The sequence below is a fragment of the Allobosea sp. GW821-FHT03A12 genome, assembly GCF_058986765.1.
This window is the reverse complement of record NZ_JBYSVZ010000007.1, coordinates 166,727-220,979: the sequence shown is the minus strand read 5'-3', so window position 1 is coordinate 220,979 and position 54,253 is coordinate 166,727. Positions and strand designations below refer to the sequence as shown.

Sequence of the window (54,253 nt, the reverse complement as noted above, 5' to 3'; positions counted from 1 at the left end):
GCCGGCGCCTGGCGCTGCTCGAGGAGCGGCTCGGCGTCAGGCTGGTGCAGCGCTCGACCCGGCGTTTCGCGGTGACCGAGATCGGCCGCGAATATCACCGGCACTGCCTCGCCATGCTGGTCGAGGCGGAGGCGGCGCAGGAGGCGATCGACCGGGTCCGGGCTGCGCCACAGGGCGTGGTGCGCGTCGCCTGCCCGTCGGCCGTGCTCTATTTCCAGGTCGGGGCGATGATCGCCCGCTTCCTTTCCGCCTGCCCGAAGGTCGAGGTGCAGCTGGAAAGCACCAACCGGCGCGTCGACGTGATCCGCGAGGGCTTCGACATCGCGGTCAGGGTGCGCTTCCCGCCGCTGGAAGAAAGCGAGCTGGTGATGAAGGTGCTGGCCGAGAGCACGCAGCGGCTCGTCGCGGCGCCGCAGGTGCTGGCCGGGATCGACAGGCCTTTGCTTCCCGCCGATGTCGTGGCGCTGCCGAGCCTGTCCTGGGGCGGCCCGCACCAGAACCATGACTGGCAGCTCAGGGGGCCCGATGGCGCCGAGGCGAGCATCCGCCACCGGCCGCGCTTCGTCACCGAGGACATGGTGGCGCTGCGCCATGCCGCGCTTCAGGGCGTCGGGGTCGTGCAGATGCCGACCATGGTGGTGATCGAGGACATCAGGGCGGGCCGGCTGGTCGAGGTCCTGCCGGACTGGGCGCCGCGGGCCGGCATCATCCATGCCGTGTTCCCGTCGCGGCGCGGATTGCTGCCCTCGGTCAGGGCGCTGCTCGACTTCCTCGGCAGCGAGTATGCGCGGCTCGATGCCGAGAGCCGATAGCAAAACGGCCGAGCATCTTCCCGGCCGCCATTGAGTGCTTTGCTGTCGGAGGTCTCGCCTACTTGAACGCGATCACCACGCCGTCGGCGCCGATGGTGGCCTCCAGGCCCTGGCGGCGGGTGTCGAGGCTGATCGTCACGCCCTTGTCGTTCTTGAGCCAGATACGACCTTGGCCGGCGCGGCCGACCGCCCAACCCTCCTTGAGCTGGACATAAGCTCCAGCCAGGTCTGCACGATCGGTCAGGCCATAGACGCGTCCGCTGGCGAGGACGCGCGCAGCGCCGATGCCGCCGATGCCAAGCCCGCCGACTGAAATCGGATAGGAGCGGCCGCGCCAGGTGAAGGTACCGCCGCCGAGCTGGCCCGAAGCGATGAAGGCGACGGAGATCTGCTCGATCTTCACCGAGCCGGTCTGCGGGCCGAGCGTTCGCGGCTGGGCGATCGCCGAACCGGAAACCAGCATGAGGGCGGCGGCGCCGGCGAGAAGGGATTTGATGGCGGGCACGGGCGGTACTCCTTGGTGATGCAACGGAGTCAAGAACCGCCGGGAAGCCCGGCAGTTCCCTCACGCCCGCCTGGGACTTACCGGAAGGGCGGGCTGTACTGGATGCCGCCCTTGTTCCAGAGCTCGTTCGGGCCGCGCGCCAGCTGCAGGCGCGAGCTCTTGCCGAGATGGCGCTCGAAGCTCTCGCCGTAATTGCCGACAGCGGAGATGATGCGCACGACCCAGTCGTTGGTGACGCCCATCGCCTCGCCCATCTTGCCGTCGAGGCCGAGGAAACGCTTCACCTCCGGGTTCGAGGATTTGAGCATCTCCTTGACATTGGCCTTGGTGATGCCGAGCTCCTCGGCGTTGATCAGCGCGAGCACGGTCCAGCGCACCAGGTTGAACCAGGTCTCGTCGCCGGTGCGGACCCAGGGGCCGAGAGGCTCCTTCGAGACGACTTCCGGCAGGATGACGTGATCGTCGAGATCCTGCAGCTTCATCCTCACGGCCGAGAGGGCCGAGATGTCGGTGGTGTAGGCATCGCAGCGGCCGGATTCGTAGGCCTTGAGAGCTTCTTCCGAGGTGCCGAAGGCGGCGGCCTCGTATTTCACGCCGAGCTTGCGGAAATAGTCAGCGAGATTGAGCTCGCTGGTCGTGCCTTGCGCGACGCAGACCGAGGCGCCGCCAAGCTGGGCAGCCGAGGAGACGCCGAGCTTCTTCGAGACCATGAAGCCCTGGCCGTCATAATAGTTGACGGTGGTGAAGGTGACGCCCTGGCCGGCATTGCGCGACAGCGTCCAGGTCGTGGTGCGCGGCAGCACGTCGATCTCACCGGCCTGCAGGGCGATCAGCCGGTCCTTTGATGTCAGCGAGACGAAGCCGGCCTTCTCGGTGTCGTTGAAGATCACGGCGGCCAGCGCCCGGCAGATGTCGACGTCGAAGCCCTGCCAGCGGCCGTTGGCGTCCTGAGTCGAGAAGCCGGCGACGCCGGGGCTGGTGCCGCAGACGATCTTGCCGCGGTCGCGGATCATCTGGAGCGTGTCGGCGGAAGCGGGCGCCGAAAAGCCGGCGGCGAGCGCGAGCGCTGCGGTGAGGCGTAGCAAGGTCCGTTTCATCGTTGATCCCCTGTCGTTGTTACCAGGCAAAGCTCTCCCGTCGCGGCGGAGACGCCGCCCCGCCACGTTCGTCATCCTTCGTGGCCCTGCCCTCAGGCGACCTTGGCGGCCGCCGGCTGTTCGAGCGCGACCAGCAGCGCGTCGAGATCGTTCCAGAGGTCGTCCTGGTCCTCGAGGCCGATGCTGATGCGCAGCGACGGGCCCGGGTACGGCCAGGGCACGACGGTGCGGTCGCCCTCGGGCGCCAGCGGCGCGATCAGGCTGCGCGTGCCGCCCCAGGAGGCGCCGATGGCGAAGACCCTGAGCGCGGAGAGCGCCTTTTCCAGCAGGGCGTGCGGCACCGGCTTCAGCACGACGCTGAACACGCCGGAGGAGCGGCCCATGTCGCGCTTCCAGAACTCATGGCCGGGGCAGGAGGGCAGTGCCGGATGCAGCACGGTATCGACCGCAGGCGAGCGGAAAAGGCGCCGGGCGAAGTCTTCCGAGACCTTGCCCATGTGGGACAGGCGCAGCGCCAGAGTTTCAAGGCCACGCAGAGCGAGCTGGACTTCGTCGGGCGAGACGCCGACGCCGAGGCCGCGCAGCGTCACCTTCAGCTGCTCGCGCAGGCGAAGGTCGGCGACGGTGACCGAGCCCAGCAGCAGGTCGGAATGGCCGCCGACATACTTGGTCAGCGCCTCGCAGGCGAAGTCGACGCCATGGGCGAGCGGCTTGAAGATCAGGGGCGTCGCCCAGGTGTTGTCGCAGCCGACGAGGACGCCTTTGGCCTTCGCCGCCTTCACGATGGCAGGGATATCCTGCACCTCCATCGTGTTCGAGCCCGGTGACTCGACCCAGACCAGCTTGACCTTGTCGTCGATCAGCGCGGCGATATCGGCCCCGATCAGCGGATCGTAGACGCCGTAGTCGATGCCGCGCGGCTTCAGGTACTCCTCGCAGAAGCTGCGGACCGGCTGATAGACCTGATCGGGGATCAGCACCTTGTCGCCGGGCAGCAGCACCGAGAGCATGACGATGGTGACCGCCGCCTGGCCGGAGGGGACGAGGACCGTGCGCACGCCGCCATGCAGCGCGGTCAGTTGCGCTTCGAGCGTGCGGTGCGTCGGGGTGCCGTGCAGGCCGTAGGTATAACCGTCGAAGCCGCGATGCTTGCGCGCGAAGAAGCTGGCTGCGTCGGGATAGACGATGGTGGAGGCGCGGTGCGTCGGCACGGTGAGGCTGGCATAGCCCTCCTCGTTGACGGCGGGGTGGTGAACGCTGCGAGTCGCGTCGTGCATGGGAGGAGGGTCCTTTCGCGAGAGAAAGATTCACTCCGCCGGGCCTTGCCGGCAATCAGGCAAAACTCATGGCTCTATGCCTGGATGTTATGGTCTGGTGGGCTAGCGCACTTCCATCAGGCAGTCGATGAAGTCGCGCACCAGTTGCGATTTCGGCCGGTCGAGCGGCAGGATCAGCAGGCTGCGGCTCTGCACTTCCGGCTCGAACGGGCGCAGCACGAGGCGGGTCGGATCGGCGCCGGCGACGGCATAGGGGCTGACCAGGCCGACGCCGACGCCTTCGGCGACAAGGGCACAGACGGTGGCGGCATAGATGGTCTCGACGACGATGCGCGGCTTGACGCCGGCCTCGGCGAAGACGCGGTCGAGCCGCTGGCGGGCGCGGTCCTCCGGCACATAGGAAATGAAGGGGAGATCATGCAGGTCGGCCGGGCCGATCAGCTCTTTTTCCGCGAGCGGATGGCCGAGCGGCAGGGCGCAAAGCACCCGCGGCTGGACGAAAGGCTGGTGTAGCACGCCGGAGACGTCGATCTCGTCGGCGGCGAGACCGATGTCGAAGGCGCCGGAGGCGACGCCGTCGCGGACATCGCGCGAGGGCAGCACCATCAGCGTCACCGCGATCTCCGGCCGCCTGTCACGGAAGCGGCGCACCGCCCGCGGCACCAGCGAGGAACCGAGGGCGGAGAGCGAGCCGATACGCAACTGACCGGCGCCATGGTCGCGGATGCGGGCGGCGGTGGCGCGCAGCGTGTCCATGCCGAGGAAGGAGGCCTGGACCTGCGCGTAGAACAGCTTGGCCTCGGGTGTTGCGACGATGCGGTTGCGGATGCGGTCGAACAGCAGGAAGCCGAGCGACTTCTCCAGCTCGGCGATGGCGCGGCTGACGCCCGGCTGGGTGACGCCGAGCAGTTCGGCGGCGCGCGAGATCGTGCCGGCCTTCATCACCGCGGCGAAGGTTTCGAGCTGTCGGCTGTTCAAGCGGCGTTCGCCTCGGATGTCGTGCGGCGCCAGCCTAGCTGCGACGCCAAAAAGAGAAAACCGTGCAGGTGCTGCCGGGCGCGCCGGCTTAACTGCGGATTTACCCTGTTCCTTTAGGTTCGCCAGGCAGAACTCCAAGAAGGAAGCGCCGCGCGATGCAGGCCCAGGCCCTGAAGCTGCCCGATCCTGCCAATGAGGATGCGCCAGGGGCGGAGGCGGCAGCGCGGGCCGTGCGCGAGATCGCCGAGCGTTTCGGCAAGCTCAGCGCCGAGATCACCGATATTTCCGGGCGTGTCGGCGACGTCAATGCCGAGCTCGACCGGCAGACCGATGGGCTGCACCGTGTCGTCGCCTCGGTCGAGCAGGTCTCGCGTTCGAACCAAGCGATCCAGCACGCGGCCGATACGGCCCAGCAGGCGGCGTCCGTGGTCAAGAGCGGGCTGGAGCGCGTCACCGGCGCGGTCCGGCAGGGGCTCAATGCGGCGCAGAACGACATCGCCGAATTGTCGGACGGGGCGCAGTCGATCTCGCAGGCGCTGAACGAGGCGGTCGGGCGCGCCCACAAGGCGCGCGAGGCCAGCGAGGCGATCCAGACGATCACCCGCGAGATCCAGCTGCTCTCGATCAATGCCGGTGTCGAGGCAGCGCGCAGCGGCGTCGCCGGGCGCGGCTTTGCGGTGATCGCCGCTGCTGTGAAGCAGCTCGCCGAGCAGACGCGCGATGCGACGGCCGCCAGCGCCAGGCAGCTCGACGCGCTGGTCGCGACCGTCGACCAGCTGGCGAAGCAGAGCGAGGCGAACGCCCAAGCGGCACGGCGCGCCAGCGACGAGAGCCAGGGCATCTCGCAGCAGATCGGCGAGCTCGATCATTTTGGCCGCTCGGTCGTCGGCCTGATCGGCGAGATCGACTCGATCTCGGCGCCGGCGCGCGAGAATGCCGTGGCGTTCGCGCAGGTCGGCGACGAGATCAAGGGACTGGTCGCCGGGGTCGACCAGTCCGGCCGCAATCTCGAGGTCGCGGCTCGGCGCGGGGCGTCTCTCGTCTCGACCAGCGAGGCGGTGCTCGGCGCGATCGCGAACTCGGGCGTGCGCACCCCGCAATCGGACATGATCGAGATCGCCCTCGAAGCGGCGGCGGCGATCGCCGGCCTGTTCGAGCAGGCGCTGGCGAGCGGGCAGGCCAGCCAGGCCGATTTGTTCGACGAGGCCTACAGGCCGATCGCAGGCAGCGACCCCCAGCAATTCATGAGCCGCTTCACCGAGCTCACCGACAGGCTGCTGCCTTCGGTGCAGGAGAAGATGTTGTCGGCGAGCAAGCGCATCGTCTTCTGCGCGGCGGTGGACCGCAACGGCTACCTGCCGACGCACAACCGCAAATACTCGCAGCCGCAGGGGCCGGATTCGGTCTGGAACAACGCCAATTGCCGCAATCGGCGCATCTTCAACGATCGCACCGGGCTCGCGGCGGCGCGCAACCAGAAGCCGTTCCTGCTGCAGACCTATCGGCGCGACATGGGCGGCGGCAATTTCCTGGTGATGGAGGACCTGTCGGCGCCGATTGTCGTCAGGGGCCGGCATTGGGGCGGGGTCCGGTTCGGGCTCAGCGTTTGATGGGGTAGGGCGGAGTCTTAACCGCCGCGTGTGAGTTTTCCAGTCGCGTACGGGTTTCGAGTTGCGGACATGCATATCGCGCCATCCTTCCCCAACCTGTCGGTGCTGCTGATCGACCCCAGCCCGCACTACCGGCGCATCATCCGCACCATGCTCTACCAGGCGCAGCTGCAGCGGGTGTTCGAGGCGGCCGATCTCGCCACGGCGGCGACGACCTTCATCCAGAAGCAGCCCAATATCGTCATGCTCGACTGGGATCTGCCCGATGGCGATAGCGTCAAATGCCTGGCCTCGATCCGCTCGTTCAAGACCTCGCCCTTCGCCAAGGCGCCGGTGCTGGTGATGATGGAGAAGCCCGACCGGCGCGCGGTGGTGCAGGCCGCCAAGCTCGGCGCGCACGAGATCATCGTGAAGCCGATCTCGCCGAACAATCTCTGGCTGCACCTGTCGGGGATCATCAACATCCCCCGCAAATACAAGGAAGCGAACGGCAGCATCTCGCTGGTGCCGCGCGCGATCAGCAACAGCCTGTTCTGAGGCCGGACGAAGCTGCCGCGGAACGGCCATAATCCTTGCCGCGCGCCGGGGCGGTTAGCGAAATTTTTACCAATCCCGGGGATGCTTCCCAGTCAATAAACACAGGGCGCGCCGCCGTGGTCATCACCGTCTCCCTTCCGCCTTTCCTCGGCCGATCAGAGGCTGCGGCTTTCCGCAATCAGCTCCTTGTCGCGCTGGAGCAGAAGGAGAGCATCGCGGTCGAGTGCGCCGAGGCCGGGCCGTTCCCGAGCCTGTGGATCCAGCTCCTGCATGCGGCCGCCGGCAGCGCCAAGGCGCGCGGTCTCAGCGTCACGCTCAAGGCGGTCTCGGACGAGTGCCGCCAGTCCTTTCAGGCGATCGGGTTCGACCCGGCGCAAAGCGCTCTCGTTCTGGAGTGATCCCGCGATGAAGATTCTCGCGATCGACGATACCAAGACCCTGCTCAGCCTGCTCAGCATGACGCTGCGCAATGCCGGCCATGAGGTTGCAGAGGCAGAGAACGGGGAGGAGGGGCTGACCCGCTTCGACCAGTTCAAGCCTGACCTCGTCATCACCGACCTCAACATGCCGATCATGGACGGCATCGAGTTCACGCGCGCCTGCCGCGCGCGGCCGGCCGGGCAAAACACCCCGATCATCGTGCTGACCACCGAGAACGGCGCCGAGATCAAGGCGGAAGGCCGCCGTGCCGGTGCCAGCGCCTGGATGGTCAAGCCGTTCGAGCCCAACACCCTGCTCGGCCTCGTCGCGCGCTACCAGAACTGAGGCGGCCTATGGATCCCCTGGCGGAACTCAAGCAGACCTTCTTCCAGGAGTGCGAGGAGCTCCTCGGCGCGCTGGAGCAGAAACTCCAGGCGCTCGACGAAGGCTCGACCGATTCCGAGGACGTCAACGCCGCCTTCCGCGCCATCCACTCGATCAAGGGTGGCGCCGGCGCCTTCGGCTGCACCGAGCTCGTCGGCTTCGCCCATGTCTTCGAGGCGGCGCTCGACCATCTGCGCTCCGGCCGGGTCGCGCTGGAGGATGCGCCCTTCACCCTGTTCCTGCGCTGCTCCGACGCGGTCGCGGATCTGGTCGCTGCTGCCCGCAACGACGAGGTTGCGCCGGTTCGCCCCGACCTTCTCACCGCGCTCGAGCAGGTCGGCCAGGCCAAGGCGGCTGCCCCGGCTGCTCCTGTCGCGCCTCCGGCTGCCCCCGCGGCTCCGGCTTCCGACGCGCCTGTCGGCATCGCCGCGCTCGGCAACCTGCTCGCCATGGTCGATGCCAAGATGGGCGCACCGGCTCCCGCAGCGCCGGCCGCGGCCAATGACGGCTGGGACGACGACGAGCCCGTCGCCGCCGCTGCGCCCGTCCGCAAGCCCGGCCACGACGTCCGCATCAAGATCACGCCAGAAGCCGACCTGTTCCGCCGCGTGATCGAGCCGCGTGTCGCGATCGGCATCCTGCCGGCCGAGGAGATCGTCTCGGTCGCCTGCGATCTCAGCCATGTTCCGGCGCTCGAGACGCTCGACGTCACCGACTGCCATATGCGCTTCACGGTGATGATGCGCACCGAGCTCAGCGCCGACGAGATCGTCGCCAAGTTCGACTTCACCCTCGCCAATGAGGAGTTCGAGGTCGAGGTCCTGCCGGATACCGAAGTCGAAGCGGAGCCCATTGCCGAGGCGGCTCCGGCGGCCGTTGCCGAGGTGCCGCAAACCGTCGCCGCCGACCTGTCGGCGATTCTCGCCCGGCTCGGGCCGGCCGCCGATGCTGCGCCGCAGCCAGATATCCACCCCGTAGCCGCGCCCATGGCCGCTCCGGTCGCCGCCCCACCCGCGGCTGCAAGCGCCCCGGCGGCGCCCCGTGCCCCGGCGCGGCCCGTCGCCAACGAGGCCGCCGCGCGCCAGCGCCAGGCGGTCAGCGTCCGCGTCGACCTCGATCGCATCGACCGGCTGATGAACCTGGTTGGCGAGATCGTCATCACCCAGTCCATGCTGGTCGAATGCGTGCGCTCGCTGCCCTATGACGTCTACGCCAAGACCGCCGAGGGCATCCTGACCCTGTCGCGCCAGACGCGCGAGCTGCAGGACCATGTCATGGCGGTGCGCGCCCAGCCGGTGAAGGCGGTGTTCCAGCGCATGCCGCGCCTGGTGCGCGAGCTCGCGCAGACGCTCGGCAAGGAAGTGAAGCTCGTCCTCGAAGGCGAGAACACCGAGGTCGACAAGACGATCATCGAGGAACTGGCCGATCCGCTCACCCACATGATCCGCAACTCGATGGATCACGGCGTCGAGACGCCGGAGGAGCGCATCGCCGCCGGCAAGAACCCGGAAGGCACGATCAGGCTGATCGCCGAGCATCGCGCCGGCCGCATCGTCATCTCGGTGACCGATGACGGGCGCGGCATCGGCCGCGACCGGCTGCTCGCCAAGGCGAAATCCCGCGGCCTCGTCGGTGCCGACGAGAAGCTTGCGCCGGAGGAGATCGACCAGCTGATCTTCGCCGCTGGCCTGTCGACCGCGGACGCGGTCAGCGACATCTCCGGCCGCGGCGTCGGCATGGATGTCGTCCGTCGCAATGTCGAGTCGCTCGGCGGGCGCATCAGCGTCGATTCCGAGCCGGGCCGCGGCTGCAAGTTCACGCTCGCCTTGCCGCTGACGCTGGCCGTGCTCGAAGGCATGGTGATCCGCTGCGGCGACGACCGCTACGTCATCCCGATCGCCAGCGTGATCGAGACGCAGCACCTCGCCAACACGCCGATCGAGCACCTGACCTTCGGCCAGGAAGTGCTGCGCTGGCGCGGCGAGATCACGCCGCTGCATCGCCTCGGCGCCGTGATGGGCTCGGCCGGCACCCGTGACGAGAACATCATCATCATCGCGGAGACCGAGCGCGGCGGGAATGTCGGCATCGCTGTTGACGAGATCGTCGGCCAGCAGCAGGTCGTCGTGAAGAGCCTCGAGTCGAACTATGGCGCGGTCGCCGGCGCCTCGGCTGCGACGATCCTCGGCGACGGCCTGGTCGCGCTGATCCTCGACGTCGACTCGATGCTGCGCGTGGCGGCTTCGGGTACCCGCCAACCCGCTCCCGAACTCAAACTGGCTGGATGAACCATGTCCCTGCAGCTCAGCGAAAAGCACTTCACCTCGGCGCAGCCTGAGTCCGCTGCGCGCCGGATCGTCACCTTCCGGGTCGGCGACCGCACCTTCGGCATCGATGTCGGCATGGTCCGCGAGATCAAGGGCTGGCAGGCGACGACGCCGCTGCCGCATGCGGCCCCGCATGTGCGCGGCGTGCTCAACCTGCGCGGCGTGATCCTGGCGGTCTACGACCTGCGCACCGCGATCGGGCTCGGCTCCACCGAAGCGACCGCGACCCATGTCATCGTCGTCGTCGACGTCGAGGACAAGACCGCCGGTCTCCTGGTCGACTCGGTCTCGGACATCGTCGACGTGCCGGTCAGCGCGGTGCGCCCGGCGCCAGACCTCGAGCGCGACGAGCACGGGCTGATCGAGGGCCTCGTCCTGCTCGATACCGAGATCGTCGCCTTGCTCGACCTCGCCGCGGTGATCCGCGACGGCGGCGACAACCAGGACAAGCAACTGCGCGTCGCCTGAGCGTCGTCGGCCTTGCCCGGCAGCGCCCAGCCGGAATGTCGAATGATGGCCAGGAACGCCTGAGAGACAAAAAGAACCGATGACTCAGCTGGGCGCCTTCTCGAAACTCTCGGTCAAGCTGCCGGCGCTGTTCGCCGGCGGCGCTGCCGTTTCGGGCGGGCTCGTCGCATACGCGGTCCAGCAGAGCGCAACCGCCCGGCTCGGCGCCCTCGGCCTGTCCAGCCAGCAGGTCGAAGCGGCGCTGTCGGGCTTTGCCGGTACCGCCTTGCCGTTCGGTGTCGCCGGCGTCGCTCTCGCCGCCGGCCTCGGCTGGTTCGCAGCCCGTTCGCTGGCACGGCCGGTCACGGCGCTGCGCGAGGGCATGGAGAAGCTCTCGGAAGGCGCGCCCGGCGCGATGCCGGCGCTGACCCGCCGCGACGAGATCGGCGAGCTCTCGCGGGCGCTGCGCCAGGTCCAGGAAAGCTCGATCGAGTCGGCGCGGATCAAGGCTGCGCTCGACGGCTGCCGTACCGCGGTCATGGTCTGTGACGCCAGAGGGCAGGTCGTCTACGTCAACAAGTCGCTGCTCGCCTTTTTCAGCGGGGCGCAGGAGGATTTCCGCGCCGCCTTCCCGGGCGTCTCGGCCAAGGACATGCTGGGCAAGGTGCTGGAGCTGTTCGCCGGCCCGCAAGGTGTCCCCGAAGCGCGCACCATGCGCGTCGCGCTCGGCAGGCGCATGGTCGCGCTGACGCTGACCATCACGGCGCAGCCCGACGGCCAGAGGCTGGGCTCGACCATCGAATGGCGCGAGCTGACCGAGGAAATGCGCGCTGCCGACGAGGTTGCGGCCGTCGTTGCCGCCGCGGCCGAGGGCGATTTCTCCCGGCGCGTACCGCTCGCCGGCAAGCCGGAGGCGCTGCAGCGCATCGCCGAGGGCGTCAACGAGATCAACGCGATCGTCGAGGCCGCCACCGACGAGTTCGCCGACGTGCTGGCAGGGCTCAGCGAAGGCGACCTGACCGGGCGCATCGACGGCGCCTATGACGGACGGCTCGGCGAGCTGAAGGCCGGACTCAACCAGACCTTGGCGCGGCTGACGCAAACCGTCTCCGGCATCCAGCTGGCGGCGGCCCATGTCGCGGCGACGGCGGTCGAGATCAAGGCGGGCGCGGTCGATCTTGCCGGGCGCACCGAGCAATCGGCCATGGGCCTGGAACGGACGGCCGCGACCACCGGACAGCTCGCGGCCTCGATCACTGGGAGCGCCGGCCGCTCGCGCGCTGCGACCGAGCTTGCCGGCGAGGCGATGGCGGTGGCGGGGAGCGGGCAGGAGGCCGTCGCCGAGACGATCGCGGCGATCGGGCGGATGGAGCAATCCTCGGCGCGCATCGCCGAGATCGTCACCGTGATCGACGGCATCGCCTTCCAAACCAACCTGCTGGCGCTGAACGCCGCGGTCGAGGCGGCGCGGGCAGGCGAAGCTGGCAAGGGCTTCGCGGTGGTCGCAAGCGAGGTGCGCACACTGGCGCAGCGCTCGGCCACGGCGGCGAAAGACATCAAGGGCGTGATCGCCAATTCAAATGCGCAGGTCGCAGAAGGCGTGCGCCTGGTGCGCCGGACCGGCGAGACGCTCGGCAAGATCGTCACGGCGGTCGAGCAGGTCTCGGCGACGGTGTCGGAGATCTCGCAGGCGAGCGCCGGGCAGGCCGGCGACATCGCCGCCATGAGCCGTTCCGTCGCGGCGCTGGACGAGGCGACCCAGCAGAACGCGGCGCTCGCCGAGCAGAGCGCCGGCGCGGCCGCCAGCCTCGCCGAGCAGACGCAGGCGCTGCGCGAGCTCGCCGACGTCTTCCACTTCGAGCGGCCGACGGCCCACACGCGCCCGCTGCCGGCGCCGGGCGAGCCACGCCGCGTACAGACCCGTCAAGATTATCGTCTCACCGAAGCCCGCCCCGTCACTCCACGCCGCCGCGTCGCCGGTGGCGGCCGGATGGATGAGTGGGCGGAACACTGATTGGTTTTGCAGGGCATGAGCATGCTTGCGCCACAACCCGTCCAGTCGGACACGACGCTGAGCCGGGACGACATGGCCCTGGTGGCCAAGCTCGTCTACGAGCATGCCGGCATCGTCATCCGCGAGCACAAGGAGGCGATGGCGCGCGGGCGTCTGGCGCGGCGCGTCAAGGTGCTCGGCCTTGGCTCAATCGCGGAATACTGCGCCTATTTGCGCACGGCGGCGGCGGTCGACGAAATCCCCGAGTTGATCAACGCGGTCACCACCAACCACACCGCCTTCTTCCGCGAGCGCCACCATTTCGACCATCTGCGCAAGGACGTGCTGCCGCGCCTGATCCAGGAGCGGGCCGGGCGGCGCGGACGCATCCGGATCTGGTCGGCGGCCTGTTCCTCGGGCGAGGAGCCCTACAGTGCCGCGGCGATCTCACGCGACGTGATCGGCCATCGCAGCGATCTCGACTTCAAGATCCTGGCGACCGACATCGACACCGACATCCTCGACCGGGCGGCGGCCGGACAGTATCCCTCCGAGCAGTTCGACCGGCTGCCGGCGGATCTGCGCCCCCTGCTGCGGCTGGAAGGCCAGAGTTCCCGCGGCGAAGCCCGCATCGCCGAGGACCTGAAGCGGCTGATCGCCTTCAAGCGGCTGAACCTGATCGAGCGCTGGCCGATGAAGGGGCCGTTCGACGTGATCTTCTGCCGGAACGTCTTCATCTATTTCGACACGCCGACCAAGGCCGCGATCCTCGACCGCTATGTCGCTTTGCTGCAGCCGGGCGGCTTTCTCTATCTCGGCCACTCCGAATCCCTGCCGCAGCCGCATCCCCAGCTCAGGCTGATCGGCCGCACCATCTACGAGCGCACGCCATGAGCCTGACCCGATCCTCGCGGCGCTATTTCGACCCGCGCTTCGAAGCGACCATCATCACGGTTGCGCCGGGCGAGCACGAGATCACCTCGGCCAAGGACGAGATCGTCGCCACCGTGCTCGGCTCCTGCGTCTCGGTCTGCATGCGCGATCCGCAGGTCGGCGTCGGCGGCCTCAACCATTTCCTGCTGCCGAAGAATAATGGCGGCAGCGACGCCAGCGCCGGCGAGCGCTATGGCGACACCGCCATGGAAGTGCTGATCAACGGCCTGCTGAAGCGTGGTGGCCGGCGCAACCATTTCGAGGCCAAGGTCTTCGGCGGGGCGCGCGTGCTCTCCGGCGCCACCATGCTGGCGATCGGCGAGGGCAACATCACCTTCGTCAACGAGTTCCTCGCCCGCGAGGGCATTCCGGTGGTATCCAGGGATGTCGGCGGCACCCGCTCGCGCCGCATCCACTACCAGCCTTCGACCGGCCGCGCCTGGGTCCAGCACGTCCAGCAGGCAGCGCGCGATCCCGAGCGCGAGCAGGAAATCGCCTACCTCAACCGCCTCAAGACCCAGCCGGTGGCTGGTGAAGTGGAGATCTGGTGATGAGTCCGCTGACCTCGTCCGCCGGCCCGGTGAAGGTCCTCGTCGTCGACGATTCCATCCTGATGCAGAAGCTGATGACGCAGATCATCAACTCGACGCCTGGATTCCAGGTGATCGGCGTCGCCGGCAGCGCCGAGGAGGGCTGGGACGCGATCCAGGAGCTCAGGCCCGACATCCTGACGCTCGATCTCGAACTGCCCGGCCGCCACGGCCTCAAGCTTCTCGCCCGGGTGCTGAAGCAGGACCCGCTGCCGGTGCTGATCGTCTCGGCCTTCGGCGGTCCGGGTGCCGACAACACCATCCAGGCCCTGGAACTCGGCGCAATCGACTTCATCGAGAAGCCGGACGGGGCGACGCATACGCTCGAAGGCTTCATGAAGCATGTCGCCGCAGCGCTGCAGCGCGCCTCGGCCAGCCGGCGGATGCTCGCCGCCGCCAAGGGGCTTGCGGCCCAGCAGCGGCCGGCGGTGGCTGCGCCGGTCAGGCCGGCAGTGGCGTCTCCTGCGCCAGCCAATCACGGCAAGGTTTCGCTGATCGCGATCGGCGCCTCGACCGGCGGCGTGCCGGCGGTGCAGACCGTGATGCGCGACGCCGCGCATCTGCGCCTGCCGATTGCAGTCGTTCAGCACATGCCGGCCGGCTACACCGCCAAGTTCGCAGCTAGGCTCTCGGCCGCGACCGGGCTCGACGTGCGCGAGGCCAGCGACGGCGACCGGCTGCGGCCGGGCATGGCGGTGGTGGCGCCGGGCGGCTCCAGGCATCTGGAGATCGAGGAGCGCCGTGGCGAGCTCATCTGCCATCTCAAGGAGGCGCCGCTGGTCAGCGGGCACTGCCCATCGGTCGACGTGATGTTCCATTCGGTCGCCCGTGCGCTCGGGGCGCATGCGATCGGCGTGCTGCTCACCGGCATGGGCCGCGATGGCGCTGACGGTTTGTTAGCCATGCGCAAAGCCGGCGCTGCGACGTTAATCCAAAGTGGCGAGACCTGTGTGGTAAACGGGATGCCGAAAGCCGCGTTCGAGTTGGGCGCCGCCGAACGGGTCGTACCGCTCGACCAGATCGGAGGCGCCATCGCGGGACTGCTGGGCGAGCGCCCGCAGCAGCGCACCGCATAGATCATCGCGCGTCCGAACGGACGCGGTCACGATGATCTATCACATTGTTATCGCATCGGATTCCTCCGAAAAGTGGAATCCACTTTTCGGTCCGATGCTCTAGGAGAGTGCCATGTCAAAGGCGAGAAGCGACTACCGCATCCTCGTGGTCGACGACCAGAAGAGCATGCGCGGCCTTGCCACCTATTTCCTCAAGCAGATCGAGTTCCAGGACATCGACGAGGCGGAGAACGCCCGCGAGGCCCTGATGAAGATGCAGGTCAAGCGCTATGACCTGCTGCTGCTCGACTGGAACATGGACGGGATGAGCGGCATCGACCTGCTGCGTGCCATCCGCTCGGTGCCGGAGCTCAACCAGATCAAGATCATCATGGCGACCTCGGAGCGCTCGGTCGACAAGATGGACGAGGCGACCAGCAACGGCGCCGACCATTATGTCGTGAAGCCCTATGAATTGCGCGATCTCGAGGTGCGCGTGAAGAAGGTGCTGGCCTGCTGAACGGCCGTCGCTCCTGCGAAAACGATCGACGCCTCGGCCCGTGCCGGGGCGTTTTTCGTTTTCGCTCGCGGATATCTTACTTTGCGAGTAGGCTTGATCGGCCTTAGCCTCGCAGCATCGCGGAGCTTGCCCATGCGTTTCCATCGCCGCCAGATCCTCGCCTTGCTCGCGCTCGCACCGGCTGCTCCGGCGCTCGCCGCGCAGGGAGAGAGCAATGCCTACGCCTTCAGCTTCGACCGGGCGGAAGGCGGGCGCATCCCGCTCTCGGCCTATCGCCACAAGCCGATCCTGATCGTCAACACAGCGACGCAGTGCGGGCTCGCCGGGCAATTCGCCGGGCTGGAGCAGCTCTGGGAGCGCTATCGCGAGCGCGGCCTCGTCCTGATCGCCGTGCCGAGCAATGATTTCGGCGGGCAGGAGCCGCTCGACGGCGCGGCGATCGCCGAAGCCGTCCGCCAGAGCCATGGCGCGAACTACCCGATCACCCAGAAGAACGTGGTGCGCGGGCCCGATGCGCATCCGTTCTATCGCTGGGCGGCGAACCAGCGCCCGAGCGAGTTGCCGAGCTGGAACTTCCACAAATACCTGATCGGCCGGGATGGCAGCCTGGTCGGCAGCTTCAGCTCGCGGACGGACCCGCTCTCGCCGGAGCTGATCCGCGCGATCGGGCAGGAACTGGCGAAGGACTGAGCCTTCTCGTCATTGCGAGGAGCATAGCGACGAAGCAATCCAGGGGGACGTCGAGTTCTGCTGCTCCTGGATTGCTTCGCTGCGCTCGCAATGACGATGCGGCGCTCACCCTCAACTGCGCGCGTAGATGTCCTCGATGCGGACGATGTCGTCCTCGCCGGTGTAGCTGCCGACCTGGACCTCGATCAGCTCCAGCCCGATCTTGCCGGGGTTCTTCAGCCGGTGGGTGCAGCCGATCGGCAGGTAGACCGACTCGTTCTCGTGGACGAAGCGGACGGTGCCGTCGAGCGTGACCTCGGCGGTGCCGCGGACCACGACCCAGTGCTCGGCGCGGTGGAAATGCTTCTGCAGGCTGAGCTGGCCGCCTTCCTTGACGTGGATGTGCTTGACCTGGAAGCGGCTGCCGATGTCGATGCGCTGATACCAGCCCCAGGGCCGGTAGATGCGCAGATGCTCGCTGGCCTCTGGGCGCCCGTCCGCCTTCATCTGCTCGACCAGGGTCTTGACCTTGCCGGCTGCGGCCATCGAGGCAACGAGCACGGCATCGCGGGTCGAGACCACGACGACGTCGTCGAGCCCAACCACGGTGGTCAGCACCTCCTCGCTGCGGATCAGCGAGCGGCGCGTGTCGAGCGCGACCGCCGGACCCTCCAGGACATTGCCATCGCCGTCCTGCGGCTTGATCGCATGGATCGAATCCCAGGAGCCGACATCCGACCAGTCGAAGGAGGCGGCGAGCATGCCGGCATGGGCGGTGCGCTCCATCACGGCATAGTCGATCGAGATCTTGGTCGCCTTGCCGAAGCTCTCGGGATCGAGCCGCAGGAAGTCGAGATCGCGCGTCGCCTTGTCGACCGCGGCCTCGGCGGCCGACAGCACGGCGGGGGCGTGGCGCGAGAGCTCGTCGCGCATGGTCTTGGCCGAGAACAGGAAGTTGCCGCTGTTCCAGAGATAGCCTTCGGCGACGTATTTCTCGGCGACATCGAGCTTCGGCTTCTCGACGAAGCGGGAGAGGCGATTGGCGCCCGGTTCCGACAGCGCCTCGCCGGGGGCGAGATAGCCATACGCGGTCGAGGGATGGGTCGGCTTGATGCCGAGCGTCATGATCAGCCCGGTCGCGGCCAGGCCGGCGGCGCGCTTGCAGTCCTGGCGGAAGGCCTCGGCATCGCCGACGACATGGTCGGAGGCGAGCGCGACGCAGACGGCTTCCGGATCGCGCTTGCCGGCCATGACCGTGCCGACCGCAATCGCCGCGGCGGAATCGCGCCGCTCGGGCTCCAGCACGATCTCGCCCTTGATGCCGAGCGCCAGCATCTGCTCGGCGACGACGAAGCGGAAGTCGTTGTTGGTGATGACGATCGGCGCACCGAAGGCCGGATCCATCAGGCGCTGCAGCGTCGCCTGGAAGGTCGAGAGACCATCGTCCAGCAGCGCGATGAACTGCTTGGGCATGGTGTCGCGCGAGAGCGGCCAGAGGCGGGTGCCGGAGCCGCCGGCCATGATGAGAGGGACGATCTTTGCAGCCATGTCGGTTTTCCGGCGGAAACTGGTCCACCTAGTCCTACAGCAGCGAAGCTACCATCCGATAAACGCTCATAAGGAGAGGCGGGTGGTATCGGTCGAGGTATCGTTCACCCTTTCGGCTTCTGCCCCGGTCGGAACGCGACGATGACAGCCGGGTCGGTCTCCAGATAGGGGCCCTCGATCAGGTCGATGCAGTAGGGGATCGCGGGCATCACCGCGTCCAGGCATTCGGCGATGGCGCGCGGGCGGCCGGGCAGGTTGACGATCAGTGCCTTGCCGCGGATGCCGGCGAGCTGGCGCGAAAGGATCGCGGTCGGGACCTTGGTCAGGCTGACCTGGCGCATCAATTCGCCGAAGCCCGGCATCAGCTTGTCGATCACATCTTCGGTCGCCTCAGGCGTGACGTCGCGCGGGGCCGGGCCGGTGCCGCCCGTCGTGACGATCAGGCAGCAGCCCTCCTTGTCGGCGAGCTCGGTCAGCGTCTGTGCGATGCCGGCGCGCTCGTCGGGGATGACGCGGGTGATCGCTTGCCAGGGGCTGGTCAGCGCCTTGCTGAAATAGTCGAGGATGGCCGGGCCGCCCTCATCGGCATAGACGCCGGCCGATGCGCGGTCGGAAACGGTGACGATGCCGATCTTCGCGGGGGATGCCATGGCTGATCCTCAGACGCGGTAGAAATCGCGATACCAGCGCACCATGCGCCCGATGCCGTCGGCCAGTGGCGTGTGCGGGCGGAAGCCGACCGCCGCCTCCAGCGCCGAGACATCGGCGGCTGTGCGCAGGACGTCGCCGGGCTGGCGCGGCTTCATCTCCATCACCGCCTTCTTGCCGAGCGCCTGCTCGATTGTGGCGATGAACGCCATCAGCGGCACCGGGTCGGAATTGCCGATATTGTAGAGCCGCCAGGGCGCCGAGGAGGTGGCGGGGCCGGGCTCGTCGCTCGACCAGGCCGGATCGGGCGCGGCGACCTGATCGAGCACGCGCACGACACCTTCGACGATGTCGTCGACATAGGTGAAGTCGCGCTCGTGCTTGCCCTCGTTAAAAACCTCGATCGGCTCGCCGGCCAGGATTTTCCGGGTGAAGATCATCGGCGCCATGTCGGGCCGGCCCCAGGGGCCGTAGACGGTGAAGAAGCGCAGGCCCGTGGTCGGCAGCCCGTAGAGATGGGCGTAGGCATGGGCCATGCCCTCATTCGCCTTCTTGGTCGCGGCGTAGAGGCTGACCGGATGGTCGACATTGTCCTCGACGCGGAAGGGCGTGCGGGTGTTGGCGCCATAGACCGAGCTCGACGAGGCGTAGACCAGGTGCTCGACGCCGCCCCGCCGGCAGCCCTCCAGCACATGGCCGAAGCCGGTGAGGTTGGAATCGAGATAGGCCTGCGGATTCTCGATCGAGAAGCGCACGCCGGCCTGGGCGCCGAGATGGACGACGCGCTCGAAGTGCCCTTCTGCGAAAAGCTTGGCCATGCCGTCGCGGTCGGCGAGATCGAGCTGTTCGAAGCTGAAGCGGTTGTGGCCGTCGAGGCGGGCGAGCCGCGCCTGCTTCAAGGCGGGATCGTAGTAGTCGTTGAGATTGTCGATGCCGACGACCTCGTCGCCGCGTTCGAGCAGAACCCGGGCTGTCTCATTGCCGATGAAGCCGGCAGCCCCCGTCACCAGAACGCGCATGATCCTCCTCGCGCCAGTCGCGCTGTTGCTGGAGATGTCTATCGAGCAGCTTGCGGCCCCGGTCAACGCGGGCTGCGGTCGCGCCAGCGCCTGAGGCTCATGCGCGCCGTCGCGGCGAGCCGGGGCAGGGCGGCGGAATGGCCGGCGAGGGCGACGATCGCATTCGCCATCTCCTGGCGCTCGCCCCAGGGATAGGCGGACGGATCGACCCGGTCGCCGGCGCCGCTGTCGAGCCGAAAGGGGAGACCGGCGGCGAAATCGGCCCGGAGCATCTCAATCGCCAGTGCCCGGCCGGGAGAGAGCCGGGCCTTGCCCTCGTCATAGGCGATCTTGAGGAAATGCGACTGGCCGGCGAAGTCGAGCAAGAGCCCGCCGGCGATGGGGGCGTGGTCAAGTCGCAATAGATCGATGCGGACCGCGTCGATGGCAGCGAAGTTTCTGACGATCTGTCGGATATAGGCGCTGTGCTGTGGCAGGCTGGCGAGGGCGGTGCCGCTGCGGCCTTTCCAGCCGGCGGCTTCCAGAGCCAGGAACTCGTCCAGCGCGGCGACGGCGTCAGCGCCGCGCTGGCGCTGGTAGGCGAGGGCGCCGGCCTTCTCAAGCTGACGGTGCTGCTGCATCCGCTTCTTGTAGCCCTGGTCGAGGGCGCGGCGCAGATAGCGCTCGGCGTCGTCGCCAGGTTCCGGGATCAGCATCGGCCGCTGCCAGCGCTCGAAGGTCGCGATCGTGCTCCCGGTCGTCGCTAGCGCAGCTTCTATCGCGGCAAAGACGCTGCCGGACATGGGCAGCAGGGGCAGTTTCAGGACCTTCGGCAGATCGGGTGCTTCGACGATCGTGGTGATCAGCGCCGCGGCGACGTCATGTGCGCGCTCGCGATCTAGCACCGGGGCGGAGGACACCTCATAGAGCGGAACCAGCGGTGCTTCGAGAACCGGGACGAGGCCGCTGTGAAGGCTGCGCGTCCGGCGCAGCGCCCAGAGGCCGAGCAGGCGCTCATCGCCTTGCTCCAGCGCCGCGAGGATGACGATGTCGTCGCTCGCGATGCCGAAACTCAGCGCCGCCGCGACGGCGGCCGGCGCCATATGCAGATTGGGCGCTTCGGCGCGCTGGCAGAGATCGGCGAAAGCTTCGGCGTAAGCAGTGCCATAGGTCCCGGCCGGCAGGCGGCGGACCGCGATCGGAGCGGTCATGGGCGCGATGGGCCACCACGGCGGCGCAGGCCGAGCACGAAGGCGATCACCTGCGCCGTGGCGAGATAAAGCTCCTCTGGGATGCTGTCTTCGAGCTCGACGGCCGAGAGCGCCTGCGCCAGGGCGGCGTTCTGCTCGATCGCGATGTCGTGCTCGCGCGCGGTCTCGATGATCTTCTCGGCGACGACGCCATGGCCCTTGGCGGTGACGCGCGGCGCGCCCTGGCCGTCATATTCGAGTGCGACGGCGAGCGGCAGCGGCAGAGGCTGGGTCATGAGCGCCGATCCAGGAACTGGCCGGCGGCCGCCTTGGCCTTTTGCGGGTGGCCGGTGAAGACCTCGAATTCGGCGCTGTCGAAACGCGACCGGAGCAGCGAAGTCTCCAGGTCGGGCGTCGCCTGGCGCAGCAGGCGGCTGGTGTCCTCGCGCTCGGCCCAGAAGGAGACGCCGATGGCGCGGCCCTGCAGCGTCACCACGCCCTGCAAGGCGCCGAGCGGCTCGACATCGAGCGCGAAGCGCACGCGCCAGAGCGGCGCGTCGGGCGTCGCCGAGCCGGATTGCGGCGGATCGCGCTCGATCTCGAGCGGCAGCACGGCGGTGCCGTTCGGCAGAGCAAGCGGGATTTCGGTCAGCCAGCGCGCCGGCGGCTGCTGGTCGAGGCGCGCGGCTTCCTGCGGCAGGGAGGCGTATTGGCTGAGCGCGATGCGGTCGAGCGCCGCCTCGGCCTGACCGAACAGCGCCTGTGCGATGGTGGCGGGCCGCGCGGCGCTGTTGAGGCTCGGCTCGGCAGCGGGCTGCGGCGTCAGCAGGCCGTCGCGCGGCGGGGCAGGGCGTGCCTTGGCCGGTGTCGATGCGGCGGCATCCTGTTCCGGCGTGCTGCGCATGGCCGGGCGCCCGGGCTGCGGTGTGGCCTCCGTCGTGGTCTCGCCGGGAAGCGGCGGTCTCGCGGTGGGCGCGCCCTCGACCGCGGGCTTCAGCAGATCGCGCAGGCTTTGCAAGGCCGCCTTGAGGTCGGTCTGCGGTGTCGGCGCTTCTCCCGCCGCCTGCCTGGCTTCGAGGAAGACGCCGGAGCGGGCTACGGCTGCCTTCAGCGCCTCGGCCGTGACGGGTCTCGCCTCAGTGGTCGGCAGGCGCTGGGCGAGGATCTGGTCGACCAGGGCCATCAGCGGTTTCGGCAAGGTCAGCGCGACCGAGCCCTGTGCCAGGCTGCCAAGATTGGCGAAGAGCGGAGCGAGGCTGTCCTGCCGGCCAAGTGCCGTGCCGAGCAGGGGGCCGGCGATTGTGCGGGGGGAAGCGGGCACGGTCTGAGAGGCAACCGGCGCGGCGCTGGCGGTCGGCGTGCGCCCTACCTGCAAGGCAGCGGGGGCGGTCGATGACTGGGCAGTTGCGGCGGCAATGCTGGCTGGAGTTGCCGTCTGGGCCGGCTGTGGAGCCGCTGGCATCGTGCCCACCGTCGGCTGTCCGGCCGGTGCCGGAGCATTGGGGTTGCCTGCCTGAGCCGGACGAATGCCGACCAGTGTCGCTTGCAGCGGTGCACCTGGCTCGGCTGGCGCGGTGAGCTTGAGCGTCAGGCTGGCGCCTGGCTGCAGCGCCGCCTGCCTGGCCTCGGGGCCGGCGAGCACGAGAGCGACCTTGACGCCGTTGACGAGGGCGGTGGCGTTGCCGTCGTCGTCGAGCGCAACGAGTTTGGCCTCGACCGTCTTGCCGGCGGCGAGGCCGCCATTGCCGGTCATCGTCGCGAGCAGGGTCGCGAGATTCCGGCTCTTGATGAGCGCCGCGAGCTGCGCCGGATCAGACGGGATGGCTGCCATCCAAGAAGCCTGGCACGAAATGTTAAGGATTCTCTTGCGCCGGGCAGCGTTGCGTCAGCTGCGCTGGTGCCAGCGCCGGCTCTGCGGCAGGTTTGCCCGCCTGCTCAGGAGAGATCGTCATGGACTACCGCGCACTCGGCCGTTCCGGCCTCAAGGTCTCGCCGCTCTGCCTGGGCACGATGATGTTCGGCGCACAGACCGAGGAGGCCGATGCGCGCGCCATCATCGACAATGCCGCGGCCGCCGGGATCAACTTCATCGACACGGCGGATGCCTATGCCGAGGGGCGCTCGGAGGAGATCACCGGCCGCGCCATCGCCGGCAACCGCCATGGCTGGGTGCTGGCGACCAAGGCGGCGAACGCGATGGGCGAGGGGCCGAACCAGCGCGGGCTCTCGCGCAAGTGGCTGCTCGAAGCCTGCGATGCCAGCCTGAAGCGGCTCGGCAGCGATTTCATCGACATCTACTACCTGCACAAGGAAGACCACGAGACGCCGCTCGCCGAGACGATCCGGGCGATCGGCGACCTCGTGCGGGCCGGCAAGATCCGCTATTTCGGCGTCTCGAACTATCGCGGCTGGCGCGTCGCCGAGATCTGCCGGCTCTGCGACGAGCTCGGCATCGACCGGCCGGTGGTCAGCCAGCCCTATTACAACGCGATGAACCGCATGCCGGAGGTCGAGCACCTGCCGGCCTGCAGCTATTACGGGCTCGGCGTCGCCAGCTATTCGCCGCTGGCGCGCGGCGTGCTGACGGCGAAATACGAGCCCGGCCAGGCGCCGCCGGAAGGCACCCGCGCCGGCCGTGCCGACAAGCGCCTGATGCAGACGGAATGGCGCGAGGAATCGCTGGTGATCGCCCGTACGATCCGCGACCATGCCGCGGCGCGCGGCTTGACGCCGGTGCAGTTCGCGGTCCGCTGGGTGCTGAACAACAAGCTCCTGACCGCGGCGGTGGCCGGGCCGCGCACCATGGAGCAATGGCAGGGCTATCTCTCGGCATTGTCGGCCGACTTCACCGCCGAAGACGAGGCGCTGGTCGACAGCCTTGTGCCTGCGGGCCATCCCTCGACGCCGGGCTACAGCGATCCGGCCTATCCGCTGGAAGGACGGCCGGCGCGGACCGGGTGAGGGCGGTGTTCTTCCCTTCTCCCCTTGCGGGAGAAGGTGGCGCGCAGCGCCGGATGAGGGGTCGCGCGACGCTTCATCGTCATGGTCGGGCTTGTCCCGACCATCCACGTCTTCCTGTGACGAGTGCGGTGTTCAAGACGTGGATGCTCGCCACAAGGGCGAGCATGACGGATAGGTCGCGCGACCCCTCACCCTAACCCTCTCCCGCAAGGAGAGAGGGGACTGCCGCCGCCCTACGGATGCAGCTTCAGCCCCTTGATCGCCTTGTCGACCGCCTTGCGCTCGCCGTGCAGCGCGATGCCGACGAGGTCGAGCGCGTCGGTCGCGACAGCCTCGACCGCGGCGCGATTGGCCTCGTCATGGCCGGTCGCGAACAGCTCCCGCGTATAGAGCGAGGGCGTCAGCCCGGCATCGCTAGCCCGCCGCAAGACGCGGGTGAGGTCGGCAGAGGTTGCGGCGAAGATCAGGATCGGCTGGCGTACCAGCGGACCGTAGACCTTGCCGGAGCCGTCGCGGTAAGCTTGGCCGCCGAGGTCCGGCGCGGCGGCGACCAACCCTCCGGACAGAAACGCGGTGACATTGAGCTTCTGCCAGGCGGCGAGCTCGTCATGGACGATGATGGCAATCTTGGTGTCGAAGCGCATGCCCACAGCGATAAAGCCCGGCCAGCCGGCCGGTCTTGAACGTTCGTGCGCGGTCGCCTTGCCCGGCGACTGGATCCGCACGGCGCCGGATGGCGAGGGCATCGAGCGGATCGAGGCCTTCTTCAGCGGCCATGCCTATGACACGCACCGGCACGACACCTATGCGATCGGCTACACGATCAGTGGGGTGCAGAGCTTCGACTATCGCGGCGCGCAGCGCGATTCGACGCCGGGCGACCTGATCGTGCTGCATCCGGACGAGCTGCATAACGGCCGGGCCGGGATCGAAGACGGCTTCCGCTATCGCATGGCCTATGTCGAGCCCGGGCTGATCATGGCGGCGCTCGCCGGGCGGGCCAGCACGATGCCGTTCATCGGCAATGCCGTCTGCCGCGACGGCAGCCTGATGCGCGCGCTCGTCGGCCTGCTCGGAGATGTCGAGCATGGGCTGGAGCCGCTGGAACGCGATGCCGCGGTCGGGGCGCTGGCCGAGGCGCTGCTCAAGCTCGACCCGTCCTGCGCGCTGAACAGTGCGGAGACGTCGGCGATGCGGGCCTGCGAACAGGCACGCGATTTCCTGAGCGAGAGCCGCGACGAGACGATCGATTCCAGTATGCTGGAGGTGGTCACCGGGCTCGATCGCTATGCGCTGGCGCGGCAATTCCGCCGCCGCTATGGCACCAGCCCGCATCATTATCTGGTGATGCGCCGGCTGGAGCGGGCAAGGCTGCTGATCCGCCGGGGCGAAGCGCTGGCCGAGGCGGCGGCCGTCAGCGGCTTTGCCGACCAGAGCCATATGACCCGGCATTTCCGCAAGGCCTATGGGCAATCGCCCGGACGCTGGCGGGCGATGCAGGTCGCGGATAGGCCGGACGCCGCCTGAGCCGGGATCAGTTCAGGACGCAGAAGCCGCCGACGACCACCTGCGAGCGGCACCAGATGCGTGGCTCCGCCGATTGCCCGCCGCGCAGGTCGGCTGCGTCAGCCGTAGCGATGGCGGTCGGCGTCGCAATGGGCAGCGGCCGGTTCGCCGCTGCACTCTCCCTCTGGCGGCTGCGCAGGGTCGGCGTGACCACGACATGGGAGCCGCCTTGGCTCGTGTGCGTCGGGTGCGAACGGCTGCCGCCGAAGCGAAACTTGGCGGCTTCGGCGCTCACCGGCAGCAAGACCAAGGCGAGAGCGGCGATGGCGAGAGAACGGATCATGCCAGGCTCCATGGCTGGGCATGAGCGTGCCCGAGAAAGCCGGCGCTGCCCAGCAAAGCCTCGGATCAGGCTGAGCAAGGGGTTAAGCTGATGCCGTGGGTGGTCGCAACGTCAGGCCTATGCACCCGTCAGGCCGGCCCAGGCCGCCATCGCGCCCTGCGCCACCGCTTCGAGCTCGGCGCGGTTGGCGCCGTCGCGGGCTCGGATCGACATGCCCTGCTGCACCGTGGAGTAGAAGGCGGCGATCGCCGGCGGATCGCAGCTTGCGGGCAACTCTCCGCGGGCGATGTCGCTCCGCAGGCGCGCTTCCATCACGCCTTGCATCTCTCCGCGGGCATCGCGCAGGGCGCGGCCAGCTTCTTCGCTCGTGCCAGTGGCATGGACGACGGAGAGCACGACCATGCAGCCCGCCGGCTTGTCGGGGCGGCTGAACAGGGCGGCCGAGCGCATCAGGTAGACCTCGATCGCCTCGCGCGCGGTCGGCGCGGCGGCGATCGCAGCCGCTAGCTCGGCGCCATCGCCTGACTCGTAGAGCGCTAGCGCCTCGCGATAGAGCGCCTCCTTGCTGCCGAAGCAGGCGTAGAGGCTGGGTGCATTGATGCCCATCGCCGCGGTGAGTTCGCTCATCGAGGCGCCCTGGAAGCCCTTCTCCCAGAACAGCAACATGGCCTTCTGCAGGGCTTCAGCCCGGTCGAAGGCGCGTGGGCGGCCTCGTTCGGCCATGGTTACCACCTTTCTGTAACGACCGATAAATAAATCGCTTGACGCTCAGAGGCAAGCGAGGCATCGATATCTGTATCAATCACTACAGATATGGTGGCCCATGACGAAACTCGCAGGCAAGAAGGCCCTGGTGACCGGCGGCAGCCGCGGCATCGGCGCGGCGACGGCGCTCCGTTTGGCGCAGGACGGGGCGGATGTGGCGCTGACCTATGAGCACGCCCGCGACAAGGCCGAGGCCGTAGCAGGCCAGATTCGGGCGCTCGGCCGCAAGGCCATCGTCCTGCAAGCGGACAGTGCCGATGCGGCGGCGCTGACGGCTGCCGTCGACAAGGCGGTGGCCGAGCTCGGCGGGCTCGACATCCTCGTGAACAATGCCGGCATCTGGCATTATGGCGAGGTCGGCAGCTGGGGCCTCGACGAGATCGACAAGGTCATCGCCGTCAATGTCCGGGCGGTGATCGTCGCCTCGCAGGCGGCGGCGAAGCACCTGCCCGATGGCGGGCGGATCATCACCACCGGCTCGTGCCTCGCCGAGCGGGTGATGGAGCCGGGGATCGCGCTCTATGCGATGAGCAAGGCGGCGCTGATCGGCTTCACCAAGGGCCTCGCCCGCGATCTCGGGCCGCGCGGCATCACCGTCAACGTCGTCCATCCCGGCTCGACCGACACCGACATGAACCCGGCCGATGGCGACCATGCCGAGCCGCAGCGCCTGCGCATGGCGATCCCGCGCTTCGGCAAGGCCGAGGACATCGCCGGCCTGATCGCCTATCTCGCCAGCGAGGAAGGGCGGTTCATCACCGGTGCGGGGATCGCGATCGATGGCGGGGTGAACACCTGAGGCTCAATGCCCCGGCAGGACGATGATCGTCGGCTTGGCCGGGAGCGTCGCCTTCGACAGCACGATCTCCGGCCGGTCGCGTCGTTCGACCGGCCAGAGGTCCTGCGAGCGCGACAGGAAGCGATTGAGCGTGCCGCCGCCGAAGAAGTGCATCGGGATCATCACCCGGGCCTGCACCGCTTTCAGCACCTCCAGCATGCCCTGCTGGTCGAGCGTATAGCTGCCGTCGACCGGGAAGAGCACGATGTCGACCCGGCCGAGCGCGCGCAGGTGTCCGGGCTCGAGCGGGTGATGGAGATGGCCGAGATGGGCGATGCAGAGCTCGCCGATCTCGAAGACGAACATCGAGTTGCCGTCATAGTCGGTGTCGCCGCCATAGGTACGGATATTGGTCGGGACATTGCGCACGCGCAGGTCGCCCAGCGTGACGTCGTGATGGGCGGCGCCCTTGCCGGACGGGTCCCAGCCCGGCAGCACCTGCTTGATGGCGGGATCGGGCGCGCGCGAATAATGCGTCGAATGCGCCTTGTTCATCGTGGCGATGTCGGGCGTCACCGGCGGGCGGACATAGTCGTTGTAGTCGGTCGCTGCCTTCACGCCGCCGGGCGTCTCGATCAGGAAGGTGGCGTGGCCGACGAAGGTCAGCTTCACCTCGTCCTTGGCGAGGTTCACGCGCTGGATCGGCAGGCGATAGCTCGCCATTTCCGGCCGGCAGCCGGGCTCATTGGCCTGGGCGAGGGCTGGGGCGGCGAGCCCGGCTGCGAGGATGGCGGCGATCCCCAGTCGCCATAGCATCGTCGCAACCGTCATCGTCGGCTCCCGGAGCAGTTGGTGCACCGGGAGCTTCCCGCAAAAGCCGGACCACGAAAAGCCGGCTGGCGGGTTTGTGAAGCGTCAGGCCTTGCTGACCCGCACGATCGCGTCGGCGCGCTTCTCCAGCCCCGGCAGCAATTCGAGGCCGAGGCCGGGCGCTTCCGAGACGGTGATCATGCCGTCCTTCATCGCCGGCAGCTCGGTGACGAGCTCGGTGTACCAGCCGGTGTAGAAGGCGCGCACCGATTCCTGGATCAACGCGTTGCGGGCATGCAGCGAGAAATGGCACGACGCCGCATAGACCACCGGGCCGGTGCAGTCATGCGGCGCGACCGGAGTGTGCCAGGCCTCGGCCATGCCGGCGATCTTGCGCGCTTCCGAGAGGCCGCCGCACCAGGACAGGTCGAGCATGACGACACCGGCCGCCTTGGTCTCGAGATAGTCGCGGAAGGAATGGGTGTAGGCCAGCGTCTCCGAGGCGCAGACCCAGGCCTTGGAGTGGCGGGCGTATTCGCCGAGGTCCTGGACGTTGTCGAGGCGGAACGGGTCCTCGTGCCAGTAGGTGTCGAATTCGGCGAGGCGTTCGGCCAGCTTCTTCGCCATGGGCAGGCTCCACAGGGAGTGAAACTCGACCATGATGTCCATCTTGTCGCCGACCGCCTTCCTGATCTTGCGGAAGGGTTCGAGCGCCGTGTTCAGCTCCTGGGGGGAGATGTCCCAGCCGGCGGTGCGCTCGGCGGCGATGTCGAAGGGCCAGATCTTCATGCCGGTGATGCCCTGCTCCAGCAGGGAATGCGCGAGATCGTCGGCCCGGTAGAGGAAGCCTTCGAGGTCCTCGTAGGGACCGCCCTGCTCGCCGACATGCCAGTTCGCGACCTTCTGGGCGCGAGCATCGCGGATGTACTTGTAGCCCGCGCAGGTGTTGTAGGTGCGGATGGTGTCGCGGGAGCGGCCGCCAAGCGCCATCGAGACCGGCTGGCCGATCGCCTTGCCGTAGATGTCCCAGAGCGCGAGGTCGACCGCCGAGTTGCCGCGGGTCTCGACGCCCGAGCCGCGCCAGCCGAGGTAATTGTTCAGGCTGGCGTTGCGGGCCTCGATCTGCAGCGGGTCCTGGCCGATCAGCTTGGGCGCGACGCTCTCGTGCAGATAGGCCTCGACCGCGGCCGCGCCCATGAAGGTCTCGCCGAGGCCGACGAGCCCGTCATCTGTGTGCAGGCGCACCCAGACGAGGTTGCCGAACTCGGCGAGGCGGATGGTTTCGAGGGCGGTGATCTTCATCGGTGGTCCGGGATTTGGTGGATAGGGGGCGCGGGTCAGGCGTCATTCTCGGGCTTGACCCGAGAATCTCATGACCAGAGGGCCTGGTTTCCGAGATGGTCGGGTCAAGCCCGACCATGACGGTGTCGGAAGGCTGGCTTACTTCCCGCGCAGCTTGGCGAGGTCGGCCTGGATGCGCTCGATCGTGTCCTTGCCGATCGTCGCCTGGTGGCGCTGATAGACGGCCTGGGTGCTCTCGCGCATCTTGGCGAGCTCCTCGGTGCTGACCTCGCTGACCTGCATGCCCTTGGCCTTGAGATTGGCGAGGGACTTGTCGTTGAGCTCGCGCGAGACCTTGCGCTCCTCGTCGCGGCCGACGATGGCGCAGTCGCTCAGCACCTTTTGCTCCTCGGTCGAGAGCTGGTCCCAGAGCTTCTTCGAATAGAGCATCAGGAACGGCGTATAGGCGTGCCGGGATAGGGTCAGGTACTTCTGGACCTCGTAGAGCTTGGAGGTGTCGATGGTGACGAGCGGGTTCTCCTGGCCGTCGATCGCATGGGTCTCCAGCGCGGCGAAGACCTCGCCGAAGGCCATCGGCGTCGCATTAGCGCCCATGGTCTTGAAGCTGTCGAGGAAGATGTTGTTCTGCATGACGCGGACCTTGAGCCCGGTCATCTCCTCGGCCTTGGTCACGGCCCGCTTCGAATTGGTGAGATTGCGGAAGCCGTTCTCCCAATAGGCGAGGTTGACCACGCCGAAGCCCGGCAGCTTGTCGGCGATGTACTTGCCGAAGGCGCCGTCGAGCACGGCGTCGGCCTCCTTCTCGTCGGTGAACAGGAAAGGCAGGTCGAAGACGCCGAGCTCGGGCATGATGCCGACCAGCGGCGAGGAGGAGGTGATCACCATCTCCTGCGTGCCGGCGCGCAGGGCCTGCGTCGCCTGCAGGTCGCCGCCGAGCGCGCCGCCCCAGAAGGCCTGGAGCTTGAGCTTGCCGCCGGACTTCTCGGCCATGCAGGCCTTCATCTTGGCGACGCCGTTGCCGACCGGATGGTCCTCGTTGATGCCGTTGGAGACGCGGATGTTGCGCTCCTTGATTTGCGCCTGGGCGGTGCCGGCGATAGCCGCGAGCGCGACGCCGGCGACGAGCGAGAGGAGGCGGGTCGTCCTGGTCATTGTCTACTCCCTGTACTGAACTCTTCTTGGGTTTTCGGATAAGGCAGGCGGGTGGTCTTTTAACGGCCGCTCAGCCAGGCGAGTGGCACCATCACGAGCTGCGGGAACAGCACGAGCAGGAACATCGCGAGCGACTGGGCGATGAAGAACGGCCAGACGCCGCGCATCACAGCGCTCATCGGCACGCGGGCGACGCCGCAGACGACGTTGAGCACGATGCCGACCGGCGGCGTGATCAGGCCGATGGCGTTGTTGATGATGAAGAGGACACCGAAATAGATCGGGTCGATTCCGGCCTGCTTGACGATCGGCATCAGCACCGGCGTCAGGATCAGCACCGTCGGGGTGAAGTCGAGCGCGGTGCCGACCACCATGACCAGCAGCATGATGATGATCATCAGCACGGTCTTGTTGCCCATGAAGGGCTCGAGCAGCGACGACAGCTCGGCCGGGATGTTGGCCTGCGTGATCAGCCAGGCCGAGACCACGGCCGCGGCGACGAGCAGCATCACCGCACTGGTGGTCTTCGCCGCCAGCAGCGTCACCCGGTAGAGGTCGCTCGGCTTCAGCTCACGGTAGACGAACATGCCGACGATCAGCGCGTAGACGGTGGCGACCACGGCCGCTTCCGTCGGCGTGACGATGCCGAAGCGGATGCCGCCGAGGATCGCGATCGGCATCAGCAGGGCCAGCGAACCGTCCCAGGTTGCCTTCAGGCGCTCGGCCCCGGTCTTGCGCGGCAGCACCGTGATCTTGTCGCGGCGGGAGACGATCCACCAGGCGATGACCAGCGACAGGCCGATCAAGAGGCCGGGGAAGACGCCGGCGAGGAAGAGCCGGGTGATCGAGAGATTGGCGGCGACGCCGAAGACGATGAAGCCGATCGAGGGCGGGATGATCGGGGCGATGATGCCGCCGGACGCGATCAGGCCGGCGGAGCGGCCGACATCGTAGCCGGCGCTGCGCATCATCGGCAGCAGGATCGAGGCGAGCGCCGCGGTGTCGGCCGCGGCCGAGCCGGAGAGCGAGGCCATGATGATCGCCGCGAAGATCGCGACATAGCCGAGGCCGCCATGGAGATGGCCGACCAGCGAGAGCGCGAAATTGACGATGCGCTTCGAGAGGCCGCCGGCATTCATCAACTCGCCGGCGAGCAGGAAGAAGGGGATGGCGAGGAGCTGGAAGGAATCCGCGCCGATGATCATGTTCTGCGCGATGATCTGGGTGTCGTAGACGCCGAGCCAGAGCATCAGCGCCACCGCGCAGACGATCAGCGAGAAGGCGATCGGCATGCCGAGCGCCATCGCTCCGCAGAGCGAGACGAGGAAGACGACGACGGTCATTCCAGGTGCCCCTTCAGATTGTGCGAGGGGCTGGCGCTGTAGTCGCCGGCGAATTCGGCGAGCTCGTAGGGGCCGAGCTTGCCGGTCAGCGCCCGGAACAAACGGCCGAGCGTGATCAGGGCGATGCCGGCGCCGGCGAAATAGAGCACGCCGTAGACATAGGCCATGCTGATGCCGGTGACCGGGGCGACGGCGCTCTCGTTGATCGCCTGCTGCTTCCAGGTGCCCTCGAGCAGCATCAGGCAGCAGATGAACACGATCGCGTCGCTGACCATCATGCAGAAGCGCCGGCCCTTGTCGCCGAGCGCCCCGACCAGGCTGTCGACGCCGAGATGGCCGTTCTCGCGCATCACCACGACGGCGCCGATGAAGGTCAGCCAGACGAAGAAATAGCGCGACAATTCTTCCGACACGTCGATGCCGGAGTTGAACAGATAGCGCAGCACGACATTGCCGAACACCATCACCACCATGCCGGCGAGCAGGGCGACGAGGCTGAACTCAAGCGCGCGTAAGACCCACCTTTCGGCGTGACGCAGCATTGGACGTTTCCTGTTGGTCTGTTGTTGTCGATGTCCGGGCGCTCTGCGGTGCCTCGGTCTTGGTGCGGGCGGCGTTTTCCATGTCGGCGCGGGCGACGGCGATCAGGTCGGCCATGGTCCTGCGCGCAGCCTCCGGATCGCGGGCGACGATGGCGTCGGTGACGACACGGTGGATCGCGAGCGAGGCCCGGGCGCGCCCGAGATCGTGCATTGAGAGGCCGAACGAAGCCTTCAGCACGGCCTGCAGGATCGGCCTCAGCTGGATCAGCAGCAGGTTGCCGGACGCTTCGAGGATCGCTTCGTGGAAGCGGTAGTCGGCTGTCTGATGGCCGGGCTTGTCGCCCGCCGCCGTCATCGCCGCCATCGCCGTGGTGATCTCGGCGATCTGCTCGTCGGTGCCGCGTTCGGCGGCGAGGCCGGCTGCGGTCGGCTCGATCATGCCGCGGAGTTCGAGCAGGTCGCGCTGGAAGCCGCTCGCCATGTCGGCATCGGTCATCCAGCCCATCACCTGCGGGTCGAGCAGCCGCCAGGCCGAGACGGGCTGGATCCGCGAGCCGACGCGCGGGCCGGTGACGATCAGCCCGAGCGCCTGCAGCGTCTTGGTCGCCTCGCGGATGACGGTGCGGCTGACGCCGAAATGCGCGCAAAGCTCATCCTCGCGCGGCAGCGTGCCGGAGAGCCCGATCTGCCCAGAGACGATCTCCCGGCCGAGCCGGTCGACGAGATGCGCATGGAAGTTCGAGGGGCGAGCCATGCATAGATCATATCATCATATGATTGATCCGCAAGCGGCGAAGGAGCCGTCGGCTTCGGCTGTCAACAGGGATGACGATGGAGGGCGGATGCTCCGGAACCAGCTGGAGCATCCTTCGCGACGCCGCTGGTGCGGCTCCTCAGGATGAGGGCTGAGCTTCCAGGCGATCTCACTCGGTCGGGTCCAGGAAAGGCGTGTCGCGGCTGCTCACATAGAAGATCACCACCTTGGTCAGCTCGGCGGCGCTGCGATTGTAGCCGGTCATCTCGACGCCCGGCGGTTCGACATAGGCCTCGCCAGCCTTGACCACCAAGGGCGGCTGCCCCTTCAGCTCGAGCGTGAACGCGCCTTCGAGGACATAGACCGTCACGGGAAAGCGATGGCTGTGCCTGACAGTTCTGCTGCCGGGCTGGAAGGTCGCGCTCATGACGCGGACCTCCTGCGAGGCATCGCGCGGCATCGTGTCGACCAGCTGGCGCAGCAGGAGGTTGGGCCTGGTCAGGGCCTCGTCATGAGCCCTGGCACTTGGCCCGAGGGCGAGGCTCGCGACGAGGAGGGCTGCCGGATAGAGCGACGGGCGCATCGCATTTTCCTTCCGTTTCGAGGCTGGTATCCTGCCGATGTTCCGTGAGGGTAGGTCCTACCGGGGATCTGCGGGAGCCGCGGTTTCCGGGAGGGGGGGCGCAGGATTGCGCCTTCCGAGCGGCGCCCGAAGCGAGGCGGGGACATGTTCGACTGGGACGACCTCAAGCCCTTCCTGGCCGTCGCGGAGCAGCGCAGCATGATCGCGGCGGCAAGATCGCTCGGCCTCAGCCAATCCACCGTGCAGCGGCGGCTGGCTGAGCTGGAACGGCGCATCGGCCGCGCCCTCGTGGTGCGGCACCCCGCCGGCTATCGCCTGACCGAGGACGGGGTGAGCCTCCTGCCGCTGGCGCAGAAGGTGGCGCGCGCCGTCGCCGAGCTGCAGCAGCATCTCGACGACACGGCCCGCGATCTCGACGGCGTCGTCCGCGTGACCTGCCCGGAGCCGTTGGTGCCGCGCATCGTCGGCTCGGGGCTGCTCGACGCCTTCCAGCTGCGCTATCCGAGGCTGCGCGTCGAGTTCGTGACCAGCGACCGCTATCTCGATCTCTCGCAGGGCGAGGCGGATGTCGCCTTCCGCTCCGGCGATACCGATGACGAGCTGGTGGGGCGCAAGATCGCCGAGTCGCTCTGGGCGATCTATGCCAGCCCCGACTATCTCGAACGCCACGGCCGACCGGCGACGCTGGGCGATCTCGGTCGGCATGCCCTGGTCGGGCTGGAGAGCGCGCTCGCTTCGCACCGCATGTTGACCTGGCTCGCCGATGTCGCGCCGGGAGCGCATTTCGCGGTGCGTAACAACAGTGTGCTCGGCCTAGTCTCGGCAGTTAGGTCCGGCGTCGGAATCGGGCCGTTGCCGACGGCGCTCGGCGATGCGGATGACGGGCTGGTGCGGATTTTCGGCCCGATCCCGGAACTCACCCGGAGCTGGCGCATCCTGGCCCATCCCGATCTGAGGCATACGCCGCGCATCGCGGCCTTCTTCGACTTCATCGTCGAGAACAAGGCGGCGCTGAAACCGATCTTCACCGGCTAGCATGCGGCCATGATGGTTGCGGGCAGGGCGGCCGGTCGCTACATAGCGGCCAGTTTCCCGAAAGCCTCAGCGCCCCAGTCCGAAGCGGAGCCCGCACGCCCCATGTCTCGTCAGTTCATCTACCATATGCGCGGCCTGTCGAAGACCTATCCGGGCGGCAAGCAGGTCCTGAAAGACATCCACCTTTCCTTCTATCCGGACGCCAAGATCGGTGTGCTCGGCGTCAACGGCGCGGGTAAATCGACCCTGCTGAAGATCATGGCCGGCTTCGACAAGGAGTGGACCGGCGAGGCCTGGGTCGCCGAGGGCGCGCGCGTCGGCTACCTGCCGCAGGAGCCGAAGCTCGACGAGACTCTCACCGTCCGCGAGAACGTCATGCTCGGCGTCGGCCCGCAGAAGGCGATCCTCGACCGCTACAACGAGCTCGCCATGAACTATTCGGACGAGACCGCGGACGAGATGACCAATCTCCAGGACGAGATCGAGGCCAAGGGCCTGTGGGATCTCGATTCCAAGGTCGACCAGGCGATGGACGCGCTGCGCTGCCCGCCGGACGACTGGCAGGTCGGCAAGCTCTCGGGCGGCGAGCGCCGCCGCGTCGCGCTCTGCAAGCTGCTGCTGGAACAGCCGGAGCTGCTGCTGCTCGACGAGCCGACCAACCATCTGGATGCCGAGACCACCGCCTGGCTCGAAGGGCACCTTCGGACCTATCCGGGCGCGATCCTGATCGTCACCCACGATCGCTACTTCCTCGACAACGTCACCAGCTGGATCCTCGAGCTCGATCGCGGCCAGGGCATCCCGTACGAAGGCAACTACTCGGCCTGGTCGGTGCAGAAGCAGAAGCGTCTCGCTCAGGAAGGCCGCGAGGACGTCTCGCGCCAGAAGACGCTGGAGCGTGAGGCCGAGTGGATGGCCGCCTCGCCGAAGGCGCGCCAGGCCAAGAGCAAGGCCCGTATCCAGCGCTATGACGAGCTCGTGCAGAAGGCCTCGAACAAGGGGCCGGATACAGCCCAGATCATAATCCCGATCGCCGAGCGGCTCGGCAACAACGTCGTCGATTTCGAGGACCTGTCGAAGGGCTTCCAGGACAAGCTCCTGATCGACGGGCTCACCTTCAAGCTGCCGCCGGGCGGCATCGTCGGCGTGATCGGTCCCAACGGCGCCGGCAAGACCACGCTGTTCAAGATGATCACCGGGGTCGAGAAGCCCGATGCCGGCACGATCAAGATCGGCGAGAGCGTCCAGCTTGGCTATGTCGACCAGAGCCGCGACTCGCTCGACGACAAGAAGAATGTCTGGGAGGAAATCTCGGGCGGAAACGACATCATCTATCTCGGCAAGAAAGAAATCAATTCAAGGGCTTATTGCTCGGCCTTCAACTTTAAAGGCGGCGACCAGCAGAAGAAGGTCGGCTCGCTCTCGGGCGGTGAGCGCAACCGCGTCCACCTCGCCAAGATGCTGAAATCCGGCGCCAACGTCCTGCTGCTCGACGAGCCGACCAACGACCTCGACGTTGATACGCTGCGCGCGCTGGAAGAGGCGCTGGAGGACTATGCCGGCTGCGCCGTGATCATCAGCCACGATCGCTGGTTCCTCGACCGCATCGCGACCCACATCCTCGCCTTCGAGGGCGACAGCCATGTCGAGTGGTTCGAGGGCAACTTCCAGGATTACGAGGAAGACAAGCAGCGCCGGCTGGGCATCGATTCCACCATCCCGAAGCGCATCCAGTACAAGAAGTTCACGCGCTAAGCGGTTGATGCAGGATTCAAAAGCGCCCGCGCTCCGGAAACGGGGCGCGGGCATTTGATTGAGCGCTCTGCGGCAGGGCACCCCACGAGCGGATGCCCCTGGCTTCATGAGGAGTGTTCTACCTACCGCTGTAGTGGCAATTTACACGCCCGCGCGTATTGTTGGCGTAGTGATGCGAGAGCCCTATGCGATTTGCCGTGCGATTCTTACCGCCGTGGTACCCTGTCGAAACTGATGAAACCGAAGCGGTGCTGGCGAACTGGATAAGGAAATACCTTCCTACGAACGAAGCCTTGTTGGATTTGCGCTTTACGGTGATCGGCGTCTGCCGTGCTCGTGACGAGATGGCGGTCTGCCTTCAAGACGGGCGTATCGCTCGCGTTATCCTGCCGGATAATCCTGCTGCGCCGCCTTCCGCTGAGGACCCGCTAGAGATTGACTACTTCGACGATGTGAGCGGGCTGAACGCTTTCATTTCTCGTGATGCGGCGGAGTACCAATAGGGCCCGGATGGTGATGCTGCAGCGCTTGCCATATCCTAGGTTCTGCATGGGAATTCAGACGGTTTGGCCACGCTATTTAGCTTCACGCCCGCGCCTCTCCGCCGAGCAGTTTCTGCAAGGCCACCAGATCGGTCCCGGCGAAGTCCGATGACCGGCTGACCTGCGCCCATTCCACCGCCTCCTTCTGCCGCTGCGCATCCGCCTGGGCGAGGACGAAGAGGGCGTCGCTGCCGAGGACGAGATGGGCCGGCAGGGTCTCGCGCCGGCTGAGGTCGAGGACGATCTGCGCGATCCTTTCGGGATCGCCGATCTCGTTGCCGACATAGGCTTTCAGCAGGTCGAGCACGGCGCCGACGCTGGGCTGGTAGTCCGGCATCACCGCCGGAGCGTTGCCGCGGGCGATCTCGCCCCAGCCGGTGCGCATGCCGCCGGGCTCGACCGAGACGATCTTGACGCCGAACGGCGCGACCTCCTTGGCGATCACCTCGGTGAAGCCGCCGACCGCCCATTTCGCCGATTGATAGGCGCTGAGGCCGGGCGTGCTGGTGCGGCCGCCGACCGAGGAGATGTTGATGATCTGGCCGGAACGCTGGGCCCGCATCGCTGGCAGCGCGGCGCGGGTGAGGTTCACGACCCCATAGAAATTGGTCTCGATCTGGGCGCGGAAGCTCTCCTCGCTGGTCTGCTCGAAGGCGACGGCATGGCCGTAGCCGGCATTGTTCACGAGCACGTCGAGCCGGCCGAAGGTGTCGACCGCGACGGTCACGGCCACGTTCGCAGCGGCCATGTCGGTGACGTCGAGCGCGAAGGACAGCAGCGTGTCGGGGTATCGGGCTTCGAGATCGGCGAGGCGACCGGGATCGCGCGCCGTCGCAATGACGTTGTCGCCGGCGGCGAGAGCCGCTTCGGCGATCGAGCGGCCGAGGCCGCGGGCGGCGCCGGTGATCAGCCAGGTTTTGGTCATGTGCTGTCCTTTCGAGGCTGTGAGTGAGTGCTTGCTCATTTAAACAAGTAAAATGGGCTCGGCTCAGCTGTTCCTTGGTGGGGTTTTCAGGCGGTGATGCCGTCCCAGAAGACCGAAAAGCCGAGCTTCTTGTAGTGCTCGTGCTTGCCGGGCTCCCGGGCGATCAGGTCGAGCATCACCTCGCTCAGGGCCTCGACCACGGCGCTGAAGAAGGGCTGCGACTGGTCCTTGAGCAGGCCTATCCGCCGGCTCTCCTCGATCATGCCGCTGATCTCGGCGAAAGCGGCGGCGCCCTTGCTGCGCGTCTCCTCGCTGATCCGGTCGGAGACGGCGAGCTGGCGCAGGGCCTTGTGCTTGACCGGGTGCTTCGCGCCCCAGTCGATGAAGCTGTTCCAGAGATGTTCGAGCCGGTCGCGGATGCTGCCCTCGCGCGGATAGGCTGTGACGGTGAGTGTGGCAAAATCGGTCTTCAGCTCGAGATAGAGCTGGTTCAGCAGCTCGTCCTTGCTGGCGAAATAGGTGAAGAGCGTGCCCTCGGCGAGCCCGGCCTCCCTGGCGATCTTGGCGGTCGGCGCGCCGGTGCCGAGCTCGGCGACCAGCTTGCAGGCGGCGGCCAGGATCGCTTCGCGCTTCGCTTCGCTGAGGGGACGGGCCATGAATGGTCAAATCTGAATGAGTGAGTGATTGCTCATTTATTTGGATGTGAGGGCCGCGAGAGTCAAGGGCTGTCCCCGCTCGTTTTTTCAGAGCGAGCGCCCGACCCGCTCGATCGCGGCCAGAAACCAGGACAGCGCCGGGTCGGTCGTCGCGCGGCGGCTATGCAGCAGGTCGATGGCGAAGGGCGGGGCGTCATAGGGCAGGGGCATCAGCGTGATGCCGGCGATCTCGGCGAAGCGCCCGGCGACACGCCGCGCCATGGTCGCGACGAGGTCCGTGCCGGCAACCGCGAAGGGCACGGCGACGATGTGCGCGAGCGTGACCGCAACCCGGCGCTTGTGGCCCTCCATGGCGAGGATGGCGTCGACAACGCCGGGCGAGCCGTCGCCGCCGGCGGAGGAGAACAGCGCATGCGGCAGCCGGAGATAGTCGTCGGGCGTGAGCGGCGCGGCGTGCGCCCTGTCACGGATGCAGACGAAATCCTCCTCGAACAGTCTGCGCCTGACGATGCGGGCGGAGTCAGGGAGATGCCCGCCGATCAGCGCGTCGACATCGCCGCGTTCGAGCGTGGCGAGGCTGGCAGCGGCATCGGCGATCGGCCTGACGACGAGGTCGATGCCGGGGGCCTCCTGTCGCAGCAAAGCGACCAGCGCCGGCACGACGACGAGGTCGCCATAGTCGGTCACGGCGACGGTCAGGCGGCGGCGCGCGGTCGCGGGCTCGAAGTCGCTGTCCGGCGCGAGTGTTGCCCTGATCTGGGAGAGCGCCTCGCCGATCGGCCGGGCCAGCGCCAGCGCCCTGGCAGTCGGCTGCATGCCCGCGGCGGTGCGGATGAAGAGCTCGTCGCCGAACAGAGCGCGCAGGCGCGTCAGCGCGCTGCTCATCGAGGGCTGCGCCAGGCCGATGCGCTGGCCGGCGCGGGTGACGTTGCGCTCCTCGAGCAGCGCCTCGAAGGCGGTGAGGAGGTTGAGATCGATCGCAGCTAAATTCATCTGAGCAATAGTACTGATAGTAAAAATCGATTTCCGCAATGGTGTGCGCGCTGCTGAAAGAGGGGTGCTTGAAACGGCTGGACGAGGCGCATGCGAGCATCCCTGTCGCGCCTCATACCGCGCGGACCAACGATCCTGGCGCTCGGCGTCGTCGTCGGCCTGGCCTTTCCAGTACTGGCCGAGCTGGTCCGGCCGTCGATGCCGGTGATGATCTTCCTCATCGTGCTCGGCACGCTGCTGCGGACCGATGGCAAGTCGGTCGTCGCCGTGCTTGGCCGCCCGGCGCTCTCCGTTCTGCTTCCCGTCACCGTCATGGTCGCGTGCCCGGTGCTGATCGGCCTGATTGCTTACCGCTTCGGCGTTGGCGCCGAGCTGGCGCTCGCCCTTGTGCTGGCAACCGCGGCGCCGCCATCGAGCGGCACGGCAGCGGTGGCGCGGATGCTCGGGCTCGACGGCACAATTCCGCTCGCGGTGACGCTGCTGTGCATGGCGCTCGCCCCGATCACCGTGCCGCTCCTCGCCGGCTGGTCTGGCGGGATCGGTCTTAGTGCCCTCGATCTCGCCTTGCGCCTGGCCATGCTGGTCGGCGGTGCCGAGGGCGTCGCCCTGCTGCTGCGGCGCTTTGCTGGAGCGCAACTGCGCAGCCATGGTGAAACGATCGACAGGATCGTGGTCGCGGCGCTGCTCGTCTTCGTGATCGCCACCATGGCGGGCGTGAGGGCGCAGATCGAGGCGGATTGGCGGGGCGCGCTGCTATGTCTGGTGATCGCCTTCGCCTGCAATCTTGGTCTGCAGGGAGCGGGGGCCGTCCTGCTGCCCGGCGCGCTGGCCGAACGATTGACCGTCGGCCTCATTCTCGGCAATCGCAATGTCGGGCTGGTCTGGTCGGCGCTCGGCGCTGCGGCCTCGCCGCGCATGGCGCTGTACTTCGCGGCGACGCAGTTGCCGATCTATCTCACCCCGCGTCTGATCGACATGATCATCAGCTACGCCAGAGCAAGGAAGCCATCATGACCGCCGCCCGCCTGACGGAAGAGCTCGCGCTCCGCTTCGCCCGCATCGCGCTCGGGCATGTCGGGCGCGAATATCCGAACAAGCCGGACCATACGCTGGCGGGGCCGGAGGATGCGCGGACCCCGCGCGAGCTGCACCCGATCTTCTATGGCAGCTATGACTGGCATTCCTGCGTCCACAGCTACTGGATGCTGGCGCGCCTGCTGCGGCGCTATCCCGGCTTCGCGGCGGCGGCCGAGATACGCGCGCTGTTCGACGCGCAGCTGACGCCCGAGAAGGTAGCGGTCGAATGCGCCTATCTCGCTCCTCCGACCGCACGGGGCTTCAAGCGCCCCTATGGCTGGGGCTGGCTCTTGAAGCTGGCGGCGGAATTGAGCCTGCTCGACGATAAGAGGTGGTCGCAGAACTGCGCGCCGCTAGCCGAGGCCTTCGCGCAACGTTTCCGCGACTTCCTGCCGCTCGCGACCTATCCGGTGCGGGTCGGGACGCATTTCAACACGGCCTTCGGCCTGCGCATGGCGGCAGACTACGCGACCGCGACGGCGGATGACGCGTTCGCCGCCCTGCTGCGCGAGACGGCCTTGCGCTGGTATGGCGAGGACAGCGACTGCCCGGCCTGGGGCGAGCCGAGCGGCGATGATTTCCAGTCCTCGGCGCTGATCGAGGCCGAGTGCATGCGCCGCCTGCTGGCGCAGGAGGTGTTCCTGCCCTGGTTCGATCGCTTCCTGCCGCGGCTGGAGCGCCGGGAGCCGGCGACATTGTTCCGGCCGGCGACGGTCACGGATCGCAGCGACGGCAAGATCGCGCATCTCGACGGGCTAAACCTCAGCCGTGCCTGGTGCTGGCGGGCGCTGGCCGGTGCGCTGCCGGAGGGCGATGCCCGCCGGGCGGTGGCGACGACGGCCGCGGCCGAGCATCTGGCCGCGGGCTTCCCGCATATCGCCGGCGACTATATGGGCGAGCACTGGCTCGCCAGCTTCGCGGTTCTCGCGCTGGAAGAGGAGCCCTGAGCGTCGAAAGGCTCAGGCCTTGCCCTTCACCAGGATGTTGGCGTCGACATCATGGATGTCGCGCTTGCCGCAGAGGGCCATGGTGATGTCCATCTCCTTGCGGATGATGTCGAGGGCGAGCTTGACGCCCTCTTCGCCCATGGCGCCCAGCCCATAGAGGAAGGCGCGGCCGATCAGCACGCCGCGGGCGCCGAGCGCCACCGCTTTCAGCACGTCCTGGCCGGAGCGGATGCCGCCATCCATCCAGACCTCCATGCGCCCGCCGACCTGCTCGACGATTCCCGGCAGGGCCGCGATCGAGGAGACCGCTCCGTCGAGCTGGCGGCCGCCATGGTTGGAGACAATCAGCGCATCGGCGCCGCTCTGGGCCGCGAGCTCGGCGTCCTCGGCGTCGAGGATGCCCTTCAGGATCAGCTTGCCGCCCCAGCGGTCCTTGATCCACTTGACGTCGTCCCAGCTCAGCGTCGGGTCGAACTGCTCGGCCGTCCAGGAGGAGAGCGAGGAGAGGTCGCCGACGCCCTTGGCGTGGCCGACGATGTTGCCGAAGGTGCGGCGCTTGGTGCCGAGCATGCCCAGGCACCAGCGCGGCTTGAAGGCGAGGTCGATCAGATTGACCAGCGTCGGCTTCGGCGGGGCGGAAAGGCCGTTGCGGATGTCCTTGTGGCGCTGGCCGAGGATCTGCAGGTCGAGCGTCAGCATCAGCGCCGAGCAGCCGGCCGCCTTGGCGCGGTCGATCAGGCGGCCGATGAAGTCGCGGTCGCGCATCACATAGAGCTGGAACCAGAACGGCTTGTCGGTGTTCGCAGCGATGTCCTCGATCGAGCAGATGCTCATGGTCGAGAGCGTGAAGGGGATGCCGGCCCGGGCGGCGGCCTTGGCGGCGAGGATCTCGCCGTCGGCATGCTGCATGCCGGTGAGACCGGTCGGCGCGATCGCGACCGGCATCGAGACGTCCTGGCCGATCATGGTCGTCGCCAGCGTGCGGTTGGTCATGTCGACGGCGACGCGCTGGCGCAGCTTGATGTCGGCGAAATCGCTCTCGTTGGCGCGGTAGGTGCCCTCGGTCCAGGCGCCGGAATCGGCGTAATCGTAGAACATGCGCGGCACGCGGCGCTTCGCCAGGAGGCGCAGGTCTTCGATCGTCAGCGGCTGGGCCATGGTCGTCTCGTCCGGCAGTCTTTCCTGCTCGGTCGCATGGAACGTCTTGCGAGGCAACGGCAAAGGGCGTTTTCCCCGCATGCCCGGCCTGTTTCAGCTCCCGTTCAGGCCGGCGCGGCGATGGGAGCGGTTGAGCCCGGCCTCCCGATCCTGTAGGGGCCGCTCATCCCGTCCTTCTGCTCAGCGAGATAGTGCTCATGCTTCTGCGGCTCGTCGCTGCATTCCTGTTCTGCGGCCTTGCGACCCTTGCCTCTGCTCAGCAGCAGGAGGTCGGCTGGAAGAGCGGGCGCGAGGCGGCCGAGATCGAGCGCAAGATCACCGCGCTGATCGGCAGGATGACGCTGGAGGAGAAGGTCGGCCAGCTCCACCTCTCCGGCCGCGGCGAGGGCTTCGACATCAATCAGATCAAGGCCGGCCGCATGGGCGCGGTGATGAACTTCGTCGTGCCGGCGGAGGTTAGGCAGGTCCAGGAGGCCGTCAGGCAGTCGCGCCTCAAGATCCCGCTGATCATCGGCCTCGATGCGGTTCACGGCTTCTCGACCTATTTCCCGCTGCCGCTCGGCCAGGCCTCGAGCTGGAACCCGCAATTGATCGAGCAGGCGGCCTATTGGACCGGGCGCGAGGCGCGCGCCGCCGGCGTGAACTGGACCTTCGCGCCGATGGTCGACATCTCGCGCGATCCGCGCTGGGGCCGGGTGCTGGAGGGCGCGGGCGAGGACGCCCATCTCGCAAGCGTCATCGCGGCGGCGCGAACCCGCGGCTACCAGCGCGGCGGCGTCGCGGCGAGCGTCAAGCACTTCGTCGGCTATGGCGCGGCCGAGGGCGGGCGCGACTACAACTCGACCTGGATCCCGACCAGCCAGCTGCACGACCTCTTCCTGCCGCCGTTCAAGGCGGCCTTCGACACCGGCGCCATGACGGCGATGGCGGCGTTCAACGCCCTCAACGGCATGCCTGCCACCGCCCATCGCGGCATGCTGACCGACCTGCTCCGCGGGAAATGGGGCTTCCGCGGCTTCGTCACCTCGGATTTCGGCTCGATCACCGAGCTGCGCTTGCACGGCATCGCCAAGGACGACGCCGAAGCTGCGCGCAAGGCGCTGCTCGCCGGCATCGACATGGACATGATGGGCGATGTCTACCACAAGCATCTCGCCAACGAGGTGACGGCCGGCCGCGTGCCGATGAAGGCGCTCGACGAGGCCGTCCGGCGCGTGCTCAGGGTCAAGTACCATCTTGGCTTGTTCGAGCGGGCGGATGTCGATGTCGCCGCCGCGCCCTCGCTGATGCAGACCGAGGAGGCCCGCAAGATCGCCCGCCAGGCGGCGCGCGAGGGCGTGATCCTGTTCAAGAACGACAGGCAGACGCTGCCGATCGCGTCGTCTGTCAAGTCGGTCGCGGTGATCGGCGCCATGGCGGTGCCGGAGGACGAGCGGGTCTGGACCGATCCGGCCGGGCTCGGCCGCCGCGTCGTGCAGCCGCTGCCGGATGCGCTGCGAGAGCAGCTGCCGTCCGACGTCACGGTCACCTATGAGCCCGCCTTCAGCAAGAACTGCGGTACCGAATTCAAGGACAAGGAGGCCGCGCTGAAGGCGGCTGCCGCAGCCGATCTCGTTGTCACCATGCTCGGCGAGGACTGCGAATTCATGGGTGAGGGCGCCTCGCGCACCGAGCTTCGCCTGCCCGGCGTGCAGCAGGAACTGCTCGAGGCACTGGTCGCCACGGGCAAGCCGGTGGTGCTGGTGCTGGCGACGGGCCGGCCGCTGGTCCTGACCTGGGCCGACAAGCACGTCGCCGCGATCGTCCAGACCTTCCATGGCGGCACCGAGGGGCGCGCCGCGATCGCCGAGGTGCTGGCCGGCAAGGTCAATCCGGCAGGGCGCACGCCGATGAGCTTCCCGCGCTCGGTCGGGCAGATCCCGGTCTATTACGACCAGCTGCCGACGGGACGGCCGCAGAAGATCCGCCAGCGCTATGAATCCATCTACATGGACGAGGCGAACGAGGCGCTCTACCCGTTCGGCTTCGGCCTGTCCTATAGCCGCTTCGCCTATGCCAATCCGCGCGTGACGAACGCCAGGGTGCCGTTCGATGGGGCGACCGAGATCTCCGTCGACGTGACCAATCAGGGGGATCGCGACGGCCAGGAGGTGGTACAGCTTTATATCCGCCAGCCGGTGGCGGAGCGCTCGCGGCCGCTGCGCCTGCTCAAGGGCTTCGAGAAGGTCGCTCTGAAGGCCGGCGAGACCCGGACAGTGCGGTTCAAACTGGAGGGCAAGGCGCTCGGCGGCCATGACGATGACGGCCGCTACCAGCTCGATCCGGGTATCATCGAGGTTTATCTCGGGGGCTCTTCACTCGCTACGGTAAGGACGCAGTTCGAGCTAGTAAGGCGCTGAGCCGACGTTAGGGCAACTGCCGTCGCTTTCATCTCGACAAGCTTGCGTTTTCGGTCAATCCTCAGCTCCGCGGGGCCTTTTCGACATCGTTGCCGAGGGGCTCCGTTACGACCACGGATGCTCCAAGGGATGCGGCGATGGCGACCGGAACCGTCAAATGGTTCAATACCGAGAAGGGCTACGGCTTCATTCAGCCTGCTGATGGCGGCAAGGATGTGTTCGTTCACATCACTGCCGTCAAGGAAGCGGGCCTGATGTCCCTGACCGAGGGACAGAAGCTCTCCTTCGACCTGAAGACCGAGCGCGGCAAGACCGCTGCGGGTGACCTGAAGCTGCTCTGAACGCAGCCAACGGCCTGATAGGCATGACGAAGGCTGAGGGCCTGCGGGTGTGAAGCCTGCGCCCAGGATTGGTTGGCTCGTCATGGCGTTGACGACCGGTTCCTGCCGGAACGGCAGGCGCGCGTTCGCGACAAGCTGCGATGCCCGCCCCCGACTTCGAGCTGTCCGGTGCTTCGATCTAGCGCGCGTAGCGCCGCGCCCCCGCGACGCAGAGGACGACTGCGGCCGAGGTCGCGATCATCTGCCAGCCGACATTTTCGCCGAGCAGCAGGCCTGCCAGCGCCAGACCGAAGAAAGGCTGCAGCAATTGCAGTTGCCCGACCGCGGCGATGCCGCCCTGGGCGAGGCCGCGATACCAGAAGACGAAGCCGATCAACATGCTGAACAGCGAGACATAGGCGAGGCCGAGCCAGGCCGGGCCGCCCGCCTGTGCGAAGGAGGCCGGCAATGTCGCCAGCGAGAGGCCGGTCATGATCGGCAGCGACAGCACCAGCGCCCAGGAGATCACCTGCCAGCCGCCGAGATGGCGCGAGAGGCGCGCGCCCTCGGCATAGCCGAGGCCGCAGACGATGACGGCGGCGAGCATCAGGAGGTCGCCGACGGGTGAGGCTTTGAGCCCTTGCGTCCAGGCGAAGCCGACGACGCAGAGGCTGCCGAGGATGGCGAAGACCCAGAAGGCAGGCTGAGGCCGCTCGCCGCCGCGCAGCACGCCGAAGATCGCGGTCGCGAGCGGCAGCAAGCCGATGAAGACGATCGAGTGGGCGGAAGTGACGTGCTTCAGCGCCAGCGCGGTCAATAGCGGGAAGCCGACGACGACGCAGAGCGCGACCACGGCGAGCGGCAGGACATCGGCGCGGGCCGGCCGTTTCTCCCTGAGCGCGAGCAGGAGGGCGAGCCCGAGCAGTCCGGCGATGGCGGCGCGTGCGACGGTCAGGAACACCGGGTCGAAATCGGCGACGGCGACGCGTGTCGCCGGCAGGGAGCCGCTGAAGATGACGACGCCGATGAAGCCGTTGAGCAGGCCGTTCGCAGTTCTGTCCATGGTACCTCCGAGGGCTGGCCTGCATGCAGTGAAGCCTTTCGGATTTCCAGAGACAGTCCGGTACAGTTCGGGCAAACTGTCCTGATGCTGGAAGCCGTACAGATTAAGGATTCAGGCGAGGCTGAGGCCGTCGCAGATACGCTCGTCGGGCGGGTCATGGCGACGATCCGGCAGCGCATCGCCGGACGGACGCTCGCGCCGGGCGCCAAGCTGCCCTCGATCCGCGGCCTCGCGCAGAGCATGGGCGTGTCGAAATCGACGGTGGTCGAAGCCTATGAGCGGCTGGCGGCGGAAGGGGCGATCCAGGCGCGGCGCGGCTCGGGCTTCTATGTCCGACGCCTGCCGCCGCTCTCGCTCGCCGATGTCGCGCCCAAGCTTGACCGGGCGGTCGACCCGCTCTGGATCTCCCGGCAGTCGCTCGATGCCGGCGCGGACAGCCTGAGGCCCGGATGCGGTTGGCTGCCGCCGGACTGGATGCCGGAGGCCTCGATCCGCAAGGCCTTGCGTAAGCTCGGCCGGGCCGAGGCGGCGACGCTGGCCGAATACGGCACACCGCTCGGTTCACCTGCGCTACGCCGTCTCCTCGCTCATCGCCTGGCCGAGCGCGGCGTCGAGGCCCCGCCTGACCAGATCGTCCTGACCGAGTCGGGCACGCAGGCGATTGATCTTGTCTGCCGCTTCCTGCTCGAGCCTGGCGACACCGTGCTGGTCGACGATCCCTGCTATTTCAACTTCCAGGCGCTGCTGCGCGCTCATCGTGCCAAGGTCGTCAGCGTGCCTTATACGCCGTCGGGACCCGATCTTGCCCTGTTCGCACAGGCGCTGACCGAGCACCGGCCGCGGCTCTACGTCACCAATTGCGCTCTGCATAACCCGACCGGCGCGACGCTCTCGGCCGCGACCGCCCATCGCTTGCTGAAGCTCGCCGAGCAGGCGGGTCTGACCATCGTCGAGGACGACATCTTTGGCGATCTCGAACCGGAGGTCGCGCCGCGGCTCGCCGGGCTCGACGGGCTGGAGCGGGTGATCCAGATCGGCAGCTTCTCGAAGACGCTGTCGGCTTCGGTGCGCTGCGGCTACATCGCGGCACGGCCGGACTGGGTCGAGGGGCTGACCGACCTCAAGGTCGCGCTCTCCTTCGGCGGCGGGCGGCTCGCGGCCGAGCTCGTGCTCGATATCCTGAAAGACGGCGGCTATCGCCGGCATGTCGAAGCGCTGCGCCAGCGCCTGGGACGGGCCATGGCCGAGACGCGCGGCCGGCTCGCTGCGCTCGACATCGAGCCCTGGCTGACACCGCGCGGCGGGCTGTTCCTGTGGTGCCGGCTGCCGGGCGAGCTCGACGCGGGGGAGGTCGCCCGGCAGGCGCTGGGCGAGGGCATCGTGCTTGCGCCGGGCAACGCCTTCAGCCTGTCGCGGACGGCACGGCACTTCATGCGCTTCAATGTGGCGCAGGCCGCCGATCCCAGGATCTTCAGCGTGCTGCGCGAGGCGATGCGGGTGGCTGCCTCACGCAAGCCCGCGTAGAGCGAGCGCGCGGGGCCTTCTCTCGTGCGACAGAGGAGCCTCCCCGTTTGTTTGATCCGTCGGTGTCGGACTGAAATATCGGACAAGCGGCTTGCATTTCTCCTGTGGTTGACATAAAGATATCTTTATATCTTTCACAGAATTTTGAGGCGCTCGCCGGTGACCAGCCGCTTCCATCATTCGCTGCCGACCCTGCTGGGCTGCCTGCGAGCAGCGGGCGAGGAGACACGCCTGCGGATCCTGGCGTTGCTGGCGGAAGGCGAGCTTTCGGTCTCCGATCTCACCGACATTCTCGGCCAGTCGCAGCCGCGCATCTCGCGCCATCTCAAGCTGATGGCGGAAGCCGGGCTGCTGCGCCGCTCGCGGGAAGGCGCCTTCGCCTTCTTCCGGCTCGACGATGCGACGCCGGGTGGCGCACTGGCGCTGACGCTCGCCCGCGATCTCGATCCCGCCGACCCGGTTCTGGCGGCGGACCGTGAGCGCCTCACCGCGGTGCGTGCATCGCGGGCTGCCGCGGCGCAGTCCTATTTCGCCAATGTCGCGCGCGAATGGGATCAGCTCCGCTCACTGCATGTTCCCGACGCCGCCGTCGAGGCTGCGGTCGAGGCCGCCGTCGGCGAGACGCCGCTGCAGGCGCTGCTCGATCTCGGCACCGGCACCGGGCGCATGCTGGAGCGCCTCGCGCCGAAGGCGGCCCGTGCGGTCGGTGTCGATGCCAGCCATGCCATGCTGGCGGTGGCGCGGGCCAACCTCGAAAAGGCCGGCCTGTCGCGGGTCGAGCTGCGGCAGGGCGACATCTATGCGCTGCCCTTCGCGCGCGGCTCGTTCGACCTCGTGATCGTGCACCAGGTTCTGCACTTCCTCGACGATCCGGCCCGCGCCTTGCGCGAGGCGGCAGCGCTGCTCTCCCCGGGTGGGCGGCTGATCCTGGTCGATTTCGCGCCGCACGAGATGGAGTTCCTGCGGACCGAGCACGCGCATCGCCGACTCGGCTTCGAGAAGGACGAGATCGTCGCCTGGTTCGCCGAGGCCGGTCTCGACTGCGATCTCGCCGAGGAGGTCACTGCGCCCGATGGCGCTTGCGGCCAGCTCGGCGTCATGCTCTGGCGCGGGCGCGATCGGCGCCTCCAGGGTGATTTTCCGATTCGTCAGTTCGATCGTGAGGTTGCGTGATGAACGCTTTCCGCCCCAGCCGCCATGGCTCGCGCCGCCCGCGCGTCTCCTTCGAGTTCTTCCCGCCGAAGAACGAGGAGATGGAGGTCAATCTCTGGGACAGCGTGCGCCGGCTCGAGCCGCTCGGCCCGGCTTTCGTCTCGGTAACCTATGGCGCCGGCGGCTCGACCCGCGAGCGCACCCACAACACCGTCAAGCGCATGATCGACGAGACCGGCCTGAAGCCGGCGGCGCATCTGACCTGCGTCTCCGCCAGCACCGACGAGGTCGATGACGTCATCCGCTCCTATTGGGCAGCGGGCGTGCGCCATATCGTGGCGCTGCGCGGCGATCCGGCCGGCGGGCTCGGCACCACCTACGAGCCGCATCCCGAGGGCTATCACCAGACCTCGGACCTGGTCGAAGGCATCCGCAAGATCGGCGAGTTCGAGGTCACCGTCTCGGCCTATCCGGAGAAGCACCCGGAAGCCGCCTCGCTCGATGCCGACATCGATGCGCTGAAGAAGAAGGTCGATGCCGGTGCGACCCGGGCGATCACCCAGTTCTTCTTCGATAACGACGTCTATTTCCGCTATCTCGACAAGGTCCGCTCGCGCGGCATCGAGATTCCGATCCTGCCGGGCATCGTCCCTGTCCAGAACTTCAAGCAGACCGCCGGCTTTGCCCGCAAGACCGGGGCAAGCGTGCCGCAATGGCTGGCCGACCGCTTCGAGGGGCTGGAGGACGACGCCGCGACGCGCCGGCTGGTCGCCGCCGCCGTCTGCGCCGAGCAGGTGCTCGATCTGATCGATCGCGGCGTCTCCGACCTGCATTTCTACACGATGAACAAGGCCGACCTGGTCTATGCGATCTGCCATCTCGTCGGCTTGAAGCCGGAGAAGGCGCAGGCGCAGCAGGTGGCGGCGGAGTAGACTGATGTCCGATTACCAGCCCACCCCCGCCGACGGCGCCGAAATCGAGCGCGCCCTGCGCCAGGCCGCCTCCGAGCGCATCCTCATCCTCGACGGCGCGATGGGGACGCAGATCCAGAACCTGAAGCTGAGCGAGGCCGACTTCCGCGGCGAGCGCTTCAAGGGCTGGAACCACGACCTCAAGGGCAATAACGACCTGATCGCGCTGACGCTGCCGGATGCGCTGCGCGACATCCATCTCGCCTATTACCGGGCGGGCGCCGATATCGTCGAAACCAACACCTTCTCCGGCACCTCGATCGCCCAGGCCGATTACGGCATGGAAGCGATCGTCTACGAGCTCAATGTCGAGTGCGCCCGGATCGCGCGCGAGGCGGCCGAGATCGCCCGCAAGGAGGACGGCCGTCGCCGCTTCGTCGCCGGCGCGATCGGCCCGACCAACCGCACGCTCTCGATCTCGCCCGACGTCAACAATCCCGGTTTCCGCGCGGTGACCTTCGACCAGGTGCGCGATGCTTACGCCGAGCAGGTTCGTGGCCTGATCGATGGCGGCTCCGAATTGCTGCTGATCGAGACGATCTTCGACACGCTCAACGCCAAGGCCGCGATCGTCGCGATCCAGGAGGTCTTCCGCGAGAAGAGCCTCAAGCTGCCGGTGATGATCTCCGGCACGATCACCGATCTCTCCGGCCGCACCCTCTCGGGCCAGACGGTCGAGGCGTTCTGGAACGCGGTGCGCCATGCCGATCCGCTGACGATCGGCCTCAACTGCGCCCTCGGCGCCCGCGAGATGCGCGCCCATATCAAGGACATGTCGCGCGTCGCCGGTACGCTGGTCTGCGCCTACCCGAATGCCGGCCTGCCCAACGAGTTCGGCCTCTATGACGAGCGGCCGGAAGCGACTGCCAAGATGCTGGCCGAATTCGCCGATGCCGGCTTCGTCAACGTGGTCGGCGGCTGCTGCGGCACCACGCCGGACCATATCCGCGCCATCGCCGGGGCTGTCGCCGGCAAGGCGCCGCGCCGCGTGCCGGAACCGAAGCCCTATCTCAGGCTCGCCGGCCTCGAGCCGTTCACGCTCGACGAGACCATTCCGTTCGTCAATGTCGGCGAGCGCACCAACGTCACCGGCTCGGCCAAGTTCCGCAAGCTGGTCACCAATGGCGACTATGCCGCCGCGCTCGACGTGGCGCGCGACCAGGTCGCCAATGGCGCGCAGGTCATCGACATCAACATGGACGAAGGCCTGCTCGATTCCGAGAAGGCGATGACCGAGTTCTGCAACCTGATCGCCTCGGAGCCGGACATCTCCCGCGTGCCGATCATGGTCGATTCCTCGAAGTTCCATGTGATCGAGGCCGGCCTCAAGACGATCCAGGGCAAGCCGATCGTCAACTCGATCTCGATGAAGGAGGGCGAGGAAGCCTTCCTCGAGCATGCCCGCATCTGCCGGCAATACGGCGCAGCGGTGGTGGTCATGGCCTTCGACGAGACCGGTCAGGCCGACACCTATCAGCGCAAGATCGAGATCTGCACCCGCGCCTACAAGCTGCTGACCGAGGTCGCCGGCTTCCCGCCCGAGGACATCATCTTCGATCCAAACATCTTCGCGGTGGCGACCGGCATCGAGGAACACGACAACTACGGCAACGACTTCATCAACGCGACCCGCACCATCCGCGAGACGCTGCCGCACGCCCATATCTCGGGCGGCGTTTCGAACCTGTCCTTCTCGTTCCGCGGCAATGAGAAGGTCCGCGAGGCGATGCATTCGGTCTTCCTCTACCATTGCATCAAGGTCGGCATGGACATGGGCATCGTGAATGCCGGCCAGCTCGGCTCCTACGATGATCTCGATCCGGAACTGCGCGAGCTCTGCGAGGATGTCGTCCTCAACCGCCGCAAGGATTCGACCGAGCGCCTGCTCGACGCTGCGCCGCGCTTCAAGGGCGACGGCTCGGCGGCGGTTTCGGGCAAGGACCTCGCCTGGCGCGAAGCCGATGTGCACGAGCGTCTCAAGCACGCTCTGGTCAACGGCATCACCGAGTTCATCGACCGCGATACGGAAGAGGCGCGCACTCAGGCTGAGAAGCCGCTTCACGTTATCGAAGGGCCGTTGATGGCCGGGATGAACGTGGTCGGCGACCTGTTCGGTGCCGGCAAGATGTTCCTGCCGCAGGTGGTGAAGTCGGCCCGCGTGATGAAGCAGGCCGTCGCCTACCTCATGCCGTACATGGAGGAGGAGAAGCGCCTCAATGGCGGCGCCGAGCGCCAGGCGGCCGGCAAGGTGCTGATGGCGACCGTGAAGGGCGATGTCCACGACATCGGCAAGAACATCGTCGGCGTCGTGCTCCAGTGCAACAACTACGAGGTGATCGACCTCGGCGTGATGGTGCCGACGCAGAAGATCCTCGACACCGCGCGCAAGGAGAAGGTCGACATCATCGGTCTCTCCGGGTTGATCACGCCCTCGCTCGACGAGATGGTCACTGTGGCCTCCGAGATGGAGCGCGAGGGCTTCGACATCCCGCTGCTGATCGGCGGCGCGACGACCAGCCGCGTCCACACTGCGGTGAAGATCCACCCGGCCTACAACCAGGGCCAGGCGGTCTATGTCACCGACGCCTCGCGCGCGGTCGGCGTCGTCTCCAGCCTGCTCTCGCAGGAGCAGAAGGCGCCTTACGTCGAGGGCATCCAGGCCGAATACGAAAAGGTCGCCGCCGCCCATCGCCGCTCGGAGGCCGACAAGCAGCGCTTGCCGCTCGGCAAGGCGCGCGCCAACGCCTTCAAGCCGGACTGGGCCGGCTACCAGCCGCCAAAGCCGACCTTCCTCGGCACGCGCGTCTTCAGGACCTATGATCTCGCCGAACTGGTGCCGCTGATCGACTGGACGCCGTTCTTCCAGACCTGGGAGCTGAAGGGCCGTTTCCCGGCGATCCTGGAGGACGAGAAGCAGGGCGAGGCGGCGCGCCAGCTCTGGGACGATGCGCAGGCGATGCTGAAGCGCGTCGTCGAGGAGCGCTGGTTCAATCCCAAGGCGGTGATCGGCTTCTGGCCGGCCAATGCCGTCGGCGACGACATCCGCCTCTATACCGGCGAGAGCCGGCAGGAGAAGCTCGCGACCTTCCACGGCCTGCGCCAGCAGCTCTCCAAGCGCGACGGCAAGCCGAACATGTGCATCTCCGACTTCGTCGCGCCGGAAGGCGGGTCGCCGGACTATATCGGCGCCTTCGTGGTGACCTCGGGCGCCGAGGAGGAGCGGATTTCCGAGCGCTTCGCCCGCGATAATGACGACTACCGCTCGATCATGGTCAAGGCGCTGGCCGACCGCATCGCCGAGGCCTTCGCCGAGCGCATGCATCAGCGCGTGCGTACCGAGTTCTGGGCCTATGCGCCGGACGAGACCTTCTCGAACGAGGAGCTCATCCGCGAGGACTATCAGGGCATCCGCCCGGCGCCGGGCTATCCGGCCCAGCCCGACCATACCGAGAAGGCGACGCTGTTCGAGCTGCTCCAGGCCGAGCCGCGGGTCGGCGTCAAGCTGACCGAGAGCTATGCGATGTGGCCGGGCTCCTCGGTCTCCGGCCTCTATCTCTCGCATCCCGACGCCTATTATTTCGGTGTCGCCAAGGTCGAGCGCGACCAGGTCGAGGACTACTCGGTCCGCAAGGGCATGGACATCCGCGAGGTCGAGCGCTGGCTGGCGCCGATCCTGAACTACGAGCCGAGCGCCTATGCGGAGGCGGCGGAGTAGGAGTTAGGTGAAGCGCGGGGGAGCCCCTCTCCTGTAAGGAGAGGGGCAGGGGTGAGGTGTACGCGCTCTCCGAAGAAAACTCCGATGGTCGGCGAGTATCAACACTTCGCGCGCAAGCTCCGCCGCCAGGCAACCAAGCCTGAAGACATCCTCTGGGCCCTCTTGCGCGGCCGCCGCTTCGGCAGTGTGAAGTTCAGGCGGCAAGTTCCTCTGCTCGGTTACACCGTCGATTTCCTCAGCTTCGAGCGCAGGCTCGTAATCGAGCTCGATGGGCGCCAGCATGATGTTCAGCGCGACTACGATACCCTCCGCAGCGAAGAGATCGAGCGCCATGGCTTCATGCTCATCCGTTTCCGCAATGAGGACGTGCTGAATGATCTGGATGCTGTCATTGCGCGGATCGGGGCGGCGTGCGCAACGCTTGGGTGAGGTGTAGACGCCTGCTCGTGTGCCAGGGCCGACCGCGCGGTCAGGTTCAGGCCAACGTTTTCAGTCCGAACACCTCACCCCCTACCCCTCTCCTTCCAGGAGAGGGGATCCCGCGCCCTTTCGATCAACCGCAGCCTTCAGGAATTCCTTGGCGGCGAAGTCGACGAAAGCCCGCAGCTTCGGCGAGGCGTAGCGGCTCGCCGGCCACATCACGC

The 54,253-nt window shown here is 67.5% G+C and carries 54 protein-coding genes (2 of these 54 cut by a window edge); 28 read left to right on the top strand and 26 right to left on the bottom strand.

What is annotated here, in order from left to right; genetic code table 11:
* Nucleotides 1-812, top strand: the 3' portion of a protein-coding gene (locus tag AC3WLC_RS26290; protein ID WP_493686850.1) for a LysR family transcriptional regulator. Its footprint begins 100 nt before the window's first position; the window shows 812 of its 912 coding nt (coding positions 101-912); its start codon lies beyond the left edge, outside the window; the stop codon is at nt 810-812.
* 58 nt (nt 813-870) lie between these two features.
* Here AC3WLC_RS26290 and AC3WLC_RS26285 read toward each other — a convergent pair whose 3' ends face one another.
* From AC3WLC_RS26285 to AC3WLC_RS26270, 4 genes are all read right to left on the bottom strand, one after another.
* On the bottom strand, nt 871-1,317 hold the full coding sequence (locus AC3WLC_RS26285; protein WP_493686849.1) for a hypothetical protein: 447 nt from the start codon (nt 1,315-1,317) through the stop codon (nt 871-873).
* Between the two features lie 77 nt (nt 1,318-1,394).
* Nucleotides 1,395-2,414, bottom strand: coding sequence for an amino acid ABC transporter substrate-binding protein (locus AC3WLC_RS26280; protein WP_493686848.1), 1,020 nt, complete (start codon nt 2,412-2,414; stop codon nt 1,395-1,397).
* 92 nt (nt 2,415-2,506) lie between these two features.
* Complete coding sequence (metC, locus tag AC3WLC_RS26275) at nt 2,507-3,691, bottom strand: cystathionine beta-lyase (protein ID WP_493686847.1); 1,185 nt, start codon at nt 3,689-3,691, stop codon at nt 2,507-2,509.
* A 102-nt stretch (nt 3,692-3,793) separates the two neighbouring features.
* Nucleotides 3,794-4,669, bottom strand: a complete 876-nt coding sequence (locus AC3WLC_RS26270) for a LysR substrate-binding domain-containing protein (RefSeq protein WP_493686846.1) — start codon at nt 4,667-4,669, stop codon at nt 3,794-3,796.
* Between the two features lie 155 nt (nt 4,670-4,824).
* On the opposite strand from AC3WLC_RS26270, the gene AC3WLC_RS26265 reads away from it, so the two are divergent.
* The 12 genes from AC3WLC_RS26265 (at nt 4,825) to AC3WLC_RS26210 (ending at nt 16,175) form a co-directional block, all read left to right on the top strand.
* A complete protein-coding gene (locus tag AC3WLC_RS26265; RefSeq protein ID WP_493686845.1) occupies nt 4,825-6,279 on the top strand; it encodes a methyl-accepting chemotaxis protein in 1,455 nt (484 codons plus the stop codon).
* A gap of 69 nt (nt 6,280-6,348) precedes the next feature.
* Complete coding sequence (locus AC3WLC_RS26260) at nt 6,349-6,816, top strand: response regulator (RefSeq protein ID WP_091840264.1); 468 nt, start codon at nt 6,349-6,351, stop codon at nt 6,814-6,816.
* Between the two features lie 116 nt (nt 6,817-6,932).
* Nucleotides 6,933-7,214 carry an STAS domain-containing protein gene (locus tag AC3WLC_RS26255; RefSeq protein WP_493686844.1) on the top strand — a complete coding sequence of 94 codons (282 nt, stop codon included), beginning with the start codon at nt 6,933-6,935 and terminating at the stop codon, nt 7,212-7,214.
* A gap of 7 nt (nt 7,215-7,221) precedes the next feature.
* Nucleotides 7,222-7,581, top strand: a complete 360-nt coding sequence (locus AC3WLC_RS26250; protein ID WP_092155896.1) for a response regulator — start codon at nt 7,222-7,224, stop codon at nt 7,579-7,581.
* An 8-nt stretch (nt 7,582-7,589) separates the two neighbouring features.
* Nucleotides 7,590-9,908: a chemotaxis protein CheA gene (locus tag AC3WLC_RS26245; protein WP_493686843.1), complete on the top strand. Its 2,319-nt coding sequence runs from the start codon at nt 7,590-7,592 to the stop codon at nt 9,906-9,908.
* Between the two features lie 3 nt (nt 9,909-9,911).
* Complete coding sequence (locus AC3WLC_RS26240; protein ID WP_057190852.1) at nt 9,912-10,415, top strand: chemotaxis protein CheW; 504 nt, start codon at nt 9,912-9,914, stop codon at nt 10,413-10,415.
* A gap of 79 nt (nt 10,416-10,494) precedes the next feature.
* On the top strand, nt 10,495-12,408 hold the full coding sequence (locus tag AC3WLC_RS26235; RefSeq protein ID WP_493686842.1) for a methyl-accepting chemotaxis protein: 1,914 nt from the start codon (nt 10,495-10,497) through the stop codon (nt 12,406-12,408).
* Between the two features lie 15 nt (nt 12,409-12,423).
* On the top strand, nt 12,424-13,281 hold the full coding sequence (locus AC3WLC_RS26230; protein ID WP_493686841.1) for a CheR family methyltransferase: 858 nt from the start codon (nt 12,424-12,426) through the stop codon (nt 13,279-13,281).
* Nucleotides 13,278-13,871, top strand: a complete 594-nt coding sequence (locus AC3WLC_RS26225) for a chemoreceptor glutamine deamidase CheD (protein ID WP_377008577.1) — start codon at nt 13,278-13,280, stop codon at nt 13,869-13,871. Before AC3WLC_RS26230 ends, AC3WLC_RS26225 begins: the two co-directional genes overlap by 4 nt.
* On the top strand, nt 13,871-14,986 hold the full coding sequence (cheB, locus tag AC3WLC_RS26220; protein WP_493686840.1) for a chemotaxis-specific protein-glutamate methyltransferase CheB: 1,116 nt from the start codon (nt 13,871-13,873) through the stop codon (nt 14,984-14,986). Before AC3WLC_RS26225 ends, cheB begins: the two co-directional genes overlap by 1 nt.
* Before the next feature lie 112 nt (nt 14,987-15,098).
* Complete coding sequence (locus AC3WLC_RS26215; RefSeq protein ID WP_291679682.1) at nt 15,099-15,485, top strand: response regulator; 387 nt, start codon at nt 15,099-15,101, stop codon at nt 15,483-15,485.
* A gap of 132 nt (nt 15,486-15,617) precedes the next feature.
* The gene (locus tag AC3WLC_RS26210; RefSeq protein WP_493686839.1) at nt 15,618-16,175 is read left to right on the top strand and encodes a glutathione peroxidase; all 558 of its coding nucleotides are present in this window, start codon (nt 15,618-15,620) and stop codon (nt 16,173-16,175) included.
* A 111-nt stretch (nt 16,176-16,286) separates the two neighbouring features.
* Here AC3WLC_RS26210 and AC3WLC_RS26205 read toward each other — a convergent pair whose 3' ends face one another.
* The 6 genes from AC3WLC_RS26205 to fliK form a co-directional block, all read right to left on the bottom strand.
* Nucleotides 16,287-17,702: a mannose-1-phosphate guanylyltransferase/mannose-6-phosphate isomerase gene (locus AC3WLC_RS26205; RefSeq protein ID WP_493686838.1), complete on the bottom strand. Its 1,416-nt coding sequence runs from the start codon at nt 17,700-17,702 to the stop codon at nt 16,287-16,289.
* 104 nt (nt 17,703-17,806) lie between these two features.
* Nucleotides 17,807-18,352: a molybdopterin adenylyltransferase gene (gene mog, locus AC3WLC_RS26200; RefSeq protein WP_493686837.1), complete on the bottom strand. Its 546-nt coding sequence runs from the start codon at nt 18,350-18,352 to the stop codon at nt 17,807-17,809.
* A gap of 9 nt (nt 18,353-18,361) precedes the next feature.
* Nucleotides 18,362-19,369 carry an NAD-dependent epimerase gene (locus AC3WLC_RS26195; protein WP_493686836.1) on the bottom strand — a complete coding sequence of 336 codons (1,008 nt, stop codon included), beginning with the start codon at nt 19,367-19,369 and terminating at the stop codon, nt 18,362-18,364.
* Nucleotides 19,370-19,431: 62 nt separating this feature from the next.
* On the bottom strand, nt 19,432-20,559 hold the full coding sequence (locus tag AC3WLC_RS26190) for a GNAT family N-acetyltransferase (protein WP_493686835.1): 1,128 nt from the start codon (nt 20,557-20,559) through the stop codon (nt 19,432-19,434).
* Complete coding sequence (locus AC3WLC_RS26185; RefSeq protein WP_346358569.1) at nt 20,556-20,834, bottom strand: EscU/YscU/HrcU family type III secretion system export apparatus switch protein; 279 nt, start codon at nt 20,832-20,834, stop codon at nt 20,556-20,558. The genes AC3WLC_RS26190 and AC3WLC_RS26185 overlap by 4 nt, the downstream gene beginning before the upstream one ends.
* Nucleotides 20,831-22,369 carry a flagellar hook-length control protein FliK gene (gene fliK, locus AC3WLC_RS26180; protein ID WP_493686834.1) on the bottom strand — a complete coding sequence of 513 codons (1,539 nt, stop codon included), beginning with the start codon at nt 22,367-22,369 and terminating at the stop codon, nt 20,831-20,833. Before fliK ends, AC3WLC_RS26185 begins: the two co-directional genes overlap by 4 nt.
* Nucleotides 22,370-22,488: 119 nt before the next feature.
* Between fliK and AC3WLC_RS26175 the strand changes: the two genes are divergently transcribed.
* On the top strand, nt 22,489-23,499 hold the full coding sequence (locus AC3WLC_RS26175) for an aldo/keto reductase (protein ID WP_493686833.1): 1,011 nt from the start codon (nt 22,489-22,491) through the stop codon (nt 23,497-23,499).
* Nucleotides 23,500-23,732: 233 nt separating this feature from the next.
* On the opposite strand, the gene AC3WLC_RS26170 is transcribed toward AC3WLC_RS26175, so the two are convergent.
* The gene (locus tag AC3WLC_RS26170; protein ID WP_493686832.1) at nt 23,733-24,143 is read right to left on the bottom strand and encodes a DUF2000 family protein; all 411 of its coding nucleotides are present in this window, start codon (nt 24,141-24,143) and stop codon (nt 23,733-23,735) included.
* On the opposite strand from AC3WLC_RS26170, the gene AC3WLC_RS26165 reads away from it, so the two are divergent.
* Entirely contained in the window at nt 24,142-25,026 is an 885-nt protein-coding gene (locus AC3WLC_RS26165) for an AraC family transcriptional regulator (protein WP_493686831.1), read from the top strand. The two genes, AC3WLC_RS26170 and AC3WLC_RS26165, sit on opposite strands and share 2 nt — an antisense overlap.
* Before the next feature lie 7 nt (nt 25,027-25,033).
* Here the strand turns inward: AC3WLC_RS26165 and AC3WLC_RS26160 are convergent, their stop codons facing one another.
* Nucleotides 25,034-25,348, bottom strand: coding sequence for a hypothetical protein (locus tag AC3WLC_RS26160; protein ID WP_493686830.1), 315 nt, complete (start codon nt 25,346-25,348; stop codon nt 25,034-25,036).
* A gap of 117 nt (nt 25,349-25,465) precedes the next feature.
* Nucleotides 25,466-26,071 carry a TetR/AcrR family transcriptional regulator gene (locus AC3WLC_RS26155; protein WP_493686829.1) on the bottom strand — a complete coding sequence of 202 codons (606 nt, stop codon included), beginning with the start codon at nt 26,069-26,071 and terminating at the stop codon, nt 25,466-25,468.
* A gap of 100 nt (nt 26,072-26,171) precedes the next feature.
* Here AC3WLC_RS26155 and AC3WLC_RS26150 point away from each other — a divergent pair, with 100 nt between their 5' ends.
* Complete coding sequence (locus AC3WLC_RS26150; RefSeq protein WP_493686827.1) at nt 26,172-26,912, top strand: SDR family NAD(P)-dependent oxidoreductase; 741 nt, start codon at nt 26,172-26,174, stop codon at nt 26,910-26,912.
* 3 nt (nt 26,913-26,915) lie between these two features.
* Here AC3WLC_RS26150 and AC3WLC_RS26145 read toward each other — a convergent pair whose 3' ends face one another.
* The 7 genes from AC3WLC_RS26145 to AC3WLC_RS26115 all read right to left on the bottom strand — a co-directional run bounded on the left by AC3WLC_RS26145 (nt 26,916) and on the right by AC3WLC_RS26115 (nt 33,377).
* On the bottom strand, nt 26,916-27,722 hold the full coding sequence (locus AC3WLC_RS26145) for an MBL fold metallo-hydrolase (protein WP_493686826.1): 807 nt from the start codon (nt 27,720-27,722) through the stop codon (nt 26,916-26,918).
* Between the two features lie 84 nt (nt 27,723-27,806).
* Nucleotides 27,807-29,003 (bottom strand): mandelate racemase/muconate lactonizing enzyme family protein, encoded by a 1,197-nt coding sequence (locus AC3WLC_RS26140; protein WP_493686825.1) that lies wholly within the window; start codon nt 29,001-29,003, stop codon nt 27,807-27,809.
* A 138-nt stretch (nt 29,004-29,141) separates the two neighbouring features.
* Nucleotides 29,142-30,155, bottom strand: a complete 1,014-nt coding sequence (locus AC3WLC_RS26135) for a TRAP transporter substrate-binding protein (protein WP_493686824.1) — start codon at nt 30,153-30,155, stop codon at nt 29,142-29,144.
* Between the two features lie 59 nt (nt 30,156-30,214).
* Complete coding sequence (locus AC3WLC_RS26130) at nt 30,215-31,498, bottom strand: TRAP transporter large permease (protein ID WP_493686823.1); 1,284 nt, start codon at nt 31,496-31,498, stop codon at nt 30,215-30,217.
* Complete coding sequence (locus AC3WLC_RS26125) at nt 31,495-32,040, bottom strand: TRAP transporter small permease (RefSeq protein WP_493686822.1); 546 nt, start codon at nt 32,038-32,040, stop codon at nt 31,495-31,497. Before AC3WLC_RS26125 ends, AC3WLC_RS26130 begins: the two co-directional genes overlap by 4 nt.
* Nucleotides 32,000-32,794 (bottom strand): FadR/GntR family transcriptional regulator, encoded by a 795-nt coding sequence (locus AC3WLC_RS26120; protein WP_493686821.1) that lies wholly within the window; start codon nt 32,792-32,794, stop codon nt 32,000-32,002. The genes AC3WLC_RS26125 and AC3WLC_RS26120 overlap by 41 nt, the downstream gene beginning before the upstream one ends.
* 169 nt (nt 32,795-32,963) lie before the next feature.
* Complete coding sequence (locus tag AC3WLC_RS26115; RefSeq protein ID WP_493686820.1) at nt 32,964-33,377, bottom strand: cupin domain-containing protein; 414 nt, start codon at nt 33,375-33,377, stop codon at nt 32,964-32,966.
* Nucleotides 33,378-33,521: 144 nt separating this feature from the next.
* On the opposite strand from AC3WLC_RS26115, the gene AC3WLC_RS26110 reads away from it, so the two are divergent.
* The 3 genes from AC3WLC_RS26110 (at nt 33,522) to AC3WLC_RS26100 (ending at nt 36,670) form a co-directional block, all read left to right on the top strand.
* Nucleotides 33,522-34,412 carry a LysR family transcriptional regulator gene (locus tag AC3WLC_RS26110; RefSeq protein ID WP_493686819.1) on the top strand — a complete coding sequence of 297 codons (891 nt, stop codon included), beginning with the start codon at nt 33,522-33,524 and terminating at the stop codon, nt 34,410-34,412.
* 102 nt (nt 34,413-34,514) lie between these two features.
* Nucleotides 34,515-36,167, top strand: coding sequence for an energy-dependent translational throttle protein EttA (gene ettA / locus AC3WLC_RS26105; protein ID WP_493686818.1), 1,653 nt, complete (start codon nt 34,515-34,517; stop codon nt 36,165-36,167).
* A gap of 185 nt (nt 36,168-36,352) precedes the next feature.
* Nucleotides 36,353-36,670, top strand: coding sequence for a hypothetical protein (locus AC3WLC_RS26100; RefSeq protein ID WP_493686817.1), 318 nt, complete (start codon nt 36,353-36,355; stop codon nt 36,668-36,670).
* 82 nt (nt 36,671-36,752) lie between these two features.
* On the opposite strand, the gene AC3WLC_RS26095 is transcribed toward AC3WLC_RS26100, so the two are convergent.
* From AC3WLC_RS26095 to AC3WLC_RS26085, 3 genes are all read right to left on the bottom strand, one after another.
* The gene (locus AC3WLC_RS26095; RefSeq protein ID WP_493686816.1) at nt 36,753-37,634 is read right to left on the bottom strand and encodes an SDR family NAD(P)-dependent oxidoreductase; all 882 of its coding nucleotides are present in this window, start codon (nt 37,632-37,634) and stop codon (nt 36,753-36,755) included.
* An 86-nt stretch (nt 37,635-37,720) separates the two neighbouring features.
* Complete coding sequence (locus tag AC3WLC_RS26090) at nt 37,721-38,290, bottom strand: TetR/AcrR family transcriptional regulator (RefSeq protein WP_493686815.1); 570 nt, start codon at nt 38,288-38,290, stop codon at nt 37,721-37,723.
* Between the two features lie 87 nt (nt 38,291-38,377).
* Nucleotides 38,378-39,283: a LysR family transcriptional regulator gene (locus AC3WLC_RS26085; RefSeq protein WP_493686814.1), complete on the bottom strand. Its 906-nt coding sequence runs from the start codon at nt 39,281-39,283 to the stop codon at nt 38,378-38,380.
* Nucleotides 39,284-39,373: 90 nt separating this feature from the next.
* On the opposite strand from AC3WLC_RS26085, the gene AC3WLC_RS26080 reads away from it, so the two are divergent.
* A complete protein-coding gene (locus AC3WLC_RS26080) occupies nt 39,374-40,297 on the top strand; it encodes a hypothetical protein (protein WP_493686813.1) in 924 nt (307 codons plus the stop codon).
* Entirely contained in the window at nt 40,294-41,307 is a 1,014-nt protein-coding gene (locus AC3WLC_RS26075) for a DUF2891 domain-containing protein (protein WP_493686812.1), read from the top strand. Before AC3WLC_RS26080 ends, AC3WLC_RS26075 begins: the two co-directional genes overlap by 4 nt.
* A 12-nt stretch (nt 41,308-41,319) precedes the next feature.
* On the opposite strand, the gene AC3WLC_RS26070 is transcribed toward AC3WLC_RS26075, so the two are convergent.
* Nucleotides 41,320-42,465 (bottom strand): alpha-hydroxy acid oxidase, encoded by a 1,146-nt coding sequence (locus tag AC3WLC_RS26070; RefSeq protein ID WP_493686811.1) that lies wholly within the window; start codon nt 42,463-42,465, stop codon nt 41,320-41,322.
* Nucleotides 42,466-42,662: 197 nt separating this feature from the next.
* On the opposite strand from AC3WLC_RS26070, the gene AC3WLC_RS26065 reads away from it, so the two are divergent.
* On the top strand, nt 42,663-44,864 hold the full coding sequence (locus AC3WLC_RS26065; RefSeq protein WP_493686810.1) for a glycoside hydrolase family 3 N-terminal domain-containing protein: 2,202 nt from the start codon (nt 42,663-42,665) through the stop codon (nt 44,862-44,864).
* 137 nt (nt 44,865-45,001) lie between these two features.
* A complete protein-coding gene (locus AC3WLC_RS26060; RefSeq protein ID WP_057190882.1) occupies nt 45,002-45,205 on the top strand; it encodes a cold-shock protein in 204 nt (67 codons plus the stop codon).
* 178 nt (nt 45,206-45,383) lie between these two features.
* Here the strand turns inward: AC3WLC_RS26060 and AC3WLC_RS26055 are convergent, their stop codons facing one another.
* Complete coding sequence (locus AC3WLC_RS26055; RefSeq protein WP_493686809.1) at nt 45,384-46,247, bottom strand: DMT family transporter; 864 nt, start codon at nt 46,245-46,247, stop codon at nt 45,384-45,386.
* Nucleotides 46,248-46,331: 84 nt separating this feature from the next.
* On the opposite strand from AC3WLC_RS26055, the gene AC3WLC_RS26050 reads away from it, so the two are divergent.
* From AC3WLC_RS26050 to AC3WLC_RS26030, 5 genes are all read left to right on the top strand, one after another.
* Nucleotides 46,332-47,771, top strand: coding sequence for an aminotransferase-like domain-containing protein (locus AC3WLC_RS26050; RefSeq protein WP_493686808.1), 1,440 nt, complete (start codon nt 46,332-46,334; stop codon nt 47,769-47,771).
* 159 nt (nt 47,772-47,930) lie between these two features.
* A complete protein-coding gene (locus tag AC3WLC_RS26045) occupies nt 47,931-48,944 on the top strand; it encodes an ArsR/SmtB family transcription factor (RefSeq protein ID WP_493686807.1) in 1,014 nt (337 codons plus the stop codon).
* Nucleotides 48,944-49,855, top strand: coding sequence for a methylenetetrahydrofolate reductase [NAD(P)H] (gene metF, locus AC3WLC_RS26040; protein WP_493686806.1), 912 nt, complete (start codon nt 48,944-48,946; stop codon nt 49,853-49,855). The genes AC3WLC_RS26045 and metF overlap by 1 nt, the downstream gene beginning before the upstream one ends.
* A 4-nt stretch (nt 49,856-49,859) precedes the next feature.
* Entirely contained in the window at nt 49,860-53,609 is a 3,750-nt protein-coding gene (gene metH / locus AC3WLC_RS26035; protein WP_493686805.1) for a methionine synthase, read from the top strand.
* Nucleotides 53,610-53,693: 84 nt separating this feature from the next.
* Nucleotides 53,694-54,038, top strand: a complete 345-nt coding sequence (locus tag AC3WLC_RS26030) for an endonuclease domain-containing protein (protein ID WP_493686804.1) — start codon at nt 53,694-53,696, stop codon at nt 54,036-54,038.
* A gap of 81 nt (nt 54,039-54,119) precedes the next feature.
* Here the strand turns inward: AC3WLC_RS26030 and AC3WLC_RS26025 are convergent, their stop codons facing one another.
* Nucleotides 54,120-54,253: the end of a LysR family transcriptional regulator gene (locus AC3WLC_RS26025; RefSeq protein ID WP_493686803.1), read on the bottom strand. 802 nt of this gene lie beyond the right edge of the window; 134 of the gene's 936 nt are visible here — the last part of the coding sequence; its start codon lies off the right edge, out of view; its stop codon occupies nt 54,120-54,122.

What these genes read in the sequence shown, in the direction of transcription:
- metC (WP_493686847.1), bottom strand. Translation starts at nt 3,691, where the DNA reads ATGCACGACGCGACTCGCAGCGTTCACCACCCCGCCGTCAACGAGGAG.
- metH (WP_493686805.1), top strand. Translation starts at nt 49,860, where the DNA reads ATGTCCGATTACCAGCCCACCCCCGCCGACGGCGCCGAAATCGAGCGC.
- AC3WLC_RS26090 (WP_493686815.1), bottom strand. Translation starts at nt 38,290, where the DNA reads ATGGCCCGTCCCCTCAGCGAAGCGAAGCGCGAAGCGATCCTGGCCGCC.
- AC3WLC_RS26225 (WP_377008577.1), top strand. Translation starts at nt 13,278, where the DNA reads ATGAGCCTGACCCGATCCTCGCGGCGCTATTTCGACCCGCGCTTCGAA.
- AC3WLC_RS26050 (WP_493686808.1), top strand. Translation starts at nt 46,332, where the DNA reads ATGCTGGAAGCCGTACAGATTAAGGATTCAGGCGAGGCTGAGGCCGTC.
- AC3WLC_RS26065 (WP_493686810.1), top strand. Translation starts at nt 42,663, where the DNA reads ATGCTTCTGCGGCTCGTCGCTGCATTCCTGTTCTGCGGCCTTGCGACC.
- AC3WLC_RS26155 (WP_493686829.1), bottom strand. Translation starts at nt 26,071, where the DNA reads ATGGCCGAACGAGGCCGCCCACGCGCCTTCGACCGGGCTGAAGCCCTG.
- AC3WLC_RS26140 (WP_493686825.1), bottom strand. Translation starts at nt 29,003, where the DNA reads ATGAAGATCACCGCCCTCGAAACCATCCGCCTCGCCGAGTTCGGCAAC.
- AC3WLC_RS26240 (WP_057190852.1), top strand. Translation starts at nt 9,912, where the DNA reads ATGTCCCTGCAGCTCAGCGAAAAGCACTTCACCTCGGCGCAGCCTGAG.
- AC3WLC_RS26195 (WP_493686836.1), bottom strand. Translation starts at nt 19,369, where the DNA reads ATGCGCGTTCTGGTGACGGGGGCTGCCGGCTTCATCGGCAATGAGACA.
- AC3WLC_RS26150 (WP_493686827.1), top strand. Translation starts at nt 26,172, where the DNA reads ATGACGAAACTCGCAGGCAAGAAGGCCCTGGTGACCGGCGGCAGCCGC.
- AC3WLC_RS26170 (WP_493686832.1), bottom strand. Translation starts at nt 24,143, where the DNA reads ATGCGCTTCGACACCAAGATTGCCATCATCGTCCATGACGAGCTCGCC.
- AC3WLC_RS26125 (WP_493686822.1), bottom strand. Translation starts at nt 32,040, where the DNA reads ATGCTGCGTCACGCCGAAAGGTGGGTCTTACGCGCGCTTGAGTTCAGC.
- AC3WLC_RS26120 (WP_493686821.1), bottom strand. Translation starts at nt 32,794, where the DNA reads ATGGCTCGCCCCTCGAACTTCCATGCGCATCTCGTCGACCGGCTCGGC.
- AC3WLC_RS26100 (WP_493686817.1), top strand. Translation starts at nt 36,353, where the DNA reads ATGCGATTTGCCGTGCGATTCTTACCGCCGTGGTACCCTGTCGAAACT.
- AC3WLC_RS26160 (WP_493686830.1), bottom strand. Translation starts at nt 25,348, where the DNA reads ATGATCCGTTCTCTCGCCATCGCCGCTCTCGCCTTGGTCTTGCTGCCG.
- AC3WLC_RS26130 (WP_493686823.1), bottom strand. Translation starts at nt 31,498, where the DNA reads ATGACCGTCGTCGTCTTCCTCGTCTCGCTCTGCGGAGCGATGGCGCTC.
- AC3WLC_RS26280 (WP_493686848.1), bottom strand. Translation starts at nt 2,414, where the DNA reads ATGAAACGGACCTTGCTACGCCTCACCGCAGCGCTCGCGCTCGCCGCC.
- AC3WLC_RS26215 (WP_291679682.1), top strand. Translation starts at nt 15,099, where the DNA reads ATGTCAAAGGCGAGAAGCGACTACCGCATCCTCGTGGTCGACGACCAG.
- AC3WLC_RS26055 (WP_493686809.1), bottom strand. Translation starts at nt 46,247, where the DNA reads ATGGACAGAACTGCGAACGGCCTGCTCAACGGCTTCATCGGCGTCGTC.
- AC3WLC_RS26260 (WP_091840264.1), top strand. Translation starts at nt 6,349, where the DNA reads ATGCATATCGCGCCATCCTTCCCCAACCTGTCGGTGCTGCTGATCGAC.
- AC3WLC_RS26070 (WP_493686811.1), bottom strand. Translation starts at nt 42,465, where the DNA reads ATGGCCCAGCCGCTGACGATCGAAGACCTGCGCCTCCTGGCGAAGCGC.
- mog (WP_493686837.1), bottom strand. Translation starts at nt 18,352, where the DNA reads ATGGCATCCCCCGCGAAGATCGGCATCGTCACCGTTTCCGACCGCGCA.
- AC3WLC_RS26165 (WP_493686831.1), top strand. Translation starts at nt 24,142, where the DNA reads ATGCCCACAGCGATAAAGCCCGGCCAGCCGGCCGGTCTTGAACGTTCG.
- AC3WLC_RS26145 (WP_493686826.1), bottom strand. Translation starts at nt 27,722, where the DNA reads ATGACGGTTGCGACGATGCTATGGCGACTGGGGATCGCCGCCATCCTC.
- AC3WLC_RS26060 (WP_057190882.1), top strand. Translation starts at nt 45,002, where the DNA reads ATGGCGACCGGAACCGTCAAATGGTTCAATACCGAGAAGGGCTACGGC.
- AC3WLC_RS26115 (WP_493686820.1), bottom strand. Translation starts at nt 33,377, where the DNA reads ATGCGCCCGTCGCTCTATCCGGCAGCCCTCCTCGTCGCGAGCCTCGCC.
- AC3WLC_RS26080 (WP_493686813.1), top strand. Translation starts at nt 39,374, where the DNA reads ATGCGAGCATCCCTGTCGCGCCTCATACCGCGCGGACCAACGATCCTG.
- AC3WLC_RS26175 (WP_493686833.1), top strand. Translation starts at nt 22,489, where the DNA reads ATGGACTACCGCGCACTCGGCCGTTCCGGCCTCAAGGTCTCGCCGCTC.
- cheB (WP_493686840.1), top strand. Translation starts at nt 13,871, where the DNA reads ATGAGTCCGCTGACCTCGTCCGCCGGCCCGGTGAAGGTCCTCGTCGTC.
- metF (WP_493686806.1), top strand. Translation starts at nt 48,944, where the DNA reads ATGAACGCTTTCCGCCCCAGCCGCCATGGCTCGCGCCGCCCGCGCGTC.
- AC3WLC_RS26250 (WP_092155896.1), top strand. Translation starts at nt 7,222, where the DNA reads ATGAAGATTCTCGCGATCGACGATACCAAGACCCTGCTCAGCCTGCTC.
- AC3WLC_RS26135 (WP_493686824.1), bottom strand. Translation starts at nt 30,155, where the DNA reads ATGACCAGGACGACCCGCCTCCTCTCGCTCGTCGCCGGCGTCGCGCTC.
- AC3WLC_RS26245 (WP_493686843.1), top strand. Translation starts at nt 7,590, where the DNA reads ATGGATCCCCTGGCGGAACTCAAGCAGACCTTCTTCCAGGAGTGCGAG.
- AC3WLC_RS26085 (WP_493686814.1), bottom strand. Translation starts at nt 39,283, where the DNA reads ATGAATTTAGCTGCGATCGATCTCAACCTCCTCACCGCCTTCGAGGCG.
- AC3WLC_RS26185 (WP_346358569.1), bottom strand. Translation starts at nt 20,834, where the DNA reads ATGACCCAGCCTCTGCCGCTGCCGCTCGCCGTCGCACTCGAATATGAC.
- AC3WLC_RS26205 (WP_493686838.1), bottom strand. Translation starts at nt 17,702, where the DNA reads ATGGCTGCAAAGATCGTCCCTCTCATCATGGCCGGCGGCTCCGGCACC.
- AC3WLC_RS26210 (WP_493686839.1), top strand. Translation starts at nt 15,618, where the DNA reads ATGCGTTTCCATCGCCGCCAGATCCTCGCCTTGCTCGCGCTCGCACCG.
- AC3WLC_RS26095 (WP_493686816.1), bottom strand. Translation starts at nt 37,634, where the DNA reads ATGACCAAAACCTGGCTGATCACCGGCGCCGCCCGCGGCCTCGGCCGC.
- AC3WLC_RS26110 (WP_493686819.1), top strand. Translation starts at nt 33,522, where the DNA reads ATGTTCGACTGGGACGACCTCAAGCCCTTCCTGGCCGTCGCGGAGCAG.
- AC3WLC_RS26230 (WP_493686841.1), top strand. Translation starts at nt 12,424, where the DNA reads ATGAGCATGCTTGCGCCACAACCCGTCCAGTCGGACACGACGCTGAGC.
- ettA (WP_493686818.1), top strand. Translation starts at nt 34,515, where the DNA reads ATGTCTCGTCAGTTCATCTACCATATGCGCGGCCTGTCGAAGACCTAT.
- AC3WLC_RS26075 (WP_493686812.1), top strand. Translation starts at nt 40,294, where the DNA reads ATGACCGCCGCCCGCCTGACGGAAGAGCTCGCGCTCCGCTTCGCCCGC.
- AC3WLC_RS26030 (WP_493686804.1), top strand. Translation starts at nt 53,694, where the DNA reads ATGGTCGGCGAGTATCAACACTTCGCGCGCAAGCTCCGCCGCCAGGCA.
- AC3WLC_RS26265 (WP_493686845.1), top strand. Translation starts at nt 4,825, where the DNA reads ATGCAGGCCCAGGCCCTGAAGCTGCCCGATCCTGCCAATGAGGATGCG.
- AC3WLC_RS26190 (WP_493686835.1), bottom strand. Translation starts at nt 20,559, where the DNA reads ATGACCGCTCCGATCGCGGTCCGCCGCCTGCCGGCCGGGACCTATGGC.
- AC3WLC_RS26235 (WP_493686842.1), top strand. Translation starts at nt 10,495, where the DNA reads ATGACTCAGCTGGGCGCCTTCTCGAAACTCTCGGTCAAGCTGCCGGCG.
- fliK (WP_493686834.1), bottom strand. Translation starts at nt 22,369, where the DNA reads ATGGCAGCCATCCCGTCTGATCCGGCGCAGCTCGCGGCGCTCATCAAG.